The 56786-nt window shown below is 61.7% G+C and carries 52 protein-coding genes (2 of these 52 running past the window's edge); 27 read left to right on the top strand and 25 right to left on the bottom strand.

The genetic code is table 11. From position 1 onward, the window contains the following. The 3 genes from KY494_RS19245 to KY494_RS19235 all read left to right on the top strand — a co-directional run. A protein-coding gene (locus KY494_RS19245; RefSeq protein ID WP_034781335.1) for a ferredoxin crosses the window boundary here: on the top strand, positions 1–176 show its 3' portion. It extends 142 nt beyond the left edge of the window; only the last 176 of its 318 coding nucleotides appear in the window; the start codon falls outside the window, past its left edge; it ends in the stop codon at positions 174–176. A 35-nt stretch (positions 177–211) separates the two neighbouring features. After that, positions 212–865, top strand: coding sequence for an alpha/beta hydrolase (locus KY494_RS19240; protein ID WP_219135775.1), 654 nt, complete (start codon positions 212–214; stop codon positions 863–865). Between the two features lie 113 nt (positions 866–978). Continuing rightward, the gene (locus KY494_RS19235; protein ID WP_219135776.1) at positions 979–2124 is read left to right on the top strand and encodes a D-alanyl-D-alanine carboxypeptidase family protein; all 1146 of its coding nucleotides are present in this window, start codon (positions 979–981) and stop codon (positions 2122–2124) included. 64 nt (positions 2125–2188) lie between these two features. On the opposite strand, the gene KY494_RS19230 is transcribed toward KY494_RS19235, so the two are convergent. From KY494_RS19230 to KY494_RS19220, 3 genes are all read right to left on the bottom strand, one after another. Next, on the bottom strand, positions 2189–3586 hold the full coding sequence (locus KY494_RS19230) for a cytochrome c (RefSeq protein ID WP_219887880.1): 1398 nt from the start codon (positions 3584–3586) through the stop codon (positions 2189–2191). Between the two features lie 14 nt (positions 3587–3600). After that, positions 3601–5388, bottom strand: coding sequence for a GMC family oxidoreductase (locus KY494_RS19225; RefSeq protein ID WP_258194329.1), 1788 nt, complete (start codon positions 5386–5388; stop codon positions 3601–3603). 117 nt (positions 5389–5505) lie between these two features. Continuing rightward, positions 5506–6198, bottom strand: coding sequence for a gluconate 2-dehydrogenase subunit 3 family protein (locus KY494_RS19220; RefSeq protein WP_219887879.1), 693 nt, complete (start codon positions 6196–6198; stop codon positions 5506–5508). A 225-nt stretch (positions 6199–6423) separates the two neighbouring features. Here KY494_RS19220 and KY494_RS19215 point away from each other — a divergent pair, with 225 nt between their 5' ends. Continuing rightward, entirely contained in the window at positions 6424–6987 is a 564-nt protein-coding gene (locus KY494_RS19215) for a TetR/AcrR family transcriptional regulator (protein WP_219887878.1), read from the top strand. A gap of 56 nt (positions 6988–7043) precedes the next feature. Continuing rightward, on the top strand, positions 7044–7970 hold the full coding sequence (locus KY494_RS19210) for an aldo/keto reductase family oxidoreductase (RefSeq protein WP_219887877.1): 927 nt from the start codon (positions 7044–7046) through the stop codon (positions 7968–7970). Between the two features lie 2 nt (positions 7971–7972). On the opposite strand, the gene pssA is transcribed toward KY494_RS19210, so the two are convergent. Further along, complete coding sequence (pssA, locus tag KY494_RS19205; protein WP_257572245.1) at positions 7973–8713, bottom strand: CDP-diacylglycerol--serine O-phosphatidyltransferase; 741 nt, start codon at positions 8711–8713, stop codon at positions 7973–7975. 265 nt (positions 8714–8978) lie between these two features. On the opposite strand from pssA, the gene KY494_RS19200 reads away from it, so the two are divergent. After that, positions 8979–9935, top strand: coding sequence for a CAP domain-containing protein (locus KY494_RS19200; RefSeq protein WP_308836391.1), 957 nt, complete (start codon positions 8979–8981; stop codon positions 9933–9935). A gap of 103 nt (positions 9936–10038) precedes the next feature. Beyond that, a complete protein-coding gene (locus tag KY494_RS19195; RefSeq protein ID WP_219887876.1) occupies positions 10039–10674 on the top strand; it encodes an Hpt domain-containing protein in 636 nt (211 codons plus the stop codon). Between the two features lie 144 nt (positions 10675–10818). On the opposite strand, the gene KY494_RS19190 is transcribed toward KY494_RS19195, so the two are convergent. From KY494_RS19190 to rpmH, 7 genes are all read right to left on the bottom strand, one after another. Next, on the bottom strand, positions 10819–11019 hold the full coding sequence (locus KY494_RS19190) for a hypothetical protein (RefSeq protein ID WP_219135782.1): 201 nt from the start codon (positions 11017–11019) through the stop codon (positions 10819–10821). A gap of 92 nt (positions 11020–11111) precedes the next feature. Continuing rightward, positions 11112–11417 carry a hypothetical protein gene (locus KY494_RS19185; protein WP_219887875.1) on the bottom strand — a complete coding sequence of 102 codons (306 nt, stop codon included), beginning with the start codon at positions 11415–11417 and terminating at the stop codon, positions 11112–11114. Positions 11418–11427: 10 nt separating this feature from the next. Next, on the bottom strand, positions 11428–12807 hold the full coding sequence (gene mnmE, locus KY494_RS19180; protein ID WP_219887874.1) for a tRNA uridine-5-carboxymethylaminomethyl(34) synthesis GTPase MnmE: 1380 nt from the start codon (positions 12805–12807) through the stop codon (positions 11428–11430). 184 nt (positions 12808–12991) lie between these two features. Further along, entirely contained in the window at positions 12992–14728 is a 1737-nt protein-coding gene (gene yidC, locus KY494_RS19175; RefSeq protein ID WP_219887873.1) for a membrane protein insertase YidC, read from the bottom strand. Between the two features lie 11 nt (positions 14729–14739). Continuing rightward, positions 14740–15000 carry a membrane protein insertion efficiency factor YidD gene (yidD, locus tag KY494_RS19170; protein WP_010401993.1) on the bottom strand — a complete coding sequence of 87 codons (261 nt, stop codon included), beginning with the start codon at positions 14998–15000 and terminating at the stop codon, positions 14740–14742. Next, entirely contained in the window at positions 14997–15449 is a 453-nt protein-coding gene (gene rnpA / locus KY494_RS19165) for a ribonuclease P protein component (protein ID WP_257572227.1), read from the bottom strand. Before rnpA ends, yidD begins: the two co-directional genes overlap by 4 nt. A gap of 8 nt (positions 15450–15457) precedes the next feature. Then, positions 15458–15592 carry a 50S ribosomal protein L34 gene (rpmH, locus tag KY494_RS19160; RefSeq protein WP_010401996.1) on the bottom strand — a complete coding sequence of 45 codons (135 nt, stop codon included), beginning with the start codon at positions 15590–15592 and terminating at the stop codon, positions 15458–15460. A gap of 513 nt (positions 15593–16105) precedes the next feature. Here rpmH and dnaA point away from each other — a divergent pair. The 4 genes from dnaA to KY494_RS19140 all read left to right on the top strand — a co-directional run bounded on the left by dnaA (position 16106) and on the right by KY494_RS19140 (position 23269). Next, positions 16106–17500 carry a chromosomal replication initiator protein DnaA gene (gene dnaA / locus KY494_RS19155; protein ID WP_219135787.1) on the top strand — a complete coding sequence of 465 codons (1395 nt, stop codon included), beginning with the start codon at positions 16106–16108 and terminating at the stop codon, positions 17498–17500. A gap of 149 nt (positions 17501–17649) precedes the next feature. Further along, positions 17650–18756: a DNA polymerase III subunit beta gene (dnaN, locus tag KY494_RS19150; protein ID WP_034754341.1), complete on the top strand. Its 1107-nt coding sequence runs from the start codon at positions 17650–17652 to the stop codon at positions 18754–18756. A gap of 152 nt (positions 18757–18908) precedes the next feature. Continuing rightward, the gene (gyrB, locus tag KY494_RS19145; protein WP_219887872.1) at positions 18909–21407 is read left to right on the top strand and encodes a DNA topoisomerase (ATP-hydrolyzing) subunit B; all 2499 of its coding nucleotides are present in this window, start codon (positions 18909–18911) and stop codon (positions 21405–21407) included. A gap of 482 nt (positions 21408–21889) precedes the next feature. Beyond that, positions 21890–23269: a hypothetical protein gene (locus tag KY494_RS19140; protein WP_219887871.1), complete on the top strand. Its 1380-nt coding sequence runs from the start codon at positions 21890–21892 to the stop codon at positions 23267–23269. Here the strand turns inward: KY494_RS19140 and KY494_RS19135 are convergent. Beyond that, positions 23232–24227, bottom strand: coding sequence for an IS481 family transposase (locus tag KY494_RS19135; RefSeq protein WP_219887870.1), 996 nt, complete (start codon positions 24225–24227; stop codon positions 23232–23234). The genes KY494_RS19140 and KY494_RS19135 overlap by 38 nt on opposite strands. 493 nt (positions 24228–24720) lie before the next feature. Here KY494_RS19135 and KY494_RS19130 point away from each other — a divergent pair, with 493 nt between their 5' ends. Continuing rightward, on the top strand, positions 24721–25782 hold the full coding sequence (locus KY494_RS19130; RefSeq protein WP_219887869.1) for a GGDEF domain-containing protein: 1062 nt from the start codon (positions 24721–24723) through the stop codon (positions 25780–25782). Here the strand turns inward: KY494_RS19130 and KY494_RS19125 are convergent. After that, positions 25761–26081: a hypothetical protein gene (locus KY494_RS19125; protein ID WP_219887868.1), complete on the bottom strand. Its 321-nt coding sequence runs from the start codon at positions 26079–26081 to the stop codon at positions 25761–25763. The two genes, KY494_RS19130 and KY494_RS19125, sit on opposite strands and share 22 nt — an antisense overlap. A 171-nt stretch (positions 26082–26252) precedes the next feature. Here KY494_RS19125 and KY494_RS19120 point away from each other — a divergent pair, with 171 nt between their 5' ends. Both KY494_RS19120 and KY494_RS19115 read left to right on the top strand, forming a co-directional pair. Then, positions 26253–27173, top strand: coding sequence for a hypothetical protein (locus KY494_RS19120; RefSeq protein ID WP_219887867.1), 921 nt, complete (start codon positions 26253–26255; stop codon positions 27171–27173). 164 nt (positions 27174–27337) lie between these two features. Then, complete coding sequence (locus tag KY494_RS19115; RefSeq protein WP_219135793.1) at positions 27338–28480, top strand: AI-2E family transporter; 1143 nt, start codon at positions 27338–27340, stop codon at positions 28478–28480. A gap of 10 nt (positions 28481–28490) precedes the next feature. Here KY494_RS19115 and KY494_RS19110 read toward each other — a convergent pair whose 3' ends face one another. The 3 genes from KY494_RS19110 to KY494_RS19100 form a co-directional block, all read right to left on the bottom strand. Beyond that, a complete protein-coding gene (locus KY494_RS19110) occupies positions 28491–30221 on the bottom strand; it encodes a methyl-accepting chemotaxis protein (protein WP_219887866.1) in 1731 nt (576 codons plus the stop codon). Between the two features lie 347 nt (positions 30222–30568). Then, positions 30569–32179, bottom strand: coding sequence for a toxin-antitoxin system YwqK family antitoxin (locus KY494_RS19105; protein ID WP_219887865.1), 1611 nt, complete (start codon positions 32177–32179; stop codon positions 30569–30571). A 40-nt stretch (positions 32180–32219) separates the two neighbouring features. Then, complete coding sequence (locus KY494_RS19100) at positions 32220–33137, bottom strand: DMT family transporter (RefSeq protein WP_219887864.1); 918 nt, start codon at positions 33135–33137, stop codon at positions 32220–32222. 102 nt (positions 33138–33239) lie between these two features. On the opposite strand from KY494_RS19100, the gene KY494_RS19095 reads away from it, so the two are divergent. The 3 genes from KY494_RS19095 (at position 33240) to KY494_RS19085 (ending at position 35323) form a co-directional block, all read left to right on the top strand. Next, positions 33240–34028: a helix-turn-helix transcriptional regulator gene (locus tag KY494_RS19095; RefSeq protein ID WP_219887863.1), complete on the top strand. Its 789-nt coding sequence runs from the start codon at positions 33240–33242 to the stop codon at positions 34026–34028. A 116-nt stretch (positions 34029–34144) separates the two neighbouring features. Next, positions 34145–34744 (top strand): MarC family protein, encoded by a 600-nt coding sequence (locus KY494_RS19090; RefSeq protein WP_099764369.1) that lies wholly within the window; start codon positions 34145–34147, stop codon positions 34742–34744. 33 nt (positions 34745–34777) lie between these two features. Then, entirely contained in the window at positions 34778–35323 is a 546-nt protein-coding gene (locus tag KY494_RS19085; RefSeq protein ID WP_219887862.1) for a DinB family protein, read from the top strand. Here the strand turns inward: KY494_RS19085 and KY494_RS19080 are convergent. After that, a complete protein-coding gene (locus KY494_RS19080) occupies positions 35288–36478 on the bottom strand; it encodes an MFS transporter (protein WP_219887861.1) in 1191 nt (396 codons plus the stop codon). The two genes, KY494_RS19085 and KY494_RS19080, sit on opposite strands and share 36 nt — an antisense overlap. After that, the gene (locus KY494_RS19075) at positions 36475–37656 is read right to left on the bottom strand and encodes a serine hydrolase (protein ID WP_219887860.1); all 1182 of its coding nucleotides are present in this window, start codon (positions 37654–37656) and stop codon (positions 36475–36477) included. Before KY494_RS19075 ends, KY494_RS19080 begins: the two co-directional genes overlap by 4 nt. 113 nt (positions 37657–37769) lie before the next feature. On the opposite strand from KY494_RS19075, the gene KY494_RS19070 reads away from it, so the two are divergent. From KY494_RS19070 to KY494_RS19060, 3 genes are all read left to right on the top strand, one after another. Then, positions 37770–38660 (top strand): LysR family transcriptional regulator, encoded by an 891-nt coding sequence (locus KY494_RS19070; RefSeq protein ID WP_219887859.1) that lies wholly within the window; start codon positions 37770–37772, stop codon positions 38658–38660. 204 nt (positions 38661–38864) lie between these two features. Further along, positions 38865–40571: a methyl-accepting chemotaxis protein gene (locus KY494_RS19065; protein WP_219887858.1), complete on the top strand. Its 1707-nt coding sequence runs from the start codon at positions 38865–38867 to the stop codon at positions 40569–40571. 201 nt (positions 40572–40772) lie between these two features. Further along, positions 40773–44111, top strand: a complete 3339-nt coding sequence (locus tag KY494_RS19060; protein WP_258194328.1) for a DEAD/DEAH box helicase — start codon at positions 40773–40775, stop codon at positions 44109–44111. 156 nt (positions 44112–44267) lie between these two features. On the opposite strand, the gene KY494_RS19055 is transcribed toward KY494_RS19060, so the two are convergent. Both KY494_RS19055 and KY494_RS19050 read right to left on the bottom strand, forming a co-directional pair. Next, positions 44268–45668, bottom strand: a complete 1401-nt coding sequence (locus KY494_RS19055; RefSeq protein ID WP_219887856.1) for a heavy metal sensor histidine kinase — start codon at positions 45666–45668, stop codon at positions 44268–44270. Further along, complete coding sequence (locus tag KY494_RS19050) at positions 45665–46375, bottom strand: heavy metal response regulator transcription factor (protein WP_219135805.1); 711 nt, start codon at positions 46373–46375, stop codon at positions 45665–45667. Before KY494_RS19050 ends, KY494_RS19055 begins: the two co-directional genes overlap by 4 nt. A 138-nt stretch (positions 46376–46513) precedes the next feature. Here KY494_RS19050 and KY494_RS19045 point away from each other — a divergent pair, with 138 nt between their 5' ends. Together KY494_RS19045 and uraH are read left to right on the top strand one after the other, a co-directional pair. Continuing rightward, positions 46514–47008 carry a heme-binding protein gene (locus KY494_RS19045; protein WP_219887855.1) on the top strand — a complete coding sequence of 165 codons (495 nt, stop codon included), beginning with the start codon at positions 46514–46516 and terminating at the stop codon, positions 47006–47008. A gap of 11 nt (positions 47009–47019) precedes the next feature. Then, positions 47020–47427, top strand: a complete 408-nt coding sequence (gene uraH / locus KY494_RS19040; protein WP_219887854.1) for a hydroxyisourate hydrolase — start codon at positions 47020–47022, stop codon at positions 47425–47427. A 14-nt stretch (positions 47428–47441) separates the two neighbouring features. On the opposite strand, the gene KY494_RS19035 is transcribed toward uraH, so the two are convergent. Continuing rightward, positions 47442–48140: a glutathione binding-like protein gene (locus KY494_RS19035; protein WP_219887853.1), complete on the bottom strand. Its 699-nt coding sequence runs from the start codon at positions 48138–48140 to the stop codon at positions 47442–47444. Between the two features lie 190 nt (positions 48141–48330). Here KY494_RS19035 and KY494_RS19030 point away from each other — a divergent pair, with 190 nt between their 5' ends. Next, positions 48331–48756 carry a hypothetical protein gene (locus KY494_RS19030; RefSeq protein WP_219887852.1) on the top strand — a complete coding sequence of 142 codons (426 nt, stop codon included), beginning with the start codon at positions 48331–48333 and terminating at the stop codon, positions 48754–48756. A gap of 1 nt (position 48757) precedes the next feature. Here the strand turns inward: KY494_RS19030 and KY494_RS19025 are convergent, their stop codons facing one another. Next, a complete protein-coding gene (locus KY494_RS19025; RefSeq protein ID WP_219887851.1) occupies positions 48758–50398 on the bottom strand; it encodes a methyl-accepting chemotaxis protein in 1641 nt (546 codons plus the stop codon). A gap of 290 nt (positions 50399–50688) precedes the next feature. Here KY494_RS19025 and KY494_RS19020 point away from each other — a divergent pair, with 290 nt between their 5' ends. Further along, the gene (locus KY494_RS19020) at positions 50689–51117 is read left to right on the top strand and encodes an EamA family transporter (protein ID WP_219118720.1); all 429 of its coding nucleotides are present in this window, start codon (positions 50689–50691) and stop codon (positions 51115–51117) included. A gap of 73 nt (positions 51118–51190) precedes the next feature. Next, positions 51191–51556: a hypothetical protein gene (locus KY494_RS19015; RefSeq protein WP_219887850.1), complete on the top strand. Its 366-nt coding sequence runs from the start codon at positions 51191–51193 to the stop codon at positions 51554–51556. Here KY494_RS19015 and KY494_RS19010 read toward each other — a convergent pair. Next, on the bottom strand, positions 51553–51972 hold the full coding sequence (locus KY494_RS19010) for a hypothetical protein (RefSeq protein ID WP_219887849.1): 420 nt from the start codon (positions 51970–51972) through the stop codon (positions 51553–51555). The two genes, KY494_RS19015 and KY494_RS19010, sit on opposite strands and share 4 nt — an antisense overlap. 191 nt (positions 51973–52163) lie before the next feature. Between KY494_RS19010 and KY494_RS19005 the strand changes: the two genes are divergently transcribed. Beyond that, positions 52164–52982, top strand: a complete 819-nt coding sequence (locus KY494_RS19005) for a helix-turn-helix transcriptional regulator (RefSeq protein ID WP_219891652.1) — start codon at positions 52164–52166, stop codon at positions 52980–52982. A 47-nt stretch (positions 52983–53029) separates the two neighbouring features. On the opposite strand, the gene folE is transcribed toward KY494_RS19005, so the two are convergent. Together folE and nudC are read right to left on the bottom strand one after the other, a co-directional pair. Further along, complete coding sequence (gene folE / locus KY494_RS19000) at positions 53030–53596, bottom strand: GTP cyclohydrolase I FolE (RefSeq protein WP_035822985.1); 567 nt, start codon at positions 53594–53596, stop codon at positions 53030–53032. 74 nt (positions 53597–53670) lie between these two features. Next, entirely contained in the window at positions 53671–54510 is an 840-nt protein-coding gene (gene nudC / locus KY494_RS18995) for an NAD(+) diphosphatase (RefSeq protein WP_219887848.1), read from the bottom strand. A 293-nt stretch (positions 54511–54803) separates the two neighbouring features. Here nudC and KY494_RS18990 point away from each other — a divergent pair, with 293 nt between their 5' ends. Next, on the top strand, positions 54804–56786 hold the 5' portion of the coding sequence (locus KY494_RS18990) for a catecholate siderophore receptor Fiu (protein WP_219887847.1). 351 nt of this gene lie beyond the right edge of the window; 1983 of the gene's 2334 nt are visible here — the first part of the coding sequence; the start codon lies at positions 54804–54806; its stop codon lies beyond the right edge, outside the window.

Genomic DNA, 56786 nt, shown 5'->3' with positions numbered 1-56786 from the left:
GCGCGGGCAAGATCCGCATCAACCAGGCCGGCTGCATGGACCGCTGCGAGGAAGGCCCGCTGCTGGTGATCTACCCGGAAGCGACCTGGTACACCTATGTCGACACCAGCGATATCGATGAAATCATCGATACGCACCTGGTGGGCGGAAAAATAGTCGAACGCCTCAAGATTTAATGCCAATTTAAGAGATAGCCACCAGTATGAGCATCATGAACAGAAATTCGGAAAAATTTACCCTCGCCGGCCATGCAGGCAGCATGGAAGGCTTGCTCGATTTCCCGGCAGACACTCCGCGCGGCATCGCCCTCGTTGCCCATCCGCACCCGCTGTACGGTGGCACGATGGATAACAAGGTCACGCAAACCCTGGCGCGCGCCTTTGTCGCCCTCGGTTACGTGGTGGCGCGCATCAACTTCCGCGGTGTCGGTGCTTCCGAAGGCGTGCATGACCATGGCGCGGGCGAGACGGACGACATGCAATTGCTGTACGAACACATGGTCGGCCTGTATCCGGGCTTGCCCGTGGCCTTGTCCGGCTTCTCGTTCGGCACCTTCGTGCAATCGAAACTGCAGGAACGCCTGGCCGCCGCCGGCACGCCCGTCGAGCGCCTGGCGCTGATCGGCAGCGCGGCCGGCAAGTGGGCCATGGCGGACATTCCCGCCGACACCATCTTGATCCACGGCGAACTGGACGACACGATTCCCCTGTCCGCCGTCTTCGACTGGGCCCGTCCACAGGACATCCCCGTGATCGTGATCCCCGGCGCCGACCACTTTTTCCACCGCAAGCTCAACCACATCAAGAACCTCGTGATTGCGCTGTGGCATGGTGACAAACCCGCAATAGCAGCAGATGATCATTGAAGTGTGGGCTTACTAGCGCCTCCACGGCTATAATTGATCCGTTTTTTCCACGCGGCCATGTAAGCAGCAACGACATGGCCCTCAGCCTTCATCTTTTTCGCAGACCAGCCTCCATGAAAAAACTTTTAGCGGCACTGGCCTCCAGTGTATTTTTCTTTTCCGCCGCCTTCGCCCAGAGCGTTCCAGCCCCGACCATCGCCGCCAAGTCCTGGCTGTTGCTTGACGCCACCAGTGGCCAGATCATTGCTTCGCAAGATCCGGACGCGCGCATCGAGCCGGCATCGTTGACCAAAATCATGACGGCTTACCTGACGTTTGCCGCCATCCGCGAAAAGAAACTGGCGCTGGACCAAAAAGTGAATGTCTCCGTGCGCGCCTGGAAAGTCGATTCGAGCAGCTCGAAGATGTTCATCGACCCGGCCACGCCCGTGTCGATCGACGACTTGCTGCATGGCCTGATGATTCAATCGGGTAACGATGCCGCCGTGGCCCTGGCTGAAGCCGTTGCCGGCGATGAAGGCACGTTCGTCGTGCTGATGAACCGTGAAGCGCAACGCATGGGTCTGAAAAACACGCGTTTTGCCAATCCGCATGGCTTGCCTAGCCCCGATAACTATTCCACGGCGCAAGACTTGTCCGTGCTGGCCAAGCGCGTGATCGCCGATTACCCGGAATTCTACAAAATCGATTCCGTGAAAAGCTTTACGTACAACAAGATCACCCAGCCTAACCGCAACCGCCTGCTGTGGCTGGACCCGACCGTCGATGGCATGAAGACGGGCCATACGGAAGCGGCCGGCTATTGCATGATCGCTTCGGCCCGCCGTCCGGGCGGCACCGGCGAGCGCCGTCTGATCTCCGTGGTGCTGGGCACAACGTCGGACCAGGCCCGCACGCAGGAAAGCCAGAAGCTGCTGAACTGGGGCTTCCAGAACTTCGATACGGTCAAGCTGTACTCGAAAGGCCAGGCCGTGGCCACGCCGGAAGTGTGGAAGGGCTCGAAAGGCACCGTGAAAATCGGTTTCGCCCGCGACGTGCTCGTCACCGTGCCAAAAGGCATGGCTGCCAAGATGAAACCTGTGCTGGAACGCAAGGACCCGCTGGTCGCGCCACTGGCTGAAAACGCCCCTGTCGGCAAACTGAAAATGATGGTTGAAGACAAGGTTCTGCTGGAACTGCCTGTCGTGGCGCTGGAAACCATCAACCAGGCCACGATCTTCGGCCGCGCCTGGGATTCGATGCGCCTGTGGATGAAGTAATTATTTCTCGTATTCCATAAAAAATGCCCGCAGATGCTGCGGGCATTTTTTTCGTCCGTCAACTTTACTTCGCTGGCGCATCCTTCAGGTGCGGCTGGCGCGCCACAGGCGGAAAGGTACCATGACGGCCTGCCGCAAACGTCGCTTCCGTCTGCGATGGCTCCACCGGCACGGACAGCTTGCGCACCTTGGCTACCTGCGCCGCCGTCACCGGTGTGCCGCGGTTGCCCCAGCTGGTCTGGATGAACGTCACCACCTGCGCGGTCTGCTCATCATTGAAGATGTCGGCATATGGCGCCATCGTCAGCGCCGACGGCGCCGTGCGCGTGGCCGGCACGGCGCCGCCCGACAACACGATATTGATGGCCGACGTGGGATCGTTGGTCTGCAGCACGGCGTTACCGGCCAGCGCAGGGAAAGCCTTGTCGTAGCCCTTGCCGTCGGAACGGTGGCAACCGGCGCAGCGGTCCAGGTACAACTGCGCGCCCTTGGAGTTGACGATGCCGCTGAACAACTGCTTACCCAACTTGTCATCGGCCACGAAGGCGGGCGTGGCCGGATTCGATGGCGGCAAGGACTTCAGGTATTTCGCCATCGCCGCCAGGTCGCCATCCGTCATGTGCTGCATGGAATGGGCCACCACGTCGTTCATGGCGCCAAACGATGCCGTATGGCTGTTGCGGCCCGTCTTCAGGAATTCGGCGATCTGCGCCGCGCTCCAGCGCGCCAGGCCGCCGCCATGTTCATTGCGCAACGATGGCACGGACCAGCCGTCGATCACGCCGCCGCCCGCCAGGAAGGTGGTGTTGCCCTCATCCGTCAGCGATTTTTCCTGCATGCCCACGCCGCGCGCCGTGTGGCAGGCGCCGCAGTGGCCCAGGCCCTGCACCAGGTAGGCGCCTCGCAGCAATTGCGCGTCACCCGTCACCGGCGTTTTATATGGCTGCGGCGTGGGAGCAAACGCCCAGCGCCAGATGGTCAACGGGAAACGCATCGACAGCGGCCACGGAATGTCGGCCGCCTTGTTCGGCGTCGGGTCCGCTTTCACGCCATGCATGAAGTAGGCATACAGCGCCTGCATGTCCGCCTCGCTCAGGCGCGAATACGATGGATACGGCATGGCCGGATACACGGTGTAGCCGTGTTTGGTCACGCCGGTGCGCATCAGCTTGTCGAAATCGGCAAAGCTCCAGTCGCCGATACCGGCCTTTTTATCGGGCGTGATGTTGGTGGAATACACCTTGCCGATCGGCGTTTCCATGCCCAGGCCGCCCGCGAACGGTTTACCCTTCGTGCCGGCCGTATGGCAGGCGATGCAGTCGCCCGCGCGGGCCAGGTATTCGCCCTGGCGTATCAGCTGGGCGTTCGGGACGGTGGCGGCAGCCGACCAGGCAGTACTGGGGGTGATGGCGGCGAGCGCCAGCAGCAGCGCGCCCACGGTGGTGGTGAATGTGTTGTTCATCTTCTTGTTCTTTATCAGGCGACCAGGGGACGGGGATCTTTCAGGTATTGCTCGCGGATGGCCTTGGCCGACCAGTAGGTCAGCGCGCAAGCGAGGCCCGTCGGGTTGTAGCCGATGCCGACCGGGAACACGCTGGAACCGACGGCAAACACGTTGTGCACGTCCCAGCTCTGCAGGTAGCGGTTGACGACGCTGGTCTTGCGGTCCGCGCCCATGGCCGTGCCGCCCGCCCAGTGGGTGGTCTGGTAGTTGCGCAAGTCGAGGTGGTCGCCCACGTTCTTGACGGACACCTTGATCGACTCGGGATTCATGGCTTCGGCCACCTTCATCATCTTGTCGGTGACGAAACGGCTCATCTTGATGTCATTTTCCTTCCAGTCGAAGGTAAAGCGCAGCAATTGCTGGCCGAACTTGTCCGTGTAGGTCGGGTCGAGGTCGACATAGCAGTCGCGGTAAGTCATGTTGGCGCCGTGGCAATCGAACGAGACCGTGTTCAAATAGCTCTTCTTGACGGCCTTTTTCCAGGCCGAACCCCAGGCGGGCGTGCCGTCCGGCGTGGCAATCCCCGAGATGGGCTTGGAGCCGGCCGGGTTGCACCAGGCGGGCGAGCCGCCCACAAAGCCCAGCGGGCCATGGTCGAAATTGTCGCCATTCCAGTCATCGAGCGCGACGCCGGTGCCGCCGGCACCGATGAAGGGATTCGTGTTAGTGTCTTCCTTGAAGAAAGTCTGGATGGTGGACATCATCTGGTAAGCGATATTGCGCCCCACCACGCCTTCATTGCTGACGGGGTCATACGGCTGGCCGATGCCGGACAGCAAAAACAGATGCGCGTTGTTGTAGGCAAAGGCACTGGCGATGACCAGGTCGGCCGGTTGCTCGACGGCCTTGCCATCCGCATTGATGTAGGTCACGCCCGTTGCGCGTTTTTTACTGCTGTCGAGGTTGATGCGCACGACGTTGCAGTTGGCGCGCAACTCGAAGTTGGCCACCATGCGCAGGGCCGGCATGATGTTGACGTTGGGCGAAGCCTTCGAATAGTTGTAGCAGGCATAGCCGGAGCAGAAACCGCAGAAGTTGCACGGCCCCATCTGGCAGCCGTACGGATTCGTGTACGGGCCGGAGGCGTTCGACGAGGCGTTGACGAACGGGTGGTAGCCGACGGCCTTGGCCGCGCGGCGGAACAGCTCGGCCGTGTACGGCACTTTTTGCGGCGCCAGCGCGTAATTGTCGGAGCGGTCGGCCTCGAACACATTGCCGTCGCCGACGACGATGCCGTTGACTTTATACGCCTGGCCCGAGGTGCCGAAGACTTTCTCGACGAAATCGAAGTGCGGCTCCAGCTCGGCGTAAGTCACGCCAAAGTCCTGGATCGTCATGCCTTCGGGGATGAATTTCTTGCCGTAACGGCGTTCGTAGTGGCTGCGGATCTGCAGCTCTTCCGGCAGGACGCGCCAGTGCATGCCCGACCAGTGCAAGCCCGCGCCGCCCACGCCCGTGCCCGGTTTGAAGGCGCCGATCTGGCGGTAGGGCACGGCCACGCCCGTGATGCTGTGGCGGAAGGTGAACGTGCTCTTCGACATATCCTGGAACAGCTTGCTGCGCTGGATATAGGTCAGCTCGTCGAGGGTCTTCGGATAGGCGCCGTCGGGATAGGTGTCGCGGTACTCGCCGCGTTCCAGCGCGACCACGTTCAGGCCCGCTTCCGTCAATTCCTTGGCCATGATGGCGCCGGTCCAGCCGAAGCCCACAATCACGGCATCGACAGGCTTCATTTTTACATCGGGTTTGATATCACTCATGATGGTTTTTCTTTTTCTTTGATCTGCTACGAATAACTGAAAAGGTTCAGGGCAAGGCGCATTGCCGCAGGCAGTACGCTAGTACGACCAGGCAGTGCAACGCCGCCATGGACGTTTTCAGGCGATGGATACTGGAGGCAACGGGTATTTCTTGCCGTACTGCTCCACCCAATCCATGTAGTCGGCGCGTGCGCCGGGGAAGCCCACCATCTTCCAGGCCAGCATGTCCTTGTTGCCGCCATGCACGGGATCACAAAAATAGCCTTCGCGCGTGTTTTGCAGCAGCTGGTTGAAGAAGATTTTCGACGGCACTGCGCCGATGTCCAACGTCCCCTTTTGCAATTGCGTGATGACGGCGTCGCGCTCGGCCGCGTTCAGCTGCACGAAAGGCTTGCCGGACTGTTTCTGCACGACCGCATTGACGCCGGCCAGCGCACTTTTGTACAGCTCGCGCGGCGCCATGTGGAACTGGTAGCCGAACTGTTCGATCGAGGGCACGAACGGCCCCTGCATGAACCACAGCGCGCCATATGCGTACGGCGTGTTCATCTGCGCATCGATGAATTCATGCGCGCCCGATTCCAGCGCGCCCGGCCCTTCGGCGTCGGCGGGGATCAGGCGGTCGACCAGCGCGCTCAGGGTGGCCCACTCGGTGGCGTCGAAAAAGCGCGGTTTGTAGGCAGGCTGGTCCTTGGAGACGGCCATGGCCAGGCCGCCGCCGGCGCCGGCCAGCAAAGCCACGGCAGGTGCTGCGCCAACGGCCTTGCGCAGGAAATTACGCCGATGGGGCGAAATCCCGATGATTTTCATAGGTTGTCCTCAGGCGGCACGAGCCGCCACAGTGATGGATGTGGGAGTCAGAAAGAAAATGCGGGCACGCGCCGCTGAGATGGCAGATTTCACGTAGAGATGACTGGGGTATCGCGGCGCATCCGCCTGTCGGTTAATTGACCAAGATGATTGACAAGCAGTTGTTTTGCATTTACGGTGCGCATCGTACCATAATTAAAAGAAACATTCAGAGACAGGTTGGACGTGATCAAAAAAGAGGCAGCGGTGCGTGGCCGCCCGCGCAAGGCGGGCGTGGAAGATGCGGTACTGGAAGCGATCGTCACGCTGGTCCGGCAACATGGGCTGGAAGCGGTGACGATACAGATGGTGGCCGACGTGGCCGGCGTGGGGCGCCAGACGATCTACCGGCGCTGGCCGCGGCGCGAAGACATGCTGCTCGACGCGCTCGTCAAGCGCACGGCGGAAAAGCTGCAGCGCGCGCTCGACATGCCGGACGGCCAGGAAATCGAGGCGATCTGCGCGCGCATCTTCGACAACCTGAACGCCGACGGCCGCTTCACCTGCGACCTGCTGGTGCTGATCCACAATGACGCGGCGGCGCAGCTGCGCTTTCGCGAGCAGATCGTCGCGCCGTGGATCACCCTGGTGGTGCAGCGCCTGCTCAACATCGGCGTGCGCGCCGACCTCGACCTGCGCCTGTTCGCCTTCATGCTGCAGTCGGCGCTGGTGTACCAGATGCAACTGGGCGGCCAGCTCGACGATGCCTTGCAGGAGCGGTGCTGCCGCTTCATCCGCAGCATGCTCTAGCTTAGCTGGCTATAATCGTGGCGTATCCCCTCACGCCACCACCAGAAAGCCAGCCCATGAGCCATGTATTTCCCGCCAGCCTGCAAGCGCCGCGCAGCCGTTTAAGCAGCAACGGTCCCGAACTGTCGCGCATTGTCGCTGGCATGTGGCGCATCGGCGAGTGGAATATGTCGGCGCAGCAGCGCCTGGCCTTCATCGAGCAATGTCTGGCGCTGGGCGTATCGAGTTTCGACCATGCCGATATCTATGGCGACTACAGCGCCGAAGGCTTGTTCGGCGAAGCGCTGGCCCTGCAGCCGGGCTTGCGCGACAAGATGGAACTCGTCAGCAAGTGCGGCATCAAGCTGCTGTCGCCGCACCGCCCCGGCCATGCCATCCAGCATTACGACACGAGCGCGGCGCACATCACCAGTTCCGTGGAACAGACCTTGCGCCAGCTGCACACGGACCGCCTGGACTTGCTGCTGATCCATCGTCCCGATCCGCTGATGGATTTCGACGAGATCGCCGACGCCTTCAGCCAATTGCAGCAAGATGGCAAGGTACTGCACTTTGGCGTGTCAAACTTCAGCCGCCACCAGTTCGAATGCCTGCACCGGCGCTTCCCGCTGGTGACGAACCAGGTGGAATTTTCACCGCTGCACGTGGCGCCCCTGTTCGACGAAACCTTCGACGGCTTGCAAGACGTGGGGGTGGCGCCGATGATCTGGTCGCCGCTGGCCGGCGGCCGGCTGTTCCAGGGCGGCGATGCGAATGTGGAAAATTTGCGCAATGTCATCAAGCAGATCGCCGACCAGCTGCAGCGGCCGTTTGCCAGCGTGGTGTTTGCCTGGATCATGCAATTGCCATGCCGCCCCCTGCCGCTGACGGGCACGGGCCGCATCGAAGCGGTGGGCGTGGCCGTGGAAGGCACGCAATTTTCGCTCAGCCGCAGCGACTGGTTCGCCATCCTGCGCGCCGCGCGCGGGCACGAGGTGGCCTGAGATTAATCGATCTCGTCGGGATCGTTGAACACCTGCGGTAGCGCAATACCGCGCCAGCCCAGATACCACGCCAGGTTCAGCGCCAGGGTGGCGGCGATGTAGACGGCGAAGAACAGCGCGAAGAAACTGGTCTTCAGCCACACCAGCAGGGCGATGGCAAGGATCAGCACCAGCAGCGCGGCCAGGCTTTTCTTTTGCTTGGAGCTGGGGAAACGCAAGGTCGACACCATCAGGCTGCCCACGCCCACCAGCAGCAGCATCAACAGATAGCTGTGCAGCATGGAATCGATGGGCGCCGGCCAGGCCACCACCACGGCCGCCACGCAGGCGGCGCCAGCCGTGATCGGCATGCCGACGAAATACATGGGGTCGGTATGTCCCACGTTCACATTGAAGCGCGCCAGGCGCATGGCGCCGCAGGCGACGAAGAAGAAGCTGGCCATGCCGCCAAAGCGCAGCAGCAGCGGATCGTGCACGCCCATCTGCACAAAACCATAGCAGTACAACAAGACGGCGGGGGCGCAGCCAAAATTCATCACGTCGGCGATGGAATCGAGCTGCACGCCAAACTGCGAACTGGTGTTCGTCAGGCGCGCCACATAGCCGTCGAGCGCATCGAACACGCCCGCCAGCACCAGCAGCGCGGCCGCCAGGCGATAGGCATCCGCGTCGCCCACCGGGGCGTTATCGACGGAAATGACGATGCTGGCAAAGCCGCAGGCTATCGACAGCAAAGTCACCATGCTGGGCAAGGCGTATTTGGCGCGCTGCAGGCGCGACTTGGGCAAGGTGTTCAAATGTATGGGCAATCAAAGTAGCGGGATGAGGCAATGCAGCGGCAAACGCTGCGCTACGCCCATTCTACCCTGCGCAGCGGCGGGAGCGTCTCCGCACGAGCGCGACATATCTTTTCATGGATACTCTACGCGCTATCAAAATACCTTAGAATCGTTTTACAGGGCAGCACGCCGACCCCACCGCTGTCCGCCTACCTATACAGGAGTCAACTTGATTGTCTCGTCACTGCGTTGGAAATACTGGATACCCGCCCTGCTGAGCGCAGCCCTGCTGAGCGCCTGCGGCGGAGGCGGCAGCGACAGCAGCAATGCTGCGCAAGGCACCTCGACCCCGGCCGGGCAGCTGGTACAGGAGCCGGGCGCTCCCGTCCTCAGCAACAATATCGCCACCGATGGCTTCAACTGGATCAATTACCGGCGCGGCCAGATCGGCCTGGCGCCGCTGGTGCGCAATAGTCTGATCGACAACGCGGCACTCGGCCACTCCAATTATCTGAACATCAATAATGTGGTGGTGCACAATCAAATTAAAGGCAAACCCGGCTTTACCGGCGAAACACTGTACGACCGCCTGACCGCGTCAGGCTATGGCGTCACTTCCGTCTGGGGCGAAGTCATCGCGGGCGTGGCGACCAACTCCGGTTTCTACATGGCGGAAAACCTGATCACGGCCGTGTACCACCGCTTCCTCATCTTTGAACCGACGTTCAAGGAAGGCGGCGCCGGTGCGGCCGTCAACAACAGCGGCTACGCCTATTTCACTACCGACCTGGCGGGCAATAGCCGCTATGGCCCCGGCTTGCCGGCCGGACAGATCATCAGCTACCCGTTCAACGGACAGACCAAGGTCGCCACCAGTTTCTCCAGCAATGAAGAGGAACCCGATCCCGTGCCCAACCAGGACGTGGTCGGCTACCCCATCAGCGTCCATGCGAATTTCGATGCCACCCTCAGCGTGACGGCGTTCACCGTGCGCCAGCATGGCGCAGGAACGGACCTGACGGTACGCCTGCTCAGCAAGGAAACCGATGCCAGCAATACATCACGCTCGGTGGCCGCCATCATCCCGCTGGCGCCCCTGCTGGCGGCCACCACCTATGACGTGAGTTTCATCGGCAAAGTCAATGGCGCGAACGTCACGCGCAGCTGGACCTTCACGACACGCTAGACGGCAGGCTGGCGCCAAGCGGGCGCGGTGTCGAGCACGACAGGATGTAAAATAGCGGTTCCTGCTTTACGACAGTGACAAGTTTTGGGGCTCTCTGCACAGCATGCTGAAACCACACGCCACTTGCGATGATGATGCCGCCGTAGCGGCATCCGACATGGTCCGTATTCTCGACGTCGAGAACGGACTGGGCCGCATCATGGGCGACCGCATCCTGTATCTGAAAATCCTGCGCCGCTTCCTGCATGACCACGGCACCACGCCGTGCCAGATCCGCGCCGAATTCGATACCGGCAACTATGCTTCCGCGCGCCTGAAGGCGCATACCCTGAAAGGCGCCGCAGGCATGATCGGCGCGCACCACGTACACGGCCTGGCGACAACCCTGGAGTCGGCACTGCGTGCGCAGGCGCCCGACCTGGCCCGGCAGATGCTGCAACTGGAACTGGCGCAGGATCAATTGCTCGGCGCGGTCAGCAGCATGCTGGGCACGCCGGAGACCACCCACACGGCGGCGCAGGACGTGGCGCCCGACCCGGCCGCGCCCGCCATCCAACTGCTGCTGGCGCGCCTGGCCAGCCATCTGCGCGAAGGCGATGGCGCGGCCATCGACATCCTGGAAAACTCGGCCAGCCTGCTGGCCGCCAGCCTGGGCGTGCACGTCTACCAGGAAGTGGCGGCCGCCGCGCACGAGTTCGATTTCGACGGCGCCCTGGCGGCGCTGCTGCGGCGCCGCTAGCGCTCAGCTGTTGTACTGCGCCTCTTCCGCATACGCCACGCAACAACTCTTGCAACAGAAACGGCGCACGGCATCGAGCGGCTTGTCGCAATACCAGCAATTCACACCCTATGGCGGCGGCGCTAGCGCTCAGCCCGCTACCACTCAGCTATTGTACTGCGCCTCTTCCGCATACGCCACGCCACAACTCTTGCAACAGAAACGGCGCACGGCATCGAGCGGCTTGTCGCAGTACCAACATGCACCTTTCGGCGGCAAGGAGGCGATCAATTCCGGCATGGCAGGCAGTGGTCGCGCCATTACCTCATCCTCGCATTCCACGACATCCGGCTGTTTGCTGTCCATGGCGCTTCCTTTCCTAGCGGCACTTCAAGGCCGCTCAGCAAGATTACGTCAGCGCAGTTTGGACTCCATGACATTTCTCAACGAGGCAGATGCTAGCGTGACTTCCGGTAGCTGCGCACCGCGTCATTGGCCTGTGCGTCTATAATTTTCTGCAACTTCGGCTGCGCCGCATACTTGGCGGCCAGGCGCTTCCACTGCCGTTGCGCAAGCCCGCATGATTGCTCGATGGCTTGCGTGATCTCGCGCTGGCGCGCCTTGTCGTTGTCATCCCACTCGCCGGCAAAATGCTCGCACATCTGGGCGTTATCGACAAACTGCGCCACGTCCTGCGGCAATTTTTCCTGCGCACCAGCCAGCAGGGGCAGACAACTGAACAGCAGAACAGGCACCAGCTTCATCAAACCCTCCTTATTTGCCGATGCAGAAGCGGCTGAAGATCACGCCCAGCAGATCGTCAGGTGAGAATTCGCCCGTGATGCTCGACAACTGCACCTGCGCCAGGCGCAGTTCTTCGGCGAACAGGTCCAGCGACTGGTCATCCTGCGCCGCGTGCGCGGCGGCGATGTCCAGGTGCTTACCGGCCGATTTCAAGGCGATCAAATGGCGTTCGCGCGCCAGGTACAGCGATTCGCCCGTCTGCTGCCAGCCGGCGATGCGCAAGAGCTCGGCGCGCAGCAAGTCGATGCCGATGTGCTCGTGCGCCGACAGATACACGTGCGTGGCATCCGGCAAGGCATCCACGCCGGGCTTGTGGCCAGAAAGATCAATCTTGTTCCACACGCGCACCACGGGCACGCCTGCGGGGAAGGCGGCGACGATGGTTTCATCGGCCAAAGTCGGGCCATGATCTGCGTCAAGCAGGTGCAGGATGACGTCGGCCTTGCCGATCTCGCCCCAGGTGCGCTCGATGCCGATGCGCTCGACGGCATCGATGGTGTCGCCCGCGCTGCGGATGCCGGCCGTGTCGATGATGTTGAGCGGAATGCCTTCGATCTGGATGGTTTCGCTGACCTTGTCGCGCGTGGTGCCGGCGATCGGCGTGACGATCGCCACGTCGGCGCCGGCCAGCGCGTTCAGCAACGACGATTTGCCGACGTTCGGCTGGCCCGCCAGCACCACGTTCAGGCCTTCGCGCAGCAGCGCGCCCTGCGCCGCCTGCGCAAACACTTTATTCAGCGCTTCGATGACGGCTTTTAATTGACCACGCGCATTCGATTTTTCCAGGAAATCGATTTCCTCTTCCGGGAAGTCCAGGGTCGCCTCGACCAGCATCCTTAAACCCGTCACCTGTTCCACCAGCGCGTGGATGGTGTTCGAAAATGCGCCCGACAGCGATTGCGAGGCGGACTTGGCGGCCGCTTCCGTGGAAGCGTCGATCAGGTCGGCCACGGCCTCGGCTTGCGCCAGGTCCAGCTTGTCATTCAAAAAGGCGCGGCGCGTAAATTCGCCCGGTTCGGCCAGGCGCAAGCCGTTGTCCTTGCCCGCTTCCAGCACGCGCGCCAGCAGCAGCTGCAACACGATGGGGCCGCCGTGCCCCTGCAATTCCAGCACGTCTTCGCCCGTGTAGGAATGCGGGCCCTTGAAGTGGATGGCGATGCCCTGGTCGATGATGCTGCCATCGGCTTCCGTGAAGGGCAGATAGGTGGCGTGGCGCGGTTTCAGCTGTTGCGCGCCGAACAGGGCCGTCATCAAAGGCGCGAGGTTTTTGCCGGAGGCGCGTACCACGCCGATGCCGCCGCGCCCGGGGGCGGTGGCGATGGCGGCGATAGGGGAAGAGTCGAGTTTCATGGGGATATTGTAATAGGTACGGCAAGGGAAGGTGCGGCAACGTAGGTCGGCTTAGCGCGCAGCGCGTAAGCCGACGCAGCACACGCTGGCGATAGTGTCGGATTAGCGTGGCCTTGCCACGCTAATCCGACCTACAAGAATTAAAAAGCCCGCACTAGGCGGGCTTTCTGTTCGCTGGCCGGAATTACTTGGCGGCAGGCGCGTATTTCTTGGTGATCACCCATTGCTGGCCGATCGACAGGACGTTGTTGACGACCCAGTAGAGTACCAAGCCCGACGGGAAGAAGAAGAACATCACCGAGAATGCCAACGGCATGAACAGCATCATCTTCGCTTGCATCGGATCGGCCGGGGCCGGGTTCAGCTTGGTCGTGATGTACATCGAGATCGCGTACAGCACCGGCAGGATGCACCATGGGTCATGCTGGGCCAGGTCGGTGATCCAGCCGATCCATGGCGCGCCGCGGATTTCCACGGACGCGTTCAGTACCCAGTACAGGGCGATAAAGACGGGCATCTGGATCAGGATCGGCAGGCAGCCGCCCAGCGGATTGATCTTTTCCGTCTTGTACAGCTCCATCGTGGCCTGGTTCATCTTTTGCGGGTCGCCTTTGTAGCGCTCGCGGATCGCTTGCATCTTCGGCGTGACCAGTTTCATCTTGGCCATGCTGCGGTAGCCGGCGGCCGACAGGGGGAAGAACGCCAGCTTGATCAGGATCGTGAAGGCGATGATGGTCCAGCCCCAGTTGCCCAGCACGCTGTGGATGTGTTCCATGACCCAGAAGATCGGCTTGGCGATGATGGTCAGCCAGCCGTAATCCTTGACCAGTTCCAGGCCAGGCGAAACGTTTTCCAGCAGGTGCGCGATTTGCGGACCCGAGTACAGCTTGCTGTCCATGCTGGCCGTGGCGCCTGGCGCCAGGGTAGGCAGGGGCAGCACGTTACCGATGGCGTACAGGTTAGGGCCGACCTTCTTGGTGAAGATGTCGCGCTTGACGTTTTCAGGCGGAACAAAAGCGGAAACGAAGAAATGTTGCGAAATCGCAAACCAGCCGCCATTCGCCGTGGCCGGATGCAGGCCCTTCATGGCGTTGTCGTTGCCCTTCTTCTCGTCTTCCGCAGCGGCTTTTTCGATTTTCTCGAACGTCAGCTTCTGGTACTTGTCTTGCGGCGTGTACAGGGTCGGGCCCGTGAAGCTGCTGTTGAAGAACGAGTCGCCGACCGGCTTGTTGCCATCATGCGTCAGTTGCAGATACAGCTGTGGCGTAACAGGCGCCGCGCCCACGTTGGCCACGTCGTGGCGCACATCGATGACGTAGTCGCCGCGCTTGAACGTAAACGTCTTGGTCAGCTTGACGCCGCCTTCGACCGCTTCCATCACCAGTTGCACTTGCTTGCCGTCACCGATGGTGCGCACGCCAGGCTGTACGGTGAAACCGCTCGCATGGGTGGGGAAAGGACCGCCGACCAAGCCCGATTGCGCCAGATAGGTGTGGTTCGCGCCTTCGTCGAACAGCACTTCGTTTTGCTTGCCTTCGTCAGGCTGGCACCATTTGAACAGGCCGAAGCAGCCGCCGAACCAGCCCGGATTGCCCGCGCCCTTGAATTTCAGCAATTCCAGACGCTTGACCTGGCCGCCCAGGGTGTCGATGTCGACCTTGATGACGTCGGTGGTGATGGTAATCACTTCGCGCTTGAACGCGGCGGGATCGACAGCCTCACCCGGCAGGGCAGGCACGCCTGCCGCAGCCGAGGCAGCCAGGGCATCCGTCTTGGCAGGGGTCGCAGGCGCCTTGGCGGTTTGTTCCGTGTTCGCGGAGAACATCGACGGCTTGCCGTTCGAGATCATCCATTCGTTCCAGAGAATTACCAGCGAGACGGAAAACACGATCCACAGGATGGTACGTTTATTGATATCCATTAGGGTATTTGTCAGGAGTGGTTGCAACCGCAAGCGGTCGTTGAAGATTGTTTGCAATCGGCCGGCGGCACCGGGTCGACGCCCCCTTCATTCCAGGGGTGGCAACGGCACAGCCGCTTGGCAGCCAGCAGGCTGCCCTTGGCAGTACCGTGCACGCGCAGCGCTTCCATCGCGTAATGCGAACAGCTCGGATAGAAACGGCAATTCTGTCCCAGCATGGGGCTGATCAGCAACTGATAAGCACGCAGCAGGAACAGCAGCAGGGTTTTCATGGCGCGGACGGTGGTGGCGCAGCAACAGAACGGGCCTGGGCGGCGATTTGCGCCGCGAACAGGCGGCCCAATTCTTCACGCAGCTCGGCTTTGAGCCGAGTCGTGGTGGCCGGGCCATCCTTGCTGTTGACGGCGCGCGATAAACGCACCACGCAGTCGACCGGCGGCATCGCGCTGTTGCGAAACAGCTCGCGCGTGACGCGCTTGATCGTGTTGCGGGTCGCCGCGCGTGGCGCGAAACGCTTCGCCACAACGACGCCCAGCCGCGCATGCGGCAATTGATTGTGTCGGGTGTACAGCACAAAATGCGCTGTTTTTTGCGAAGGGCGCAAACGAAAAACGGATGAAAATTCATCCGTTTTAACGATACGCCGAACGCGCGCGAAGTCGTGTGAACCTTCGCGTTGATTGCCGACTGGAGTACAGCTAGCCACGCGATCAGCTGTCAACGACAAGCCTATACGGCCAGACGTTTGCGGCCCTTTGCGCGACGTGCGTTGAGCACATCACGGCCACCACGGGTAGCCATACGAGCGCGGAAGCCGTGCGTACGCTTGCGGCGAACGACGGAAGGTTGGTAAGTACGTTTCATGTTGGTCTCGCTAAAAACAAAAAAAATGCAAAATCGGGTCTGACGTCCCGTCAGTTTTTGGTGCCAATGACAATCGCGCACTTATGCCAAGGCACAAGCTGGCCAATCTCATCGCCCGCTTAATCCACGCTTAGTCCATATTGTCGTTCCAAATGAATAAACACGGAATACGGGCGGGGAACCCTGAATTATTCAGCATATGCCCCCCTCTTGTCAAGGATTGCCGTGATCGCCCGGAAATTTTCGCGTCGAACCCCATCCGCCGGCAAGCCCCCGCCACAGGCCGCGCCAGCACTGTCTGCAACGGGATAACCGGGGGATAAGTCGCCTCTTATACACACGGCGCCCCACCCCGCCACAGAAAAATAACAGCCGTGCCTGTGGATAACTTTGGCAGTCGGGAGTAGAATAGCGCGTTACGTGTGGCGAGCCCTCGCGCGACGCCGGCCTTGCAACACGGTGAACGCAGGGCAGAATCGATACGCCCTCCCACACCTTTTCACATAGACATACATGGATAATTTCTGGCAGGCCTGTTCCGCGCAGTTGGAACTGGAGCTGACACCGCAACAATTCAGTGCGTGGATCAAACCGCTTATCCCTCTCGATTACGAAGAGGGCAAGCTGCGCATTGCTGCGCCCAATCGCTTCAAGCTCGATTGGGTCAAGACCCAGTTCGCCAACCGCATCACTGCGCTGGCCATACAGTACTTCGAAGCGCCCACGGAAGTGCAGTTCGTGCTCGACCCGCGCCTGGCCCTGCCGAAGAAACCCGTCACCGCCAGCACCCCGGCCAGCGATCCGAATGGCGGCGCGCCCAGCGCGCGCGCCGCGGAACCGCAGCCCAGCGTGCCGGAACTGAGCATCGGCGCCGCGCCGCGTCGCGAGCAGAGCCGCATCAACACCGACCTGACCTTCGACAGCTTCGTGACCGGCAAGGCCAACCAGCTGGCGCGCGCCGCCGCCATCCAGGTGGCGAACAATCCGGGTGTGTCGTATAACCCGCTGTTCTTCTACGGCGGCGTCGGCCTGGGTAAGACCCACTTGATCCACGCCATCGGCAACCAGGTGATGGCCGACAATCCGGGCGCGAAAATCCGCTACATCCACGCGGAACAGTATGTTCGCGACGTAGTGACCGCTTACCAGCGCAAGGGTTTTGACGATTTCAAGCACTACTATCACTCGCTCGACATGCTGCTGATCGATGATATTCAGTTCTTCGGCGGCAAGAGCCGCACGCAGGAAGAGTTTTTCTATGCGTTCGAGGCATTAATTGCCGCGAAGAAACAGATCATCATCACCTCGGATACCTATCCGAAGGAAATCACGGGCATGGATGACCGCCTGATTTCGCGCTTCGACTCGGGCCTGACGGTGGCCATCGAGCCGCCGGAACTGGAAATGCGCGTGGCGATTCTGCTGAAAAAAGCCAAGCAGGAAGGCGTGACCTTCTCCGACGACGTGGCCTTCTTTGTCGCCAAGCACTTGCGCTCGAACGTGCGCGAGCTCGAAGGCGCGCTGCGCAAAATTCTGGCGTATTCGCGTTTCCATGGCAAGGACATCACGATCGATATCGTCAAGGAAGCCCTGAAGGACTTGCTGTCGGTGCAAAACCGCCAGATTTCCGTGGAAAACATCCAGAAAACGGTGGCCGACTTCTTCAATATCAAGGTGGCCGACATGTATTCGAAGCGCCGGCCCGCGAATATCGCCCGGCCGCGCCAGATCGCCATGTACCTGGCCAAGGAATTGACACAGAAGAGCCTGCCGGAAATCGGCGAGCTGTTCGGCGGCCGCGACCACACCACGGTGCTGCATGCCGTGCGCAAGATCGCACTGGACCGCACCAAGAACCCGGAATGCAACCACGAATTGCATGTGCTGGAGCAAACCTTGAAGGGCTAAGCACCATTTGGCAAGACTGGCTCAAAACGTGCTTTACCCTTATCATCTGGGAGGGCGCCGCAGCCGGTCTGTCGGGGCTCCCTATGGTAACAATTGTTAAATTAATACGTTAAACGTCGTACTGTTCAACCTATACATTGAGGATAAATATGCAATTGGTCAAAACCACCCGAGATACCCTTCTCCGGCCACTGCAGATCGTGAGCGGTATTGTCGAGCGTCGGCACACTATGCCGATTCTGGCCAATATCCTCATCCGCAAAGACGGTGAAAATGTCTCCTTCCTGTCCACCGACACCGAAGTGCAGATCACCACGCACGCGGAAATCGGTTCCGGCGCGGACGTGACCGGCACCACCGTGGCCGCGCGCAAGCTGCTGGACATTTTGCGCGCCCTGCCCGAATCGGGCGACGTCACGATGACCCTGCTGAACAAGCGCCTGACCGTGCAAACGGGCAAATCGCGCTTCGCGCTGCAAACCCTGGCGGCGGAAGAGTTTCCTACCGTGCAACAGGCGGAAAGCTACAACGCCAGCGTCACCCTGCCGCAGAAAACGCTGAAGCACCTGTTCAACATGGTGCATTTCTCGATGGCGCAGCAAGACATCCGCTACTACCTGAACGGCTTGCTGCTGGTTCTGGATGGCAATAATGTCATCGCCGTGGCCACCGATGGCCACCGCCTGGCGTTTTGCCAGGTCGCCACCGAGCAGACGTTCGCGCGCCAGGAAGTGATTATTCCGCGCAAGACCATCATCGAACTGCAGCGCTTGCTGGAAGAGAACGATGAGCCGGTGCAGCTGGACATCGCCGCCAATCAGGTGAAACTGACCTTTGCCGACATCGAGCTGATCTCGAAGCTGGTGGAAGGCAAGTTCCCCGACTACACGCGCGTGATTCCAAAAGGCTACAAAAACGACTTCACCATCGGCCGCGATGAACTGCTGCGCTCGCTGCAACGTGCCGCCATCATGACCAGCGACAAGTTCAAGGGCGTGCGCTGCATCATCACCCCGGGCAGCATGAAGATCAGCTCGACCAATGCGGACCAGGAAGAAGCCGTCGAAGAGCTGGAAATCGACTACGGCGGCGATTCCGTCGACATCGGCTTCAACGTGACGTATCTGCTGGACGTGCTGAACAACCTGAAATGCGAATACGTCAACATCGCGCTGGGCGACTCGAACTCGTCCGCCCTGATCTCCATCCCGGACAATGCCGACTTCAAGTATGTCGTCATGCCGATGCGGATCTAAAGACCACAGCAGTGACGTAGGTCGGATTAGCGCAGCGTAATCCGACATGCTGAGCGCCGTCTGTCGGGTTACGCCGTTCCGGCTAACCCGACCTACGGTCATCAGCCAGCAGCCCCGAATCAATCAGCAATCGTTATTTGAGAAAGCAGTCCATGTCCGAGAATCCACAAGACACCCCGATCCAGGCCATCACGGAAGAATACGGCGCCTCCTCCATCCAGATCCTGGAAGGCCTGGAAGCCGTGCGCAAACGCCCGGGCATGTACATTGGCGACACCTCGGACGGCACCGGCTTGCACCACCTGGTATTCGAAGTGCTGGACAACTCCATCGATGAATCGCTGGCCGGCCACTGCACCGACATCCACGTCACCATCCACAGCGACAATTCGATCTCGATCACCGACAATGGCCGCGGCGTGCCGACCGGCCTGAAAATGGACGACAAGCACGATCCGAAGCGTTCGGCGGCGGAAATCGTCATGACCGAGCTGCACGCGGGCGGCAAGTTCGACCAGAACTCGTACAAGGTATCGGGCGGTCTGCATGGCGTGGGTGTGTCCTGCGTCAATGGTCTGTCGAAATTGCTGAAACTGACCATCCGCCGCGATGGCAAAGTGCATCACATGGAATTCGTGCGCGGCGTGCCGCAAGACCGCCAGATCGTCATGGTGGGCGACATCGCCACCTCGCCGATCAAGGTCATCGGCGACACGGACAAGCGCGGCACCGACGTGCATTTCTGGGCCGATGAAGAGATTTTCACGCATGTGGAATTCCACTACGAAATCCTGGCCAAGCGCATCCGCGAACTGTCCTTCCTGAACAATGGCGTCAAGATCAAATTGTCCGACCAGCGCACGGGCAAGGAAGAAATCTTCGCCTTCGAAGGCGGCACGCGCGGTTTCGTCGAGTACATCAACAAGGCCAAGTCGGTCTTGCACCCGACCATTTTCCAGGCCACGGGCGAGCGCCTGTCGGACCAGGGCACGAACATCTCGGTCGACGTGTCGATGCAGTGGAACGATGCCTACAATGAACAGGTGCTGTGCTTTACGAATAACATCCCGCAACGCGACGGCGGCACCCACCTGACGGGCTTGCGCGCGGCCATGACGCGCGTGATCAACAAATACATCGATGAACACGAGTTCGCCAAAAAGGCGAAAGTGGAAATCAGCGGCGACGACATGCGCGAAGGCTTGACCTGCGTCCTGTCGGTCAAAGTGCCGGAACCGAAATTCTCGTCGCAGACGAAAGACAAGCTGGTATCGTCGGAAGTGCGCGGCCCAGTGGAAGAGATCGTCGCCAAGACCCTGGCCGATTACCTGCAAGAAAAACCGAACGACGCCAAGATCATTTGCGGCAAGATCGTCGAAGCGGCACGCGCCCGTGAAGCGGCCCGCAAGGCCCGCGACTTGACGCGCCGCAAAGGCATCATGGACGGCCTGGGCCTGTCGGCCAAGCTGGCCGACTGCCAGGAAAAAGACCCGGCCCTGTGCGAACTGTACATCGTCGAGGGTGACTCGGCAGGTGGCTCGGCAAAACAAGGACGCGACCGCAAGTTCCAGGCGATTCTGCCGCTGCGCGGTAAAGTGCTGAACGTGGAAAAAGCCCGTTTCGAGAAAATGCTGTCGTCCGAGCAGATCACCACCCTGATCGCCACCCTCGGCACCTCGATCGGACCGGACGAATTCAACGTCGAAAAGCTGCGCTACCACCGCATCATCATCATGACCGATGCGGACGTCGACGGCGCCCACATCCGTACCCTGCTGCTGACCCTGTTCTACCGCCAGATGCCGCAACTGGTCGAGCGCGGCCACATCTACATCGCGCAACCGCCGCTGTACAAAGTGAAATCGGGCCGCGACGAGCGCTATCTGAAAGATGACGCCGAAGAAGCGAGCTACATGATGACGGTGGCGCTGAACACGGCCGTGCTGGTGCCGCGCACAGGCGCGGAAGGCATTTCCGGCGAAACGCTGACGGAACTGGTGCGCAAGTTCAACCTGTCGAACACCATCATGACGCGTCTGACGCGCGTCATCGACCGCGCCGCCCTGACGGCCATCATGACGGGCGTGCAACTGGACCTGTCGACCCTGGACCTGGCGGAAACCTCCGCCCTGGCCCTGCAGACGGCCATCAACGACAGCGCCGTGCGCGTACATGTGCGTTCCGACGATTTGTCGGAAAAACACATGCTGCGCATCGAGCGCATGCACCACGGCAACATCAAAGTGACGGCCATCGACGCCGACTTCGTGCAAGGCCCGGACTACGCCGTGCTGAGCAGCGGCGCCGCCACCTTCGAAGGCCTGATCGGCGAAGGCGCCTTCGTGCGCCGCGGCGAAGGCGAGCGCATGAAGGAAATCGCCGTGGTCGACTTCCACCAGGCCATGCAATGGCTGCGCGACGAAGCCGAACGCACGGTTTCGAAACAACGCTACAAAGGTCTGGGCGAGATGAACCCAGATCAGCTGTGGGAAACCACGATGGACCCGACCGTGCGCCGCTTGTTGAAAGTGCAGATCGAAGACGCGATTGCGGCGGATCAAATCTTCACGACCTTGATGGGCGACGACGTGGAACCACGCCGTGCGTTTATTGAAAACAACGCGTTGCGCGCGGGGAATATTGACGTGTAACTGCGATGTCGGGTGACACAGAAAGTGCAAACTGTGCCAAGTAAGTGAAAAACCAATGACACAGTTAATGGAAAAAGGCTCCGAGGAGCCTTTTTTCACGTCAAGCATCATCAGCCGCGATAATATTAACAACTTGCTTGGACAATTTGCTGCCGTCGAGCAGAGCCACTACAGGTTTTTGGTTGGCAAGCCGCTCCGTACTTGATCGGGCGTTACATAACGCATCTGTTGCGCACAGAGAGTTCGAAGTAGAACGAACGGTACAAGTCGGTCGCGCCCTTCCCGTCAAATCGTAAGCGAAATGGCAGAACGCGAGATCGACTTCCACAAACAGCAGGCACATATCGAAATAGCGCCGGAAAAACCACGAGGTGCTGAAGCAAAAGGGTTTGACAGGGATAAGGAGAGCACGAATAGCAATGTCACTGCTGGGATAAGGTATATTTAATGCAATCTTAAAATATCCTATAAGAAAGAAAACCATGGCGCTACTGGACGAAATTCTGGCTTGGTCAAAAGCCGACCTCAAACCTTGGCAGCAGGACGCAGCCAGACGCCTATTCCAACAGACGCTCACCACTACGGCCCTAGATGATCTCTACGCGATGCTGAAAGACAGTGCCGGGCTTCCGGATCCGAACAACCGGAAGCCGGAACCGTTGGATCAACAACACCTTCCAGTGACAGCCTCCAAAGATGCTGCGGTAGTTCTAACGGCGCTTCGGGATGTAAAGAATGTCAATCGCCTAGCAGCAAGCCAAACTCTCTCATTCGCGCCGAAAGGACTGACCGTAATCTATGGGGGAAATGGCTCTGGCAAGTCAGGTTATGCGCGCGTCCTGAAACGTGCCTGCCGCAGCCGGGACTCCAACGAAGACGTACGGCCCAATGCGATGAGCAAGGCATCGGCCACCTTGATACCGCAGGCGTCCTTTGAAATCCAGCTTGGTGGAAAATCGTCCACTGTAAGCTGGCAAAAGGGGAAGGCTTCCCCAGCTGAGCTTGCTACGGTCGCCGTTTTCGATACGCATTGCGCACGCGCGTATCTTGACCAGCACCAGGAAATCGCCTATCTGCCGTTCGGCCTCGACGTAGTGGAGAACTTGGCCCAAATCGTTCTTCCGAAAATCCTTGAAAAGCTCAACGCGGAAATCCTGGCTACCGCGACAACGAAAGAGGCATTTAACCATCTCGTTGGCACTACTAAGGTCGGAACACTCATTTCCTCTCTCAGCGAAAAAACAACAGCTGCCGACGTCGATGCGCTAGCGCAGATGAGCGCCGACGATACGAAAAAAATGGCGGATCTCGAAAAAACACTGAATGAGAGCGATCCGAAGGCGAAGGCGAAGGAATTCAAACTAGCGGCTGCCCGAATGACGGCACTCAAAACGAAAATCGAATCAGCGACAGCTTGGGTCAAGGACGAATCAATCCAAAAACTGCGCACGATGGATACAGAGACACAGACAGCGCTTGCAGCCGAAATTGCCGCCGCAACTGCACTGCGATCAGGCGAGGCGTTATTGCCCGGCACTGGAGATATCATATGGAAAGCCTTATTCCAGGCTACCAAAGAATTCTCAACAGGTGCCGCTTACCCTGGAAAAGACTTCCCGCATATTCATGAAGACAGCCAATGCGTGCTGTGCCAACAGAAGGTTGAACCTGATGCAGCAGCTCTCATGCAGCGATTTGAAGCGTACGTCCAGGAAAACGTGGCAAAAGTCGCGAGTGACAAGCGTAGTGCCTGCGCAGCGGCCCTTACTAAGATCCGAAGTGTGGTTTTGGCCCTGGATCTTGATGACGCGCTTATCGAGGAGCTTAATTGTCAAGACCGGCCTGGTTATATACGCGTTTAACGAATAATTCCGGCTTTTTCTCCTGCCATTTCTTCATCGCCTGAATCGGTGTTGCGTTATCCAAGGCGCGCTGGGGAATGTTGTGGTTGTAGATTTTCAGGTAATTGCGCAGCGTCGATTCCAGTTCGGCCCGGGAGCCGAAACGAGTCTGGTTGACGACCTCGCTGATACGGCCATTGAAGCGTTCGACCATGCCGTTGGTTTGCGGGTGACGCGGCGGAATCAATCGATGTTCGATCACCAATTGCTTGCACAGCACGTCAAAGACATGCTTGCCGCTCGGGATACGGTCGCCGCTGACAGGGTCTTTTTTCTTGCTGGTAAAACGGTCGGTGAACTGGCTGCCGTTGTCAGTGAGTAGTTTGACGATGGTGATCGGGCAAGCATTTTTCAGTTTGAGCAGGAAGTCGGTACTGCTGCTGTCGGACTGGTTGGCATAGATTTCCATGAAGACCCAGCGTGTGGCGCGGTCAATGGCGACGAACAGGTAACGGCGTTCGGTTTCATCGAGCATCTGCGGTAAGTACTTGATATCCATATGTAAAAAGCCCGGCTCGTAGTCCTTGAACGACTTTTTGGTAACCGGTTTGTCGTCTTCGAGTGCGGCCATTTTAAGCAAACTGGAGACACCATGGCGCCGCAAGCAGCGGCCCAGGGCGCCACGCGAAAGCGCCGGGTTGACGAACTCACGCGCCACCGCCAGCAAGTCGTCGGTGGGCAAAAGCAAGGTGGTGCGTAGCGCGATGACGACCAGTTCCTGCGCTGGCGTCAGCGTCGTATGCATGGTGTGGGGCCGGTGCGAACGGTCCTCGGCGCTGTCGCGGTTCTGCCATTTACGGATCGTCAGGCGGCTCACGTTATAGCGCTCGGCAAGCTCCCGTTGGGGCAGTGTCGAGTTGCGGATTTCTTCCCGGATCAGGTGGGTGGTGCGGGCTCGGCTGTGAAGGGCTTGGGTCATGGCGCTGGCGGTGAGGTGACAGGAATCAACAGTGTACTCAACAGGCGCCTGGCTTTGAAGTAGGGCAAGCTGCGAATAGGAATATGATCACCCAATTCTAAACAGATAGACATCCAGCAGGGTATTCAGCTCCAGCATACGCGTCTTCAGTGGGCATTCAACATGCCATTGGCGACAATGGTGAGGCGCTACGGCCCCAGCGTGGCAAGGTCACCGCTCACCAGCAATCGACCACTTTCCCTGGCGACGTTGCATGGAGCGGTGTTGAGCATGATCGCCAGCAGCCCGCAGCAATTCTACTTGGCGACCATGTACACAGAGCTGCTGGGGTAGCACCTACTGATACAACGGATTTCCTCACTAGCTCCCACTCCCCCCAAAAAACCAGTACACTAGTTCCTGAGCGCAACTACTTTTGTACGCGTGCCAAGCCGCCTGCCGTTGCCGGGAGGCGTCCCTGCCGCAAGGCTTGTTGTCTGCCTGGACAAATGCAATGTTCTCTTCGCGCAGCCTGTCTCCTGCCTTCTATTACCTGTTCTTTTCAGGAGAACGGGAGCAGCAGCAGCGCTTTTTCAAGGAATTGCATTTCATTTCGATAGCTATCCTGACGTTTGGCCTGGCTTGCTGGCTGGTCACGTTCAGCCTGACCTTGTCGCGCGCTTCGCTCGATCATGCGCAGGCGGCGCTGGGCGTGGCGGGTATGCTGGTGGGGTTGCTGCTGACCGTGTATGCCAGGTCGCTGCAGGCCATCATCGTCAGCGGCACCATCAGCGTGCTGTTCATCGCTTTCGGCTTTCGCGTGCTGATGCTGGGCACGGAAGATCCCGCTTTTTGGGTGTTGCCACTGGGCGTGATGATCACGCTGACGACGGCCCCCATCTTCAGCGGCATCGCGTATTACCTGGGCGTCTCGCTGGGCGTATGGGCCATCGTAGGGCTGGGGCAGTTTCCCGTGCATGCGGGCCAGGCCGACCAGCATTGGCCCGTGCTGGCCGTCACCATCAGCGTGATCATCGGCCTGGCGCTGAATATCTATTTTCTCGTCTTGCGCATCCATAACTACCGCTCCCAGCGCGAACTGGCGACGATGGCCTACAAGGATGGCTTGACCGGGCTCAACAACCGGCGCATGTTTACGCAAAGCGCCCGCATCCTGCAGCGTACGGCGCACACACCCGCCTATTTTCTGATGATCGATATCGACGACTTCAAGCAAATCAACGACGTGTACGGCCATGACGCAGGCGACGAGGTGCTGAAAAAGATCGCCGACGTCATCGCGGGGCTGTGTGGCGAGCACCTGTGCGGCCGCCTGGGCGGCGAAGAATTCGCCATCATTTACCTGGGCGAAAAGAACGCGGCCTGCGCCTTTGCCGCGCAGCTGGTCGACAGCGTCGAGGCGGCTTTCGTGCCGGAACGCAAGGTGTCCGTCAGCATCGGCATGGCGGAAATGCTCAAGGAAACGGACTTGTCGCACAGCTACCGGCGTGCCGGTGAATCCTTGTACCAGGCCAAGAAAAACGGCAAGAACCGCTACGTGCTCAATGCCGCCTGAACAACGCCGTCCGGTGCTGCATCGAGCAGCGCCAGCAAGGCTTGCGGTGCAATCTTCCAGGGATCGCGCTGCTCGGGGTCCACCTCATCCCAGCTGTCCTGGGCGCCGATCTTGAGGATGGTCAAGGGGATGTCCTTGCTTTCAAAGAAGGCCAGCATGCGGCGAATCAAACGGCTCACCTTGGCGTGCTCGTCCGTATACAAGGAGCAGGTATAGAAACAGCCCTTCTCTCCCATGCACAATTTCCTGGCCGCGCCGACACGCGAGTGGAGCACGTACTTGTACAAGAACTCGGTCACGACTTCATCGTCGACGGGAATACTGCAGGAAATGGTGATCTTGGCGATGGCAAGAGGGACAGTGATTCAATAGTCTAGCTTAGCAGAAAGCGTTTCATTCCTGGAATGCTAAGATCGCGGCGCGCGCATGCCGGCAAGCGGATCGGCATGGCGTCTCGACAAGGATTGCCATTGAACACCCGAGGAAAATTCACTCTGCGCATGCTGTCGCTGTGCGCCGCCCTGTGCCTGCCGCTTTCAAGCATGGCGCAAGCCATGTCCGCCGAGGATGCCGCTTTCGTGGCCGCCACCGTGCCCGTGCCATCGCCGCCGCTGCGTCTGAGCGCGCATCCCGAGATCCGTGCCGACGTCTTCAGGCTGCTCGGCTATGCGCGCGGCAGCTATACGCAAGGCAACACCCTGATCGCGCGCCAGATGCTCGACAGCATGCAGTCACTGGACGACATCACGCGCACCATGCTGCCCGACGGGCGCTCGGTGCTGGCCTCCATCGATGCCGGCACGCGCGGTGCGTGGCGCGCCGCCATGCTGTTCGACCCGCAACGCAAGCTGTTGGCGCTGGGCCTCGTCAACGGCCATTGCGCCCCCGCCTGCCTGCCGTCCACCCACGCCGTGCTGACCTTGTTTTTACCGCCGGGCGCGGAGGACGAGATGGCCGCGCCGCTGCTGGTATGGGCGCGGCAGCTACCACCCATGCTGGCACAGGCTGCGCTGGAGCAACGACAAAGCATTGCTGCGGTGGAATACATCACCACGCGCCCCGGCCAGCCCGGCTGGGAACAGCGCGACGTGCCGCCCGGCTTTCCCGCCAGCCTGCTGCACCTGCTGCTGCCGAATGCAGAACTGAACAGCAGTTCCAGCGGCGACGAAGCCATGCCCGATGCCACCAGCATCACCCTGCGCAGCTATGCCGATTTCCACTGGGTGCTCAACACCTATGCCAAGCTGGCCAAGGGCGCCCAAGTGCAGGGCCATGACGATAAGGTCGTGTTCACGGGCAGCGATGCCAGCGGCCGCTACACGGTGACCTTGCGCGAGCCCGACAAGGAAAACGGCGTGTTGATCACCGTGGCCAGCTGGCAGAAAAAGTAAGCAAGCGAAAACAGAAGGAAAGCATTGCCATTACGCACAAGAGCATGGCATTTTGGCATTTTGCGGTATGATTTCCGGCCGTGCGGCGCGGCCTCATCCCTGCCTTGCCCACCTTGCCCTTCAAGCCTGCCACGCTTGCGTAGCATCCTGCCCTAAGGAGTCATATGTTCGGTTTTAACTTGCGTGTTGCCAAGATGGTGTGGACGGCTTTCCTCATCGCCTTCCTGCTCTTCCTCACCTACAAGGTCTCGTCGACCCTGATCGTGGTGGTCTTTGCCATTTTCTTCAGCTATCTCGTGTATCCACTGATCGGGCTGCTGGAGCGCCATGGGCCGAAGCGCCTGCCGCGCACGGCCAATATCGGCATCGTTTTTCTGGTGGTGATCTTGCTGGTGGCGATACTGGGCTCCATCTTCGGGGCGCGCATCGAGGAAGAGGCGATCAAGCTCAGCGATCAATTGCCAACACTGCTTAAAGGCAATAATTTTGCCGAGCGCATCCCCTTGCCGGAATTCATGGAACCCTTGCGCGCGCGCCTGCTGTCGTTCATGCAGACACAGCTGAGCAGCGGTACGGGACAAGCCATGCCGCTGGCGAAGGAACTGGGCTTGACCGTCATGCATGCGGCCAGCAACCTGATCTATCTGGTGCTGGTGCCCGTGCTGAGCTTTTTGCTGATCAAGGAGGGGCCGGACATGCGCGACGGCTTGCTGTCCCTGCTGAACCGACCGAACAAGAAGCTCTGGGGCGCCATCATCGATGACCTCGACATCCTGCTGTCGCGCTATGTCCGCGCCCTGCTGCTGTTGTCGATCGCCACGTTTGTGTCCTACAGCATCGCCTTTTCCCTGATGGGCGTACCGTACAGCCTGCTGCTGGCGGGCGCCGCCGCCTTGCTGGAATTCATCCCGTTTGCCGGCCCGCTGGCGGCCGCCGTCATCGCCGTGGTCGTGGCCGGTTTCAGCGGCTTCGATCACGTGTTCTGGCTGATCGGCTTTATCGCCGCCTACCGTTTGTTCCAGGATTACGTGCTCAACCCGTATTTGATGAGCGAAGGCGTGGAAGTGAGCCCGCTGATGGTGATCGTCGGCTTGCTGGCCGGCGACCAGTTGGGGGGCGTGGTGGGCATCTTCCTGTCCGTGCCCGTGATGGCGGCCATCAAGATCGTCTTCGTGCGCGCGCGGGCGGCCTTGCAGGCGCGCCATGATGCGCTGGAGAAAGCGGAACAGGCGGCGGAGGAAGCGCGCGCCCAGGCCTTGGCCGAGGCGGCGCTATTGCAGGAACAGGGCAGCAAGGTGGCCCTGTAACCTCGCTAGATTAAAACTCTTCCCATTCGCCGCTGCTGTCGGCGGCGGGCTTGGCAGTACGTGGCTGGGCCGGAGCGGCTGCCGAGGCGCTGCGGCTTGGCGTCAGGCGCAACGCCGGGCGTTTCAAGGCCGTGCTGGCGGCGGCCACGACAGGTTTGCGCAAGGCGGGCTTGGCCGCCGCCGGGCCGCTATGGGCGGCGTCGAGCTTGAAGATGCTGACCATTTCGGCCAGCGCCGCCGCCTGCTCCTGCATCGATTCCGAAGCGGCTGCCGCTTCTTCCACCAGTGCCGCATTTTGTTGCGTCACGGTATCCATTTCCGCCACGGCTTGATTGATCTGGCCGATGCCCAGTTCCTGCTCGCGGCCGGCGGCGCTGATTTCGCCCATGATGTCCGTCACGCGGCGGATGCTGGAGACGATTTCGTCCATCGTCGTGCCCGTCTGGCTGACCAGCGCGCTGCCGGCACCCACGTTCTGCACCGACGCTTCGATGAGCACCTTGATATCCTTGGCGGCGGAAGCCGAGCGGTGCGCCAGGTTGCGCACTTCCGTGGCGACGACGGCAAAACCACGGCCTTGCTCACCGGCACGCGCCGCTTCCACGGCCGCGTTCAGGGCCAAAATATTCGTCTGGAAAGCGATGCCATCGATCACGCCGATGATGTCGGCGATCTTTTTCGACGATTCGCTGATGGTGCCCATGGTATCGACCACTTGCGCCACCAGCGCGCCACCTTTCACCGCCACGTCCGAGGCGGAGACGGCCAGCTGGTTCGCCTGGCGCGCATTGTCGGAATTCTGCTTGACGGTCGAGGTCAGCTCTTCCAGCGACGAGGCCGTTTCTTCCAGACTGGACGCCTGCTGTTCCGTGCGGCTGGACAGGTCCAGGTTGCCCGAGGCGATTTCGTTGCTGGCCGTGGCGATGGCACCGCTGCCGTCGCGCACGCCACGCACGGTGTTCGACAGGCGTTCCTGCATTTTCTGCAGGCCGCCCAGCAGGGCGCCCATTTCGTCGTTGCGCTTGATGACGATGTCGTTGGCCAGGTTGCCGTCCGAAATGGCGCCGAAATGACGCAGGGCCTGGTCCAGCGGGCCGAAGATGGCGCGCAGCAGCAAGAAGCTGGAAATAATCGTCAGCAAGGCGCCCACTATCATGCCGATGATGGCCATGGTCACTTGCGTGTGATAGCTGGACTGGCTCTCCACATACATGCTGGCGGCCGAGCTGACCTGGTATTGCGTCAAAGTTTCGGCGGCCTGGTCCAGGGTGCGGTACAGGGGCGTCAACCCTTTCATCATCAAGCCGTCGGCTTGCGCGATGTTGCCTTCACGCAAAGCCTTGCTCATGACCAGCACGCCATTATTGATATAGTCGCTGCGTTTCTTGTCCATGTCGTCGGACAGGCGCTTTTCTTCCGCGCTTTGCGGCAAGCCCAGGTACACCTTCCAGGCCTTGTTGGACGCTTCCAGGAATTGTTCCGAGCGCGCCAGGGTATCCTTGGCATCGGACGCATCCGGGTGCACCATCACGCGGTCCATCGTGAAACGCGCACGGCCCAGGGCAATTTGCGATTCGCCGATCGCTTGCGTCGATGCCAGCTGATTGCTGTAGACCTCGTTGAGGCTGTTGTTGGCCGATTTCAGGCTGATGATGCTCATCACACCCAGCAAGGCGATCAACACGCCCAGCACACTCATGGTGGCGATCAGACGCATTTTTATTGTTAAATTGGACAGCATGCAGTTTTCCTTGGTAAGGGCGCGACCGTGCCTGTGCATGCCGGACGGATAACGGCAAGCGCCAGATGGGCGAGGCAGTTCTTAATTGTTCAGGACAAAATTTGGTCGATGGAGCGTGACTGGCGGCTGGGGGGAAGGCGGCCCGCTCATCATCGTCAGGAGTGAAATACAGGGCAACAGGGTTGAGGTTTCCTGTACTTTTAATTTCCTGATTGCAAGATACAGGGAAAGATTACCAGTAGCAATATCCGTCTGGAATTTTCACACTTTGTAACAAGCGGATGATGTTTTTTGCGCAGAACTGGCATTCCGCTGACGTGCGCGGTCGCACCGGAATGCCAATTATGTTAATAGACGGTTTCTTCGATCAGTTGGCCGTCGTCGCGGAAATACTGAAACCGCCCCGTTTTCTTGCCCATGTGATAACTGCCAATCTGCTTCGGTTTTCCGTTCTGGAAATTTTCGATGTTGACGCCATGCAGCACGCCCTTGTGCCAGTTGCGGTGAAATTGCGGCACTTCGCCATCGGGATAAAACAGGGTTTCCGCGCCATCGCGCTTGCCGTCGGCAAAGCTGCCCTGGTAACGCCGCTTGCCATCCGGATAAAAACTTTCCATCGGCCCCTCAAGCACGCCGAGGCGGTAATGTTCGACCAGCTGCAGCTGGCCATCGGCCGCATATTGTTCCAGCTTGCCTTCCGGTTTGCCATCGAGCATGGTCAGCACTTGCCGGCCGCCATCGGGCGTCGCCTTCTTCCATGGCCCCTGCTTGATGTCATCGACGTAGTTGCCGCCACCGCCAGGTTCGACCCATAGACCCTGCTTCTTGCCATTCACATAGTTGCCCTGCCATTGCACCACACCATCGATGCGGCGCTCGCTGGGACCGTTCAAACGGTCTTTCACAAAATGGTCGTAACCGGTGAAACTGTGCATGTCCGCTGCGCGCCATTCGGCCACGCCCGGGCTCACTTCCCAACGGCCCGTGCGCTGGCCACGCTGCATCTGGCCCGTGGTCGTTTCGTCGCCACTTGCATACGTCCATGGCCCCTCGGCCTTGTCGTCGACAAAGGCGCCAGACGAGCGGATGGTGTCCGGCTCCTCGAAGTGCCATACGCCGGTGCGCTTGCCCTGCGCATACAGGCCGCGGGCAAACACGCTGCCCACGCAGCAGTTGACGTCATATTCGATAAACAAGCCATCCTGGCTGGCGGCAAAGCGCTGCGGTTGCGTTTCCCAGGTGATCCACTTGACGTGGTAGCTGGGCGCGCGGCCCCCTTCCCACCCCTTGCCCAGCAGATACGTGACGGTCAGAGCATGGCCATCCTTTTCCTGGTACGTCTTTTTATAGGCAAACGCAGGCGCGTCGGCCGGCTTGCCTGGCAATAAATCGCCGTCGATATTGAAATAGCCGACCAGGGTACCGTGCGCATGCTCGATGGCGTCGAACTCGGCCACGCCCGAAGGCGCGTAAGCGATGCTGTAGTCGATCAGTTGCAAACGGGCCAGCGCCGCGCGCACCTGCGCTTCATCCATGGTTTCCGCACCGCGCACGATGGCGTCCAGCGCCGGCTGCAAGGTCGCCACCTTGAACATCTTGCCGCCGCTGCGTTCGTAGCGGTAGGCATGCAAGCCATAGACATTCACACTGCGGCTGAGCACGAACGTGGTTTCACCTTCGCTATCGAGGTCAAGCTGGAACACGGCCGCGATGCTGGCCTTGCCGTACTTGTCCAGGTTCATGCGCTTTTCGCTATCCCCATTGCACTGGCAGTAGTAACCGTTGACTTCGCCATTTTCCCGCAGGAAAGCCAGCACCACGCCGCCGTCGCGGCGCTCGACGGCGCTGGCGGTGGCCATGGGCGCACCCTCATAAAAACGCGGCGCGGCCTGGGCCGGCGCCACGGCGCCCCAGGCCAGCGCCACGGCCATCGTGCTCATCCAAAATGTTTGCCGCATGTCAACTCCACTGCCGAAAACCGCCATTATGCATGGCCATTCAGGCAATCCCGGACACCTCAGGACGGTAGCGGCCAAACAGGGGCCGCTGCACCGTCTGCGCCAGCAGCACGCCCAGCAGCGAAATACCGCCGCCGACCAGGTGATATATATGCATGCTTTCATGCAGCCAGACGATGGCCAGCAAGGCCGTCAGCAGGGGCAGCAGGTTGACGTAGATGCTGCAACGGTTCGGCCCCAGCAGTTTCACGCCTTCGATCCACAAATAGGACAGGACGATGGATGAGCCGATGCCCGCATAGCCGATCAGGGGCAAGGTGGTGGCGTCCAGCCTGGCGCTGCCGGGCGGCAGCAGCAGGAACAGCGGCAGCATGCAGGCCAGGGCCGCCAGCGCCTGGCAATAAATGGCTTGCCAGGCGGGAATCGTTAAACGCCAGCGGCGCAGCAGCACGCCGTACAAAGCGAAGATCAGGCAGGCCAGCAGCATCAGCGCGTCGCCCGCATGCACGCCCTGCTGCAGCAAGGCCAGCACGTCGCCGCGCCCCACCAGGTACAGCAAGCCGCCAAACGACAGCACGCCGCCGGCCGCCATGCCGACCGTCAGGCGCTCGCCCAGCAGCAGCACGCTGAGCAGGGCCGTCATCAGCGGCGCCAGCGCCGTGACGATGGCCATGTTCGTCGCCGTCGTCGATTCGGCGGCGCGGTAAGACAGGCTCTGGAACAGCGCCATCGACATCACGCCGCACAGCGCCAGCTGCCACCACTGGCGCCGGATGGCGGCACGGTTGCGCCACAGCGGACGGACGATAAACAGCGTCATCACCAGCAAGACCAGCACCAGGCGGTAAAAGGTGATGGCCGTGGGGGCGATGCTGGACGCGGCCAGCTTGGACACGACGACATTGCCAGCCCACAGCAGCATGGCCAGAAACGGATACAGATAGGCGCGCACAGGCATGCGTAGCTCCATAAATAATTGCGGGGGAACCATCATGCCGCAGGCGCGCCGCGCTTTCTCGCGCTAAGATGTCCATACCTATCGCAAAACTGACCCTCTTTTATGGATTGCACCTCCGCCGCCTTTCAGGAATTGCTGCCCGTCACAGCGCGCGCCATGGCGCTGGCCGTCGACTATGCGCATGGCCACGTGATTTCAGTGCACCGCCACACGCATGCGCAATTGCTGTACGCCATCGAAGGCGTGATGACCATCGAAGCGCAGGGCGGGCGCTGGGTGGTACCGCCCACGCGCGGCGTGTGGCTGCAGCCCGGCATCGCGCACCAGGTGCGCATGAGCGGCGCAGTGAAAATGCGCACGGTGTTCGTCAACTGCGCCAATTCTCCATTGTTGCCTGGCCACAGCTGCGTGCTCGACATCAGCCCCCTGCTGCGGCAACTGATCGTGGCGGCCGTCGACATCGCACCCGATTTCACGGAAGGCAGCCGCGACTGGCATCTGCTGCAATTGCTGTTGCACGAACTGGGCAGCCTGCCCGTGCTGCCCCTGCATCTGCCGCTGCCCGTCGATGCGCGCCTGCGCGGCATTTGCGCGCGGCTGATGGCACAACCGGGAGAGCAAGTGACGGTGGCGCACTGGGCGCAGGAACTGGCGATCACCGAGCGCAGCCTGCACCGTTTGTTCCAGAAACAGACGGGCATGCGCTTTGGCCAGTGGCGCCAGCAGGCCCGTTTGCTGCGGGCGCTGGAACAATTGGCGCGCGGCAGCAAGGTCATCGACGTGGCCATGGAGAATGGCTACACCAGCCAGAGTGCGTTTACGGCCATGTTCAAGAAACATTTCGGCACCACGCCGACCGCGTTTTACCAGGCAAAAGTCATCGCCGCGTAAAAAAAATGCTGCTATGCATCAATAATCATGGGCGATAGCCGCCGCTCTTGTTATCATCGCAAGCCTTATCGCACCGCGCCCATCCTGGCAGCGGTGTTGACCTCCATCACACCACCATGACACAGAATTTCTTCCAGACTTTTATCCTGCTCTTGCTCGTCACCGACCCGTTCGGCAACGTTTCCCTGTTCGTCAATGCCCTGAAACGGGTACCCATCGAGCGGCGTTGGAAAGTCGTGGTGCGCGAGTGCATGATCGCCTTCGGCATCTTGCTGCTGTTCATGTTCTTCGGCCGCCATTTCCTGAACGCCTTGCAATTATCGGAAGTGGCGCTGCGCATAGGCGGCGGCGTAATCCTGTTCCTGATTGCCATGCGCATGGTGTTTCCACAACCCAATGCGGGCAATAGCGATCACGAGATGGCCGGCGAACCGTTCATCGTGCCGCTGGCCATCCCCGCGCTGGCCGGCCCGTCGGCATTGGCGACCGTGCTGCTGTTTTCCTCGCACGAAGTCAATGAAGTGATCGCCCACGTGGCGGGCTTGACGGCCGTGGCCGTCGTCTGGCTGGCCGTCTTCCTGTGCGCCGAACGCTTGCAGCGGGCGCTCGGTCCAAGGGTCATGACGGCGTTCGAGCGCCTGATGGGCCTGATCCTGACGGCGATGGCGATTGAAATGCTGCTGGCCGGCATACGCGCGTTTTTGAAGTCTGTATAAAATAGCCTTTCATTCATTTACGGAGGTTTGTCCATGAGCCGTTGCGCCCACATTTGCCTGATGGCCGATTACAACCAGTGGATGAATGCCAAGGTCTACGCGGCGGCGGCCAGCCTGCCGCCCGGCGAGCTGCAGCGCGAGCGGGGCGCCTTTTTCGGCTCCCTGCTGGCCACCCTGAACCACGTGATGGTGGGCGATACGCTGTGGCTGCAGCGTTACGCGAAACATCCGGCCGGTTTCCCGCTGCTCGACCCCATCCGCGCCATCACGCCGCCCACCTCGCTGACACACCCGCTGTTCGCGGCCGACGATTTTTCCGCCATGCACTCGCACCGGCTGTGGCTGGACCAGGTCATCATCGACTGGGCCGCCTCCATCCGCGAAGAAGACCTCGACCATTTGCTCGACTACCGCAACAGCAAGGGGCCGAACCGGCGCGAGTTCTTCAGCCTGCTCATGCATTTTTTCAATCACCAGACGCATCACCGGGGCCAGGCCAGCACCCTGCTGTCGCAGGCGGGCGTGGACATCGGCGACACGGATTTACTGTTTCGCATCCCCAACCATATCGAGGACTGACGGCGGGCGGTACAGCCACGCTTTCACGGCAATCGCTGCCAGCGCCAGCGCCCCCAGCAGCGCGCCGCAGGCCAGCGCCCCCGGCATGCCATAAGACTCGATGGCCATGCCACCGGCCAGCGCGCCCAGCGTCACGCCCAGGTTGATGGCGGCGATATACACGCCGATGGCGAACGCGGGCGCCTCGCGCGCTTCGCTGCTGAGCCACACTTGCGTGACGATCAGTCCGCTCGTATGCGCGGCGCCCCAGAACAGCAGCAACACGGCCAGGGCCAGCCAGCCGATGTCGCTGCCCACATGCCGGTACAGCAGCCAGTACGCCAGCCCCAACAGCACAGGCTGCAACAGCACCGTGCGCAGCACGTGCGTGCCCAGCTGGCGCCCCGCGAACAGATTGCCCGCCACGCCACCCACGCCAAACACCACCAGCGCCAGCCCCGTCTGGCGCGCCGACAAGCCCGCCACCTGCTGCAGATACGCGGCCGCATACGCATACACGGCAAACATGGCGGCAAACACCAGCACGGCGGCGGCAATGGTGAACCACAGGGCGGGTTTGCGCAGCACGGCCAGCTGACGGCCATACGCCAGCGGCGCCTCGCGCGGCGTGTCGGGCAAGAACAGGTATAGCCCCAGCGCCGCCAGCACGTTGACGAGGGCGCAAGCCAAAAACGATGCCTCATAGCCAACTTGCGCGGCGATCCACGTCGTCAGCGGGATGCCCAGCACCATGCCCATGCTGGTGCCCGTGAACGCATGCGCGCCCGCCCGCGCCGCCTGCCGCGGCGGATACAGGGCGGCGGCCGCCACCATGGCCAGCGAAAAATATACGGGGTGGAACAGGGCTGGCACCACGCGCAGCGCCAGCAGCAACCCGAAGCGCGGTGCATACGCCGAGGCCACGCTGGCCAGCGCGAACACCAGCAGGGAGACGATCAACACGCGCTTGCGGCGCCAGCGCGTGGCCAGCAGCACGAGGAAAGGGCCGCCCACGGCGATCACCAGCGCGAACAGGCTCACCAATGAGCCCGCCTGCGCGGCCGTCACGGCATAGCGCTGCATAATCATCGGCAAGATGCCGACCACGCCAAACTCGATGCAATACACGCCGAACAGGCCCAGCGCGAGAAAGACGATGGGGTGCGGGCGCGTCATGGCATTTCCTTGGCGCCATACACGGCCTGGCACAGTTGCGTGACGAACGGCCCCGCCATGCCCTCCAATGCCGTATTCGTGAACGCCACCACGGACAATTCCTGCGCCGGGTCGACAAACCACGAGTGACCATACGTGCCGCCCATGCGCCACGTGCCCGCCGATTCCGGCGTGGCGGCCGCAAGCGGGTCCGTCAACACCGTAAAACCCAGGCCGAAGCCACGGCCGGGCCAGAATGGCAAGTCGAAGCCGTTCGTCTGGCTTTCTCCCATCTGGCGCGCCAGCGCTGGCGGCAGCAGCGGCGCGCCGCCCAGTCGCAAGGTTTCCAGCAGACGCATGAAGTCGGGGGCCGAGCCGAGCATGCCGGCGCCGCCGGACGGGTACGCCTGCGCGTCGAGCGCCCTTGCCGGCGACAAGGTAAAGCCGGCCATGCCTTCAAGAAACGGCAGATGGTCTTCGCCCTCGTCCAGCAAACGGCGCGGCTGCAATTCTCCCGCTGTGCGGTCCGCATACGCCACAGCCAGGCGCGCCGCGTCCGTGCTGATAAAACCCGTGTCGCGCATGGCCAGCGGCCCCGTCACCAGCTGTGCCACGGCGTGCGCCAGCGGCAGATCAGTCACCGCTTCGATCACGGCGCCCAGCACGTCGGTGGCGATCGAATACGCCCAGCGCGCGCCCGGCGCAGTCGCGAGCGGCACCGTGGCCAGGCGGCGCAGGTTGTCTTCCAGAGAAATATGGGACGCATCCATGCCGTCCGACACCCCCGCCTGCGCATACGCGCCGCCCGGCGGCTGGAAAAAGCCGTAGTCGAGTCCCGCCGTGTGCGTGAGCAAGTGGCGCACGGTCATCGCCGCCACCGTGCCGTCCGGCTGGCGCGGCGCAAAATATGGCAGCCAGCGCGCCACCGGGTCGTCCAGGCCCAAGCTCCCCTGCCCCACCAGCGCCAGCGCGGCCGTCGAGACGATGGGTTTGCTGACGGACGCCAGGCGGAAGACGGCATCCTCGCGCATGGGCGTGCCTGCCTCGCGGTCCAGGTGGCCGGCGGCGCGCCGATAGATTTCCTGGCCACGCTGGCGCACCAGCACCACGGCGCCCACCAGGCGTTGCTGCTGCAGCACGGCATCGAGCAAGGGGTCGATGCGGGCGGACAAGGCCGCAGGAGAGAAGTTGTACATCATGGCGTAGCCTTTCAAATGATCGAGCTGCCAAGGTAAGGCAGGCGCGAGCAAAGAAAAACAGGCTATAGTTTCTGTCTGTGCGGACGTTGGCATCCGCAATCAAAAGGGAAAATATGGATAACCTGGCGGGATTCACTGCCTTCGTGCAGGCGGCGGAGCTGCGCAGTTTTGTCGCGGCGGGCCGCGTGCTGGGCATTTCCGCCTCGGCCGTGGGCAAGAGCATCGCGCGGCTGGAAGAGCGCCTCGGCGTGCGCCTGTTTCACCGCAGCACGCGCAGCATCGCGCTGACCAGCGAAGGCACCGTGTTTCTCGAACGCTGCCGGCGCATCCTGGGCGAGATCGAAGCGGCCGAGCTGGAGTTATCGAACAGCAAGAGCGCACCGCAAGGCCGCTTGCGCGTCAGCCTGCCGCAGGTCGGCAGCTTGCTCAATCCCGTGCTGGCGGCCTTTGCGCGCGCCTATCCGCAGGTGGAACTGGACCTCGATTTCAGCGACCGCCGGGTCGACGTGATCGAGGAAGGCTACGACGCCGTCGTGCGCGCGGGAGAAAGTGCCGACAGCCGCCTGATGAGCCGCCAGCTGGGCCAGTTCCAGCTGCAGCTGGTGGCCGCGCCCGCCTACCTGGCGCGGCACGGCACGCCCGCGCTGCCCGCCGACCTGGCGCAGCACACTTGTTTGCTGTACAAATTTCCCAGCAGCGGCAAGGTCGAAGCGTGGCCGCTGCCCGAGTGGCCCGCCCTGCATGCGGCGGGCTTGCCGGCGCTACTGAACTGCAACAATGTCGAGACCCTGCTGCACTTTGCCGAAAGCGGCCTGGGCATCGCCGCCCTGCCCGACTTTGCCGTGCGCGCGGCGCTGCACGCGGGCCGCTTGCAGCCGGTGCTGGATGCGCACCGCCGGCACGACGGCGCCTTCCGCATCCTGTGGCCCAGCAGCCGCCACCTGACGCCGAAACTGCGCGCCTTCATCGACTTCCTCACTGCCCACGTATTTCCCCAGCGCTGATGTTTCCTGCGCTTGCGCTCGTTGTTTCCACACGACAACTTATTCAATTTGCTACCAATTTTCAGATTTCTGAGGACTTGATACAAGTTTTTGTATTGCGGTGCGAAATTTTGAGGAACAATTACAGGCTGGTCGCCCCTACGTATAAACCCGTAGCCTTGGCTTGTCGACGTTTTCCCTCACTTCCGCACCACGAAAGCAATCATGTCACTCACACAATTCAAAATCGGCACCCGTCTCGGAATCGGGTTTGCTGTCGTCCTCGGCCTGCTGGTGGCCGTCTTGCTCGTCGGCCTGTATTCCATGGGTCAACTGAGCGCGCGCACCCACGACATCGTGGCCGACAAGAACGTCAAGATGGCGGCCGCCAACACCATGAGCGACAACGTGCGCAACATTACCCTGGCGATCACGAGCATTGTAGTGGCGCCGACGGAAGCGCTGGTGCAGGCGGAACTGGCAAAGATCGGCGAAGCGCGCAAGAAATACGGCGCCGCCAAGGAAACCTTGCAAAAGAAGATCTCGACGGACAAGGAAACGGCGCTGATGGCCGAGCTGGACGCGGCCCTGAAATCGGGCGCGCCGCTGAACAACAAGGTCATCGAGCTGCGCAATGCGGGCCAGACGGAAGAGGCGATCGCCTTTTTGACGCAGCAGGCGGCACCGAGCCTGAAGATCGTGCTGGGCGCGCTCGACAGCCTGGTCGCGTATGAAGGCGAACAGGCGGCGCAGGCGGCAACGGATACCGAAACGCTGAGCGCCAGCGCGCGCGCCTACATGATCATCCTGGGCAGCGTGGCCGTGCTGCTGGGCGCTTTTGTTGCCTGGATCATCACGCGCTCGATCACCCAGCCCATCAATGCGGCCGTCAGCGTGGCCGAAACCGTGGCCTCCGGCGACTTGTCGTCGCACATCGTCGTCAATTCCAGCGATGAAACGGGACGCCTGCTGGGTGCCCTGAAAGCCATGAACGACAGTTTATTGGGCGTGGTGGCGCAGGTGCGCCATGGCACGGAGGCGATTTCCACGGCATCGAGCGAAATTGCCGCCGGCAACCTCGACCTGTCTTCCCGCACGGAAGAGCAAGCCAGTTCGCTGGAAGAAACGGCGTCGGCCATGGAAGAACTGACTTCCACCGTGAAACAGAACGCGGACAACGCGCGCCAGGCGAACCAGCTGGCGAAAAGCGCATCGGAAGTGGCCGTGCGCGGCGGCAGCATCGTCTCGCAAGTGGTCGACACCATGGGCACCATTAACGCGTCGTCGAAGAAAATCGTCGACATCATCGGCGTCATCGACGGCATCGCCTTCCAGACCAACATTCTTGCCTTGAACGCGGCCGTGGAAGCGGCGCGCGCGGGCGAGCAGGGACGCGGCTTCGCCGTCGTCGCCACCGAGGTGCGTAATCTTGCCCAAAGATCGGCTGGCGCAGCAAAAGAAATCAAGGAACTCATCGCCGCCTCCGTCGCCAACGTGGACACGGGTTCGCGCCTCGTCAATGAAGCGGGCCAGACCATGGGCGACATCGTCGACAGCATCGTGCGCGTGACCGACATCATGGGAGAGATTACCTCCGCCACGCACGAGCAAACCATCGGCATCGAGCAGATCAACATGGCCATTGCCCAGATGGATGAAGTGACGCAGCAAAACGCGGCCTTGGTGGAAGAAGCGGCGGCCGCCTCGCAAAGCATGCAGGAGCAGGCAGGCGAGCTGGCGCACGTGGTGGGCTTCTTTAAAACCGGCAACCATGTCGCCAGCGCAGCCAGGCTGACGCCTGTGCGCACCACGCCGGCAGCGCCCGCCATCGCACGCCCCGCCGCCAAGCCCGCACCCGCGCGCAAGGCCGTCGCGGCCGCGCCGGCACGCCGCAGCAATGCTGGCGCAGAAAGCGAATGGGAAGAGTTTTAATCTACGAGTTTTAATACAAGAGTTTTAACACCCAGCAACATCACGACGGGGGAAGGCCAGGCAGGAAGTTGCTGCCTGGCTTTTTTTCGTCCGCAATCGCCACTTTTTTTGCCGCAAAGCCCGCGCAATAGGCGAAAGTGCAAAACACGCGCCGCGCATACCCTTTACAATCCTCGCTCGCTTTACAAAATATTGGTCATCATGAATCAGGCAGAACAGCAGCGCCTCCTGGCTATCCTGGAGTATTGGCACAAGATCGAATTCTTTATCCCGTTTGACCTGAATCAAATCACGGACGTTGAAGACCAGTCCACCGTGCGTCTCCTGCAGCGCGAACAGCTGGCGCAATTGCCGCTGCAGTTCGCCACGCAATGGCAAGTGCCGTCCGACCGCGAGATCGACGGCTTTTCGCTGTTCCTCGGCGTGTTCGACAAGGCGGAAATCAACAAGGCTTGTCCGCCGGCCAACGGCCCGGAAAACATCGCCGAAACAGAAAAAACAGAGCTGCTGGGACGCTCGTGCTTTGCCCGCCTGAATCTCAATGCGCTGGGCGAGCCGCAGTTCGACCCCGTCTCCGTGTCGACGTTACCGTGGGCGCTGGGCCGCGCGCGCACGCCGGACTGGTCGGGCCTGAGCCTGGACGCCTTCAGCGACAGCCAGCTGGTGCTGCAGGACAACTTGCGCAATTTCGCGGCAAGCCGCGCCCCGCAACAAGTGACGGACGAGGCAGGCAATGTGTCATCGCCCCTGTCGGGCATGGAAATCGCGGCGCTGGCCGACCTGCTGCGCGACTGGGCCGGTTTCCACCCGGCCGCCGGCCAGCCGCTGGCCGTGCTGGAATTGCGCACGCGCAAGAAACGCGCCGCCGTGGCGGAAGGCAACCTGGCTGAGGCCAGCCAGAACCGCAGCCTGAACTTCGACGACGCGGTGGAACCGTCGATCGATATCCTCAACAGTTTTTACCTCGATGACCTGGAACAGATCATCCGCGCCGTGCGCGGCGGCAAGCTGCCGGCCACGGTCGCCGCCTACCTGACGCCGCTGGCGCAGGATGAGCGCATCGACCTGTACAGCCCGGCCGGACGCCAGGCGCTGGCCGCCATGCTCAATCCGGGCAATATGAACCGCGGGCACTGGCTGGAAGACGCCAGCTACGCCATGAGCCTGATGCAGCAGTTCGCCATCCACGGCGCGCGCACGGGCTTGAGCGAGCGCGGCATCTTTTCCGTCAACGGCCCGCCGGGCACGGGCAAGACGACCTTGTTGCGCGAATTGTTCGCCGACAACATCGTGCGCCGCGCGGCCGTGCTGTCCTGCCTGGACCGCGCCGGCGATGCCTTCATCGGCAAGGTGGCCGTGGCCTTCGAAGGCGTGCGCGACCCGATCACCATTGCCCGCTTGCGGCCCGAACTGACGGGCTTTGAAATGGTCGTCGCCTCGTCGAACAATGCGGCGGTGGAAAACATTTCCGGCGACCTCCCGAAACCGAAACAGCTGGGCAAGGAATGGGCGCGCACGCGTTACTTTGAAAGCGTGGCGCGCCGGGTCGTGGCCGACGGCAATGGTGCCAACCGCGCCCTGGCCGAACAAGAGGCGCCATGGGGCTTGATGTCCTGCGCGCTGGGCAATAGCGCCAACCGCCGCCGCTTCATCAGCAATTTCTATGACGACGACTGGGACAAAACCACGGCGCGCAAGACGCCGAACGCACAAAATATCCGCCAGTGGCTGGCCAGCTACCAGGGCGTCAGCTTCGCCCAGGCCGCGCGCGAATTTCGCGAGACGGAACACGTGGTGGAAAAAGCGCTGGCCGAACACGCCCAGTACGCTGCCCTGTGGCAAGCCGTGGGCACGTGCACGGAAGCAGATTTTATCCAGGCCAGCCAGCAGGCGTTGATTGCAGCCGAGCAAGAAATGGATACGGCGAATGGCGCCCTGTCCGGCGCGCTGGCGCAGCAGGACACCCTGCTCGCCAGCAAGAAGGAATTGCTGGAAGAGGAACGCCTGGTGGCGCTGACGCAGCCCGGCTTTTTCGCCCGCCTGTTCCGCACGGCCCCGGCGCGCGCCTACAAGGAGGCCGTCATCGCCAACGCCGAGGCACAGCGCCAGGCCGCGCGCGACGTATCCGCCATCAAACTGCTGCTGAAGGGCGAGCTGGAGCCACGCTGCGAGCGCGCCCGCAACAGCCTGCACATCGCCCTGCGCACGGCGCAATCGCGCCAGCGCGAATGGGATGACAGCACGGAACTGCTGCGCCGCGCGCGCATGCGCTTCCCCACCATCATCGCCCCGGCCACCCTGGACGAGCTGGACGGTGACGCGCTGCAAATTGGCGGCCTGTGGCATGAACCGGCGCTGGCACGCCTGCGCTCGCGCCTGTTCGCCAAGGCCCTGGCCCTGCATGAAGCGTGGCTGGCGGAAGTGGCGAAGAAAGGCGGCCCCGGCTTTGGCGGCAACTTGCTGGCCGTGTCGAAATTGCTGAAAAACAAGCGCGCGTATGACCAGTCGCACATCGCCATGGTCTGGCACAGCCTGTTCATGGTGGTGCCTGTCGTGTCGACCACGTTCGCCTCGTTCGCGCGCCAGTTCCAGGGCATGGGCCCCGAATCGCTGGGCTGGCTGTTCATCGATGAAGCGGGCCAGGCCGTGCCGCAAGCGGCGCTGGGCAGCCTGTGGCGCGCCAAACGTGCTGTCGTCGTGGGCGATCCGCTGCAGATCGAACCCGTGTTCACGGTGCCGGGCCGCCTCGTGCAAGCCCTGTCCGCGCTGTCGCCGCACACGCAGGATGGCAGCTATGCGCCGACTTCCGTTTCCGTGCAGACCCTGGCCGACAAGGCCAACCGCTATGGCGCCGTCGTCGGTGCCGGCAGCGCCCAGCCGCTGTGGATCGGCAGCCCCCTGCGCGTCCACCGCCGCTGCGTGGAACCGATGTTTTCGCTGGCCAACAGCATCGCCTACGAAGACAAGATGGTCTACGGGCTAACCGACCGCACGCCGCCGGCCGGCGCGCGCGGCCTGACGCGGGGACCCAGCCGCTGGATCGACGCCGTCGGCCCCGTCAGTTACAAGCAGGTGGTGCCCGTGCAGCTCGATTTCGTGCTGGAAGTGCTGCTGAAACTGTATCGCCGCGATGGCAAGCTGCCCGACATGTATGTGATTACGCCGTTCAAGGCCGTGCGCAACGAATTGCGCTCGCGCATCGTCGACATGGACTGGGACCGCCGCCTCGGCTACGGCAAGGCACCGACGGCGCGCGAATTGCGCCAGTGGAGCAGCCAGATGGTGGGCACCGTGCACACCTTCCAGGGCAAGGAACAAAGCGTGGTGATGCTGGTCCTCGGCGCCGACGACAGCACGGCCGGCGCCGCGCAATGGGCGGCGGCCACGCCGAATTTGCTCAACGTGGCCCTGACGCGCGCACAACATTATGTGTACATCGTCGGCAACCCCTTGCTGTGGGGACAGTTGCCGCACTTTGCACCGGCCTGCGCGCAATTGCCGCATACGGGCATGCATGAGTTTTTGGTGGAGATGGGCTGACGGCCCCGAGACCATGCGGAACCACGTAATCCGACAATATTATTGACGGCTCTTGTCGGATTACGCGTGGCTTCGCCTCGCTAATCCGACCTACCCTGCGCCGGAATGCGGCGTAGGTCGGATTAGCGTAGCGTAATCCGACACCACCCCAGTCAATTACGCCGGAAAAACCAGGGTAAACGTCGTGGCGGCCGCGTCGGACGCCACGCTCGCGCTGCCGCCATGCAATTGCATGATGGCCGTGACGATGGCCAGCCCTAATCCTGTGGAGGCGGCCGAGTCGCTGCGGGCCGGGTCGGCGCGATAAAAACGCTCGAACAGGTGGGGCAAGTGGCGCGCGGGGATGGCGGGGCCGAGGTTGCTCACGCTTAGTTCCACGCCCTCGTTCGTCGCGTGCGAACGCAATAAAATCGTGCTGCCGGGCGCCGCGTGGCGGATCGCGTTCGACAGCAAATTGCCCAGCGCGCGGCGCAGCAGTTGCGGCTCGGCCGTCACAGTACCGCTGCCATGACACGCCAGCGCCAGCCCCCGCTCTTCGGCCAGGCCTTCAAAGAAATCGGCCAGGCGCAAGAATTCGTCCTGCACGGGCAAGGCTTGCTTGATCAGGATCATCTCGTCCTGCTGCGCGCGCGCCAGAAACAGCATGCTGTCGATCATGCGCGACAGCCGTTCCAGCTCTTCCACGTTCGACGACACCAGCTGTTCATACTCGTGCGCGCTGCGCGGGCGGGCCAGCATGACCTGGCTTTGTCCCAGCAGATTCGTGACGGGCGTGCGAAATTCATGCGCGAGGTCGGCGGAAAACTGCGACAGCCGCGCATACCCTTCCTGCAGCCGCGCCAGCATGGCGTTCAAGGCCTGGATCAGGGGCAGCAATTCCGTGGGCGCATCACGCGCCTCCAGTTGCTGGCCCAGTTTGCCGGGCCGCACCAAAGCCGCATGGGCGGCGATATTGCGCAGCGGCCGCAGTCCCCGCAGCAGCATCACGCTGGCAAGCAAGGCCGCCACCAGCGCGCTGACGGCCACGGAGACGACAATCTGCCAGCGGTAGGCGGCAAACATGGCCGTGCGGTCGCCGTAGACGCGGGCGACGGAAATGTCGGCCATCTGCGCCGGATCGCCGATGCGCGCGCTGGCCGCCACGACCCGGGCCGGATAGCCGTCGCGGCTAGTCCAGCTGGCGATGTCGTTGGCAGTGACGGGCGCATCGACGGCCACGGGAACAGGATGCGCCACCGTCTCGCCATGCGGATTGACATCGATCAAACGCGTGCCATCGGCGCGCACGATGCGCACCAGGGAGTTCTCCTGTCCGCTCATGGTGTCGCGGAAATACTGGGGCCGCTCGCGGATGATATCGAGCGTGCCCGCATTGCCGAGTAATTGCTGGATCTGTCGCAGTTTGCCCAGCAATAAAATATCGTCGCGGCGCTCGATTTCCGCGACGAATGAACGGTACAGATGCATGCCCAGGCCGGCCGACACGAGCGCCACGATCAATACGAAGACGAGCGTGACGCGCAGGGTCAGCGAGCGCCGCAGTTTCGCCAGCTTCATGCGGCCGCGCCGCTGTCTGGAGCGGATGGCGCGCGCAATTCGCAGACATAGCCCATGCCCCGCAGAGTGTGGATCAGCTTGGGTTCGAACGGGTCGTCGAGCTTGCTGCGCAGGCGGCGGATGGCCGCGTCGATCACGTTGGTGTCGCTCTCGAAATTGATGTCCCACACTTGCGAGGCGATGATGGAGCGCGACAAGACCTCGCCCTGGCGCCGCGCCAACAAATGCAGCAAGCCGAATTCCTTGGCCGTCAGGGTGATGCGCTGGCCTTGCCGGCTGACCTTGCGTTTCATCACATCGATTTCCATGTCGCCGATGCGGATGACGTCATCTTCACGCGGTGGCCCGCGGCGCAGCAGGGTGCGGATGCGCGCCACCAGTTCGGCAAAGGCGAACGGTTTCACCAGGTAATCGTCGGCGCCCAGTTCCAACCCTTTCACGCGGTCCTGCACCTCGTCGCGCGCCGTGAGAAAAATCACGGGCACATCCGCACCGCCCTCTTGCAGCCGCAGCGCGCGCAAGACTTGCCAGCCATCCATGATGGGCAGCATCACGTCGAGCACGATGAGATCGGGTGACTCCGTACTTGCCATGTGCAAGCCGTCGCGGCCATTGCGTGCCAGGCTCACCGTAAAGCCGGACTCGGCCAGACCACGCAGCAAATAGTCGCCCGTCTTCGGCTCGTCTTCGATTACCAGGATGCGCATGGCCGCTTTCTAAGGAGAATATAAAACCATTTTACGCCGCGCGCAGGGTACTGCGGATGATAAAAATGTCATGCGGCGATCATCTTCTCGTAGGGTATCACTGGCCATACTGGCGCCACCTTATCAACGGACCGCCACATGAAAACCCTACTTTTCGGCAGTACCCTGCTGTGCCTGCTGGCCAGCCCCGCCCACGCCCAGTTGCGCCAGGTCGATGACCTTTCTCTGGCAATGGCCAACACGCTGGCGAATGCGGCCATCGCCGCGTGCCAGGCGCAAGGCCGGCACATCGTCGTCAGCGTGCTGGACCGTGGCGGCAATGTCGTGGCCGTGCAGCGCGCCGATGGCGTCGGGCCGCACAACACGCAGGCCAGCCGGCGCAAGGCCTACACGGCCCTGTCGACGAAAAATGATACCCAGGCGCTGGCCGTGGCCGCGCGCGGCAATCCCGACATGGCCAATTTGACGACACTGCCGGAACTGTTGCTGCTGGGCGGCGGCCTGCCCTTGCGCGCCAGGGGCGAAGTCGTCGGCGCCATCGGCGTGGCCGGCGGCGGTGGCGCCCTGCAAGACCGCGCCTGTGCCCTGGCCGCCCTGGCTGCCATCCCTGAACTCGATTCCCCCACCCTGTGAAAGCAACGACGATGAGCTATTTGAAAAAAACCGCTGCCGCTCTGGCCTTCGCCAGCCTGTCTGCCATGGCGCTGGCCGCCAATCCCTTGAGCGTGCACATCCTCGACTTGCAGAGCGGCCAGCCGACGGCGGGCGTGACGGTGACCCTGGAGCAAAAGAAGGACAATGACTGGAAACAATTAAGCAGTGGCGTGACGAATGCGCAGGGGCGCATCGCGGCCATGTATCCGGAAAATCAAGCCATGCAGGCGGGCGACTACCGCATCGTGTTCAAGACGGGAGAACACTATGCGCGGCTGAAACAGGAAACATTCTTCCCGGAAATCCCCGTGCAATTTCACGTGGAAAAGACCGAGCAGCACTATCACATCCCGCTGCTGCTCAGTCCTTTCGGCTTTTCCACGTATCGGGGCAACTGAAAAGAGAATTAAGCTTAGCCGAACGTCTTCGCCGTCTGGCCGAACAGCACGCTTTTCGCGTCGCCGCTGACGGTGGGCTGCACGTTGATTTCGGCGGCCCGCGCATACGCGCGCACGGTGGCGGGACGGGCGGCGATGGCCGCGAACCAGCGCGCCAGGTGCGGGAAATCTTCCAGCTTCTGGCGCTGGCGTGCGTGCGGCACGATCCATGGGTAGATCGCCATGTCGGCGATGGAATACGTGTCGCCGGCCACGAATGCGCGGTCGGCCAGGCGCTTGTTCAGCACGCCGTACAGGCGATTCGTTTCGTTCACGTAACGCGTGATGGCGTACTCGATGGGTTCGGGCGCATATTGCACGAAATGGTGATTTTGCCCGGCCATGGGGCCAAGCCCGCCCATTTGCCAGAACAGCCATTGCATGACTTCGGCGCGGCCGCGCACGTCGTCCGGCAGGAATTGCCCGCTTTTTTCGGCCAGGTATTGCAAAATCGCCCCCGACTCGAACAGCGACAGGGGGGCGCCGCCATCTTCCGGTGCCTGGTCGACGATGGCGGGGATGCGGTTGTTGGGCGCGATGGCAAGAAACTCGGGCGTGAACTGCTCACCCTTGCCGATATGCACGGGAATGATGTTGTAGGGGATGCCCGCTTCTTCCAGGAACATCGTCACTTTGTGCCCGTTGGGCGTGGTCCAGTAATACAGGTCGATCATCGTCGTCTTTCAGCTCGTTGGCATAGGGAGGGCGTAACTATTGTCGCGCCGCAACTGGTGTGCATGGATATAATGCCACGTAAGCGAAAAACAAGACGGCGCGTGCCCCGCTTGCCATGCCAGCAAGCGCCCACTCTCGCCGCAAGAATTGAACTCCGCCATTCCCGAGAACCACCAAAGAAAGCCGACCATGCGCAAACTCCTGATCGTCATGCTGTCCGTCCTGCTGTCAGGCTGTGTCCAGGACTTCGCCATCTATATGTTCGACGGCCAGGACCATTCCCTGACCGTGCGCCGCCAGCAGCGTTATTTTTGGCAAGAGACAGTGGAAGTGCAGCTGATGGCGACCAACTTGCCGCAATGCCAGCGCCTGCACATCCTGTCGACCGATGCGCCGGCCGACATCAAGGTGGAGCTGTTTGCGGCCGGTGATGGCCTGTGGAATATCCGCATGGGCAAGCAGTTGTGGCAGGCGGAAACGACGACCTGCAATGCGCTGACGGAAATGGAAAACGACCCGAAAGCCGACCTGGGCCAACCGCTCGGGCAATTCGTGGTCGTCGATGACAAGCTGGAATTCAAGCCGGCGCCGCCAACGGCGGCGCCAGCCCAGTAACTCAGCGCGCCGCCAGGCTGCGCAGCGGCTTTTTCGCCACGGCGCGTGGCGTGGCAGTGGCCGCCACGCGCGGCGCCGTCCCCGATTCCTGCGCCGACAGTTTGAAGCGCGACACCAGCTGCGCCAGCACGGCCGCCTGGTCCTGCATGCTGGCCGCCGCTGCCGCCGCCTCTTCCACCAGTGCCGCATTTTGCTGCGTCACGCTGTCCATTTCCGTGATCGCCTGGTTGACGTGGCCGATGCCCGTGCTTTGCTCGTGCGAGGCGGCCGTGATGTCGGCCATGATGTCGGTCACGCGCGACACGGAAGCCACCACCTGATCCATGGTCGTGCCCGCCTGGGCGACGAGGGCGCTGCCGGCCGCGATGCTGTCGACGGAAGCGCCGATGAGTTCCTTGATTTCCTTCGCCGCGCCCGCCGAGCGCTGCGCCAGGTTGCGCACTTCCGACGCCACCACGGCAAAGCCGCGACCCTGCTCGCCCGCGCGCGCCGCTTCCACCGCCGCATTCAGTGCCAGGATATTCGTCTGGAAGGCGATGCCGTCGATGACGCCGATGATGTCGACGATCTTGCGCGAGGAGGCGTTGATGGTGTCCATGGTGCCGATCACTTGCGCCACCACGGCGCCGCCCTGGCGCGCCACGGCGGAAGCGGACTGTGCCAGTTCATTCGCCTGCACGGCGTTGCCCGCGTTTTGCGTCACGGTGGAGGTCAATTCCTCCATCGAGGCCGCCGTTTCTTCCAGCGAACTGGCCTGCATTTCCGTGCGTGCCGACAAGTCCATATTGCCGCTGGCAATCTCGCTCGATGCCGTGGCGATCGTTTCGGCGCTGTGGCGGATTTCGCTGATCGCATCGACCAGGTTGGCCTGCATGGTTTTCATCGCGTACAGCACGCTGTGGCGGTCGTTGGCATGCGTGCGCACGGCGCCGCTCAAGTCGTTATTCGCGATCTGGGCAGCCACGTCGGCCGCATATTCGGGATCGCCGCCCAGCGCATGGCGCAGGCTGCGGTTGATCGCCACGACGACGGCGGCCAGCAAGCCGCACACCAGCAGCAGTACGCCCAGCGAGGTGATCAGCGACTGGCGGAAGGCCGCGTCGATATCGTCCATGTACACGCCCACCACGATGGTCCAGCTCCACGGCTTGTAGGCCACCACGCGGCTCATCTTCGGTTCGGCGTTCTTCTGGCCGGGACGGGGGAAGTAATAGTGGACGAAGCCCTTGCCCGCATCGCTCTTGCCGACGGCGACGATGTCGCGGTACAGATAGGTGCCATTGGCATCTTTAAAATCCGCCATGTTCTTGCCGTTGGTTTGCGGCGCGGCGGGATTCATCACGACGACGGCATCGAGGTTGATGATGGACAAATAACCGGTCTCGCCAAAGCGCATGCTCTTGATGACGGCGGTGGCCTGCTTCTGCGCTTCTTCCTGCGTCAGGGCGCCGCTGGCGGCCAGGTCGCCGAACATCTTGACGGCGCCCAGGCCCAGGTCGGCGGCATTGCTCAGGTCGGCGCTGCGCTCTTCGATGCGGATCTTGCGAATTTCCAGGGCGTTATAGACAAAAATAACGGTAATGCACAACAGGCTGCAAAGCAGGGGGATCCATAACTTCTGCTGGAACGTCAATTTCTTCATTCTATGTCTCCAACTCTCTATTGTGCGGCGGTGGGGCGTATCCCGCTTCCAGCTCGACAGGCCAGGAATGCGGCGGCGACGGTGCTCTGGCGGCACCGTTCAGACGACTCCAGCATACGCTCGAACTACCGATATTTACAATGCTGGGAAGCAATGTTTTTTACACAGTGTTGTTAATGGGCTGCGACAATTGATGAGAATTGATGCTGCGTTGCAATAAAAATTATTGGCAGCGGCCGCCATGCTTTTACGCTACAGTCACTGCAATTATTCAGCGCGCAGGGAGTCCCGTGTCGACCACCTTTACCTGGCAAGGCTTTGCCATCCTGTCGGCCGTATTCGCGGCCCTGACGGCCATCCTGGGCAAGCTGGGCGTGGCCCATCTGAACAGCAACATGGCCACCTTGATACGCACGGGCGTCATCCTCCTGGTGACGGCAGCCATCATCTCGCTGCGCGCGGAGTGGCAGCGCCCCAGCGGCGGCAACTGGGTGGGCTGGACTTGCCTGATCGCCTCGGGCGTGGCCACGGGACTGTCGTGGCTCTGCTATTTCCGCGCGCTGCAACTGGGCCCCGTCTCGCTGGTGGCGCCCGTCGACAAGCTCAGCGTGGCGCTGGTGATGCTGGCTGGCTGGCTGGTGCTGGGCGAGCCGTTCACCGTGAAAGCGGCCCTCGGCGGTGGCTTGATCGTGCTCGGCTCGCTGATTTTGCTACTGTGAGGCATTCGATGGCACGCGGCGGCGCGCCTGTGTCAGAATGCACGCCGCATAGATCGAATCACGAAAGAACAGCATGACCAAGAATGAAGCCATGAAACGCATCAACGACCGCCTGGGCAAACCCACGCTGACGGACAAGAACACGCATTTTTCCAGCGTCGCCAGCTATGGCACGGACGAAGGCTGGTGGCTGAAGATTCCCTTCCTGACCTTCAAGCAGGAATTGCACTTCATCCTCAACAATGAGAAAACGAAAAGCTTCCAGCACCTGAAGATCGGCGCCAGCCAGATCCTCAGCCCCGGCATGAGGTTCCGCAGCACGGGCGGCGCCGCCGACGCCTTCATGTCGGCCTCGGCGCCGAAACGCCTGGTCGACTTGCTCGACGGCGGCAGCAAGTACAACTTTACCAAGCATTTCGTCAACGACTACCGCTATTAGGAACGCTGTGTCAGATCATTTTGCGGCGGCAGCCACGCCTTGATCAAATGCTGCGCGATGTCGAGCGCGTCGTCGCGGCTGGTGCCGAAATGCAGGGGATAGCCCCAGAACTTGCCGAACATGACGGCGAAGGCCTTGCCGGCCAGGCGCTTGGCGGCGCTCGGTTCGACCAGCACCATGCCCTGGATATACGCGCGGATGACCGCCTTGTTCTGCTTCATCCAGAGCGCGGCCCGCTTGCGCTCTTCCTGCGGGTGCGCATGCCCGTCCTCGTCAAAACATTCCTCGCTGAGGATGACACATGGCTGGCGGCGCGCCAGCAAGGCGTCAAACTGGGCAAACAGCATATCGGGCTGGTCAGGCGCTGCCTCGCGGCGCATCCAGACGAGGGGGAAAGTGGATAAATCAAGTAGCATGGTGTGACTCCTTCGGGGGTTGCCGTTCCTCCTTACCTTCATCAGAACACTGGCGGCGGCGGTTGCCGTTGAAGCGGGGCTGCGGATAAGCATACGATACCGATGGCGGCGCCCGACGTCATTGCATAAAATAGCCACAATATTATTCAATCCAGCCAAAGCCGCCCATGTCCCGTCCATTGCTGCCCAACATGCTCTCCACCCAGTTGGGCCTTGACGCCTCGGCCTCCCTCATCGATTTCGACGTCGATGGCGTGCTGCGTCCGCTGCTGGCCGTGGGCCTGGCCAGCGTGCGCGAGGACGAGGAGCATGCGCCGCACCAGCACCGCAAGGGGCAGCTGCTGTACGCCACTCGGGGCGTCATACATTGCGAAGTGGAAAGCGGGGTGTGGATCGTGCCGCCCCAGTGCGCCGTGTGGATACCGGGCGGCCTGATGCATTCGGCGCACGGCGTGGGCGAGGCCGAGTGCTATTGCCTGTTTGTCGAGCCGGCCATGGCGCCGGCCTTGCCCGCCGTCTGCTGCACCGTGGCCGTCTCGCCCTTGCTGCGCGAACTGATCGCCAAGGCGGCCGGTTTTCCCACCCTGACCGCGCTGCACGGGGCACAGGAACGCCTGGTGGCCACCCTGCTCGATGAATTGGCGGCCGCGCCGGTGGAAGACTTGCATTTGCCGATGCCGCGCGACGCGCGCCTGCGCCGCCTGGCGGCCCTGCTGCTGGCGCAACCAGCCGATACAAGCACGCTGGCCGAGTGGGCCAGCCGCATCGGCATGAGCGAGCGCAGCATGACCCGGCAGTCACTGGCGGAAATGGGCATGAGCGTGGGCCGCTGGCGCCGGCAATTGCACGTCATCCTTGCCTTGCAGCGGCTGGCGCAAGGGCGCAGCGTGAAAGCGGTGGCGCTGGAACTGGGCTATGAAAACACCAGCGGTTTTGTCACCATGTTCCGCAAGGCGGTGGGCAAGCCGCCAGCGCGTTATCTGGCGCAACGGGAATCCGGAAGAATATAAAAAAAGGCGGCATCAGCCGCCTTCGTCCTGCATCGTCGCCGAAATAATCAAACTTCGCGCGCCAGGGCCAAAAATTCCGTGCGCAGCGCCAGGTTCGGCTGCATCTCGCCCAGCATCGCCGAGGTGATGGTTTCTTCGCCCGGCGTGCGGATGCCGCGGCTTTCCATGCACAGGTGACGGCAGCGTACGACCACGCCCACCGATTTCGGTTCCAGCACTTCCATCAGGGCATTGGCGATCTGCATCGTCATGCGCTCCTGCACTTGCAGGCGCTTGGAGAAGCAATCGACCAGGCGCGTCAATTTCGACAAGCCGACGATCTTGCCGTTGGGCACGTAACCGATGGTGGCCTTGCCAAAGAACGGCGCCAGATGGTGTTCGCAATGGCTGTAGACTGGGATGCCGCGCACGACGATCAGCTCGTTGTACTGTTCCGCGCCATCTTCAAAGGCTTTCAGCAAGTCCACCGGGTCCTGGCCATAGCCGGACGTCCAGTGCTTCCACGCCTTGGCCACGCGCGCCGGCGTTTCCAGCAGGCCAGGACGCTGCGGGTCTTCGCCAAAGCTGCTGATCAGCCGGCGCCAGTCGTTTTCGGAGAATTCTTCTTGAGACATGCTACACCACCCTAAAATTTTCAATTGCCGCCAGTATATAGAAAATGCGGCAAGCTGCCTGAGCAGCCCCCGCTTTACGACACTGCCGGCGGACGGTGCGCGCCGACCAGCAGCGCCGAGATCGACACGCTGGAACTCGCTTCCGGCCAGGCATCGCCGGGGCCGAACCAGCGCGCCTCGGCGATCTCGTTCTCGTCCAGACGGATCTCGCCGTCGAGGTAATCGGCCGTAAACGCAATCATCAGCGAATGGGGAAACGGCCAGGACTGGCTCATGAAGTACTGCAAGTTATGCACGCGCAAGCCCACCTCTTCCATCACTTCGCGGTGCACGGCTTCCTCGATCGATTCGCCCGCTTCCAGGAAACCGGCTAGCGGGCTGAAGCGCTGCGATGGCGAGTTTTTATGCATGGCCAGCAGCACCTGGTCGCCCTTGCGTATCAGCACCATCATGGCCGGCGAGATGCGCGGATACGCGAGCATGCCGCAGGCGGCGCACGTAAAACAGCGTTCGCCGCGCGTGCGCTGCATGGGCGTGGCGCACACGCCGCAATGGCGGTGCGTGCGCGCCCACTCGGCCAGCTGCACAGCGCGGCTGGCCAGGCCCAGGAAGCCATCGTCGACGGCGTTGAACAGCGAACGCATGCCGTGATACGCCAAGCCGCTATCGGCGGGCAACAGCTCGTCATCTGTCCAGACCGTCTGGCAATAGCGGCCTTGCCACAGGCCCACGGGCTGGGCGCGACTCAGCTCGATATCGAGCGCGGCCGCCTCGGCGGCCGTGGGCAAGGTCAGCCCGGGCGTACGCAACAATAAACGCCCGCGGTGAAAGACAAACGTCAGCGTCTCGGTGGCGGCCGGGGCCGGTTCGGGCACGTCGATCAGGGGAACAAAGGCATCGGGAGTCTGGAGCATGCTGGAGGTCGCTTGTAAAGGTTGCTCATCATACTCCCGCCGCCGGACGCTTGCGCGCATAGCAGCGGCGGGGCCGCAAAGCAAGCATTCATGCGCCATGCGCGTATTTTTTTTGCGGCACGCCCAATCCGTTGCGTAAACGATACTGATAACGATTCTCATTTACGAAATAGCGCCCAGTTATTACAATACCGCCTATTCCGTCTCCATCGCCAGCCACTTGCCCGCGTGCCCAAGCACAGCGGCGCAGAGCCAGCCAGGAACCACCACCCTGAACTTATCGAGAGAGCAAGATGGCAATCAAGAGCCGCAAACACGCCCCAACCCGTTTCAACCAGCACATCGGCGCCGCCCTGGCCGTGATGCTGCTGCCCGTCGCCGCTCAGGCGGCCGACCCGGCCGGCCAAAGTGCCCCGGCATCGCAGCAAACCCTGAACGAAATCAAGGTCGTGGGCTCCAAGGAAAATGATTTCAAGGCCGAAAAAGCCTCGTCGCCGAAATACACGGAAGAGCTGGTCAATACGCCGCAAACCATCGTCGTGATCAAGAAGGAATTGATCGAACAGCAAGGCGCGCTGACCCTGACGGATGCGCTGCGCAACACGCCAGGCGTCGGTACCTTCTTCCTCGGCGAAAACGGCAACACGAACACGGGCGATGCCGTCTACATGCGCGGCTTCGATGCCTCGGGCAGCATCTATGTCGATGGCGTGCGCGACGTGGGTTCCATCTCGCGCGACGTCTTCAACATCGAACAGATCGATGTACTGAAGGGCCCGGCGGGCACGGACAGCGGCCGCGGTTCGCCCACCGGTTCGATCAACCTGGTCAGCAAGACGGCCAGCATGGAAAACAAATTCAACTCTCTGCTGACGGTGGGCAGCGGCAAGCAGAAACGCGCCACGGCCGACTGGAACCGCATCCTCGACAGCGACTCGGGCACGGCCTTGCGCCTGAACCTGATGACGCAGGACAGCGGCAACCCGGCGCGCGATGAAGTCACCAACAAGCGCTGGGCCTTCGCGCCTACCGTCACCTTCGGCATCGGCAAGCCGACGCGCATCACCGCCAGCTACCTGCACGTGGATCAAAACAACGTACCCGACGGCTTCGTGCCGACCATCGGCTTGCCAGGCTACTCGGCGCCGGACGTCGCCACGAAAGAGAAACCGGTGGTGCGCACCTTCCTGAACAGCGCGGCGCGGGTCGATCCAAAGAATTTCTACGGTTCCACCGCGGACCACGACAAGGTCAAGGCCGACATGGGCACCTTGCGCATCGACCATGATTTTTCGCCTACGCTGCAACTGCAAAACACCACGCGCTACGGCAAGACCAAGCAGGATTACCTGCTGACGGCCTTCATGGGCAGCATGGACAACCTGAAGACGCCGGTCGTCACCGATCCGTCGACCTGGACCCTGGCGCGCTCGCTGCGCACCGTGAAGGACCAGGAAAACACGATCCTGACCAACCAGACCGTCGTCAGCGCACAGTTCGACACGGGCGTGCTGAAACACTCCGTGGTGGCCGGCGCCGAGTTCACCAGCGAAAAACAGACCAACTACGGCTATGTGCCTGCCAGCCTGGGCACCTTGCCGGACGCCAATCTGTACCACCCGAACCCGCGCGACCCCGTCACCGGCTACCAGCCCGTGCGCAGCGGCGCCTTCACCGAAGGCGAAGTCAACACGCAAAGCGCATATGTCTTTGACACCATCAAGTTCGGCGACAAGTGGATCTTCAATGGCGGCGTGCGCTTCGACCACTTCAACACCACCTATGACGCCGTCACCCTGCAAACAGCCGTCAAGTCGCCGGCGGTACAGCCATTGCCAGTGGGCACACCAATTCCCACTCACCTGACCCTGAGCGACACCCTGGCCAACGGCAAGATCTCGGCCCTGTACAAGCCGACGCCGGACAGCAGCGTGTACGCCTTGCTGGCCACGTCGAAGGCGCCACCGGGTACCAACTTCGCCCTGAGCACGGGCGCCAGCAGCGCGCAAAACCCGAACTATGACCCACAAGAAACCACCACCAAGGAAATCGGCACCAAGTGGGACTTCCTGAAGCAAAAACTGTCGCTGTCGGCCGCCGTCTACCAGACCACCGTCAAGAATGAAGTGGAACAGGATCCTGTCATCTCGACCATTTATTACCAGACCGGCAAGAAGCGCGTGCAAGGCGTCGAGATCGGCATGGTGGGCGAGATCATGCCGAACTGGCTGGTCAGCGCCGGCTACACGCGCATGAATACCAAGGTCGAGTCGGGC

The organism is Janthinobacterium sp. PAMC25594, from assembly GCF_019443505.1.
GTDB lineage: Bacteria > Pseudomonadota > Gammaproteobacteria > Burkholderiales > Burkholderiaceae_D > Janthinobacterium.
The sequence above is the reverse complement of the archived record's forward strand: the minus strand, read 5'-3'. Positions and strand labels throughout refer to the sequence as shown.

What these genes read in the sequence shown, in the direction of transcription:
- KY494_RS19240 (WP_219135775.1), top strand. Translation starts at nt 212, where the DNA reads ATGAACAGAAATTCGGAAAAATTTACCCTCGCCGGCCATGCAGGCAGC.
- KY494_RS19235 (WP_219135776.1), top strand. Translation starts at nt 979, where the DNA reads ATGAAAAAACTTTTAGCGGCACTGGCCTCCAGTGTATTTTTCTTTTCC.
- KY494_RS19230 (WP_219887880.1), bottom strand. Translation starts at nt 3,586, where the DNA reads ATGAACAACACATTCACCACCACCGTGGGCGCGCTGCTGCTGGCGCTC.
- KY494_RS19225 (WP_258194329.1), bottom strand. Translation starts at nt 5,388, where the DNA reads ATGAGTGATATCAAACCCGATGTAAAAATGAAGCCTGTCGATGCCGTG.
- KY494_RS19220 (WP_219887879.1), bottom strand. Translation starts at nt 6,198, where the DNA reads ATGAAAATCATCGGGATTTCGCCCCATCGGCGTAATTTCCTGCGCAAG.
- KY494_RS19210 (WP_219887877.1), top strand. Translation starts at nt 7,044, where the DNA reads ATGAGCCATGTATTTCCCGCCAGCCTGCAAGCGCCGCGCAGCCGTTTA.
- pssA (WP_257572245.1), bottom strand. Translation starts at nt 8,713, where the DNA reads ATGGTGACTTTGCTGTCGATAGCCTGCGGCTTTGCCAGCATCGTCATT.
- KY494_RS19195 (WP_219887876.1), top strand. Translation starts at nt 10,039, where the DNA reads ATGCTGAAACCACACGCCACTTGCGATGATGATGCCGCCGTAGCGGCA.
- KY494_RS19190 (WP_219135782.1), bottom strand. Translation starts at nt 11,019, where the DNA reads ATGGACAGCAAACAGCCGGATGTCGTGGAATGCGAGGATGAGGTAATG.
- KY494_RS19185 (WP_219887875.1), bottom strand. Translation starts at nt 11,417, where the DNA reads ATGAAGCTGGTGCCTGTTCTGCTGTTCAGTTGTCTGCCCCTGCTGGCT.
- mnmE (WP_219887874.1), bottom strand. Translation starts at nt 12,807, where the DNA reads ATGAAACTCGACTCTTCCCCTATCGCCGCCATCGCCACCGCCCCCGGG.
- yidC (WP_219887873.1), bottom strand. Translation starts at nt 14,728, where the DNA reads ATGGATATCAATAAACGTACCATCCTGTGGATCGTGTTTTCCGTCTCG.
- yidD (WP_010401993.1), bottom strand. Translation starts at nt 15,000, where the DNA reads ATGAAAACCCTGCTGCTGTTCCTGCTGCGTGCTTATCAGTTGCTGATC.
- rpmH (WP_010401996.1), bottom strand. Translation starts at nt 15,592, where the DNA reads ATGAAACGTACTTACCAACCTTCCGTCGTTCGCCGCAAGCGTACGCAC.
- dnaA (WP_219135787.1), top strand. Translation starts at nt 16,106, where the DNA reads ATGGATAATTTCTGGCAGGCCTGTTCCGCGCAGTTGGAACTGGAGCTG.
- dnaN (WP_034754341.1), top strand. Translation starts at nt 17,650, where the DNA reads ATGCAATTGGTCAAAACCACCCGAGATACCCTTCTCCGGCCACTGCAG.
- gyrB (WP_219887872.1), top strand. Translation starts at nt 18,909, where the DNA reads ATGTCCGAGAATCCACAAGACACCCCGATCCAGGCCATCACGGAAGAA.
- KY494_RS19140 (WP_219887871.1), top strand. Translation starts at nt 21,890, where the DNA reads ATGGCGCTACTGGACGAAATTCTGGCTTGGTCAAAAGCCGACCTCAAA.
- KY494_RS19135 (WP_219887870.1), bottom strand. Translation starts at nt 24,227, where the DNA reads ATGACCCAAGCCCTTCACAGCCGAGCCCGCACCACCCACCTGATCCGG.
- KY494_RS19130 (WP_219887869.1), top strand. Translation starts at nt 24,721, where the DNA reads ATGTTCTCTTCGCGCAGCCTGTCTCCTGCCTTCTATTACCTGTTCTTT.
- KY494_RS19115 (WP_219135793.1), top strand. Translation starts at nt 27,338, where the DNA reads ATGTTCGGTTTTAACTTGCGTGTTGCCAAGATGGTGTGGACGGCTTTC.
- KY494_RS19110 (WP_219887866.1), bottom strand. Translation starts at nt 30,221, where the DNA reads ATGCTGTCCAATTTAACAATAAAAATGCGTCTGATCGCCACCATGAGT.
- KY494_RS19105 (WP_219887865.1), bottom strand. Translation starts at nt 32,179, where the DNA reads ATGCGGCAAACATTTTGGATGAGCACGATGGCCGTGGCGCTGGCCTGG.
- KY494_RS19100 (WP_219887864.1), bottom strand. Translation starts at nt 33,137, where the DNA reads ATGCCTGTGCGCGCCTATCTGTATCCGTTTCTGGCCATGCTGCTGTGG.
- KY494_RS19095 (WP_219887863.1), top strand. Translation starts at nt 33,240, where the DNA reads ATGGATTGCACCTCCGCCGCCTTTCAGGAATTGCTGCCCGTCACAGCG.
- KY494_RS19090 (WP_099764369.1), top strand. Translation starts at nt 34,145, where the DNA reads ATGACACAGAATTTCTTCCAGACTTTTATCCTGCTCTTGCTCGTCACC.
- KY494_RS19085 (WP_219887862.1), top strand. Translation starts at nt 34,778, where the DNA reads ATGAGCCGTTGCGCCCACATTTGCCTGATGGCCGATTACAACCAGTGG.
- KY494_RS19080 (WP_219887861.1), bottom strand. Translation starts at nt 36,478, where the DNA reads ATGACGCGCCCGCACCCCATCGTCTTTCTCGCGCTGGGCCTGTTCGGC.
- KY494_RS19075 (WP_219887860.1), bottom strand. Translation starts at nt 37,656, where the DNA reads ATGATGTACAACTTCTCTCCTGCGGCCTTGTCCGCCCGCATCGACCCC.
- KY494_RS19070 (WP_219887859.1), top strand. Translation starts at nt 37,770, where the DNA reads ATGGATAACCTGGCGGGATTCACTGCCTTCGTGCAGGCGGCGGAGCTG.
- KY494_RS19065 (WP_219887858.1), top strand. Translation starts at nt 38,865, where the DNA reads ATGTCACTCACACAATTCAAAATCGGCACCCGTCTCGGAATCGGGTTT.
- KY494_RS19060 (WP_258194328.1), top strand. Translation starts at nt 40,773, where the DNA reads ATGAATCAGGCAGAACAGCAGCGCCTCCTGGCTATCCTGGAGTATTGG.
- KY494_RS19055 (WP_219887856.1), bottom strand. Translation starts at nt 45,668, where the DNA reads ATGAAGCTGGCGAAACTGCGGCGCTCGCTGACCCTGCGCGTCACGCTC.
- KY494_RS19050 (WP_219135805.1), bottom strand. Translation starts at nt 46,375, where the DNA reads ATGCGCATCCTGGTAATCGAAGACGAGCCGAAGACGGGCGACTATTTG.
- KY494_RS19045 (WP_219887855.1), top strand. Translation starts at nt 46,514, where the DNA reads ATGAAAACCCTACTTTTCGGCAGTACCCTGCTGTGCCTGCTGGCCAGC.
- uraH (WP_219887854.1), top strand. Translation starts at nt 47,020, where the DNA reads ATGAGCTATTTGAAAAAAACCGCTGCCGCTCTGGCCTTCGCCAGCCTG.
- KY494_RS19035 (WP_219887853.1), bottom strand. Translation starts at nt 48,140, where the DNA reads ATGATCGACCTGTATTACTGGACCACGCCCAACGGGCACAAAGTGACG.
- KY494_RS19030 (WP_219887852.1), top strand. Translation starts at nt 48,331, where the DNA reads ATGCGCAAACTCCTGATCGTCATGCTGTCCGTCCTGCTGTCAGGCTGT.
- KY494_RS19025 (WP_219887851.1), bottom strand. Translation starts at nt 50,398, where the DNA reads ATGAAGAAATTGACGTTCCAGCAGAAGTTATGGATCCCCCTGCTTTGC.
- KY494_RS19015 (WP_219887850.1), top strand. Translation starts at nt 51,191, where the DNA reads ATGACCAAGAATGAAGCCATGAAACGCATCAACGACCGCCTGGGCAAA.
- KY494_RS19010 (WP_219887849.1), bottom strand. Translation starts at nt 51,972, where the DNA reads ATGCTACTTGATTTATCCACTTTCCCCCTCGTCTGGATGCGCCGCGAG.
- KY494_RS19005 (WP_219891652.1), top strand. Translation starts at nt 52,164, where the DNA reads ATGCTCTCCACCCAGTTGGGCCTTGACGCCTCGGCCTCCCTCATCGAT.
- folE (WP_035822985.1), bottom strand. Translation starts at nt 53,596, where the DNA reads ATGTCTCAAGAAGAATTCTCCGAAAACGACTGGCGCCGGCTGATCAGC.
- nudC (WP_219887848.1), bottom strand. Translation starts at nt 54,510, where the DNA reads ATGCTCCAGACTCCCGATGCCTTTGTTCCCCTGATCGACGTGCCCGAA.